General features: G+C 71.2%; 46 protein-coding genes, 5 tRNA genes and 1 riboswitch (1 of these 52 only partly in view). Of the genes, 26 read left to right on the top strand and 25 right to left on the bottom strand.

The genetic code is table 11. From position 1 onward, the window contains the following. Window positions 1–393 precede the first annotated feature (393 nt). Window positions 394–936 (bottom strand): MarR family winged helix-turn-helix transcriptional regulator, encoded by a 543-nt coding sequence (locus ACFWV8_RS28150; protein WP_384209584.1) that lies wholly within the window; start codon window positions 934–936, stop codon window positions 394–396. Window positions 937–1,091: 155 nt separating this feature from the next. Between ACFWV8_RS28150 and ACFWV8_RS28155 the strand changes: the two genes are divergently transcribed. Beyond that, on the top strand, window positions 1,092–2,375 hold the full coding sequence (locus ACFWV8_RS28155; RefSeq protein WP_384209740.1) for an MFS transporter: 1,284 nt from the start codon (window positions 1,092–1,094) through the stop codon (window positions 2,373–2,375). 13 nt (window positions 2,376–2,388) lie between these two features. On the opposite strand, the gene ACFWV8_RS28160 is transcribed toward ACFWV8_RS28155, so the two are convergent. Beyond that, a complete protein-coding gene (locus ACFWV8_RS28160; RefSeq protein WP_384209744.1) occupies window positions 2,389–4,041 on the bottom strand; it encodes a SpoIIE family protein phosphatase in 1,653 nt (550 codons plus the stop codon). Window positions 4,042–4,307: 266 nt separating this feature from the next. Then, window positions 4,308–5,816, bottom strand: coding sequence for an NAD(P)/FAD-dependent oxidoreductase (locus tag ACFWV8_RS28165; protein WP_384209587.1), 1,509 nt, complete (start codon window positions 5,814–5,816; stop codon window positions 4,308–4,310). A 336-nt stretch (window positions 5,817–6,152) separates the two neighbouring features. On the opposite strand from ACFWV8_RS28165, the gene ACFWV8_RS28170 reads away from it, so the two are divergent. Continuing rightward, entirely contained in the window at window positions 6,153–6,968 is an 816-nt protein-coding gene (locus ACFWV8_RS28170) for a TetR/AcrR family transcriptional regulator (RefSeq protein ID WP_384209589.1), read from the top strand. A 375-nt stretch (window positions 6,969–7,343) separates the two neighbouring features. After that, complete coding sequence (locus tag ACFWV8_RS28175; RefSeq protein WP_384209592.1) at window positions 7,344–9,305, top strand: sigma-70 family RNA polymerase sigma factor; 1,962 nt, start codon at window positions 7,344–7,346, stop codon at window positions 9,303–9,305. Window positions 9,306–9,391: 86 nt separating this feature from the next. Here the strand turns inward: ACFWV8_RS28175 and ACFWV8_RS28180 are convergent, their stop codons facing one another. Next, window positions 9,392–11,500 carry an asparagine synthase-related protein gene (locus ACFWV8_RS28180; protein WP_384209747.1) on the bottom strand — a complete coding sequence of 703 codons (2,109 nt, stop codon included), beginning with the start codon at window positions 11,498–11,500 and terminating at the stop codon, window positions 9,392–9,394. Window positions 11,501–12,082: 582 nt separating this feature from the next. Between ACFWV8_RS28180 and ACFWV8_RS28185 the strand changes: the two genes are divergently transcribed. The 4 genes from ACFWV8_RS28185 (at window position 12,083) to ACFWV8_RS28200 (ending at window position 17,383) form a co-directional block, all read left to right on the top strand. Next, the gene (locus ACFWV8_RS28185; protein ID WP_384209596.1) at window positions 12,083–13,633 is read left to right on the top strand and encodes a sporulation protein; all 1,551 of its coding nucleotides are present in this window, start codon (window positions 12,083–12,085) and stop codon (window positions 13,631–13,633) included. 189 nt (window positions 13,634–13,822) lie between these two features. Further along, window positions 13,823–15,085: an L-2-hydroxyglutarate oxidase gene (gene lhgO / locus ACFWV8_RS28190; RefSeq protein ID WP_384209599.1), complete on the top strand. Its 1,263-nt coding sequence runs from the start codon at window positions 13,823–13,825 to the stop codon at window positions 15,083–15,085. 115 nt (window positions 15,086–15,200) lie between these two features. After that, on the top strand, window positions 15,201–15,971 hold the full coding sequence (gene trmB, locus ACFWV8_RS28195; protein WP_384209750.1) for a tRNA (guanosine(46)-N7)-methyltransferase TrmB: 771 nt from the start codon (window positions 15,201–15,203) through the stop codon (window positions 15,969–15,971). Between the two features lie 149 nt (window positions 15,972–16,120). Further along, window positions 16,121–17,383: a PrsW family intramembrane metalloprotease gene (locus ACFWV8_RS28200; RefSeq protein ID WP_384209753.1), complete on the top strand. Its 1,263-nt coding sequence runs from the start codon at window positions 16,121–16,123 to the stop codon at window positions 17,381–17,383. A 25-nt stretch (window positions 17,384–17,408) separates the two neighbouring features. Here ACFWV8_RS28200 and ACFWV8_RS28205 read toward each other — a convergent pair whose 3' ends face one another. The 4 genes from ACFWV8_RS28205 to ACFWV8_RS28220 form a co-directional block, all read right to left on the bottom strand. After that, window positions 17,409–18,473: a M23 family metallopeptidase gene (locus tag ACFWV8_RS28205; RefSeq protein WP_384209603.1), complete on the bottom strand. Its 1,065-nt coding sequence runs from the start codon at window positions 18,471–18,473 to the stop codon at window positions 17,409–17,411. A gap of 11 nt (window positions 18,474–18,484) precedes the next feature. Continuing rightward, window positions 18,485–18,639, bottom strand: a riboswitch (cyclic di-AMP (ydaO/yuaA leader). Window positions 18,640–18,891: 252 nt separating this feature from the next. Continuing rightward, the gene (locus tag ACFWV8_RS28210; RefSeq protein WP_384209755.1) at window positions 18,892–19,980 is read right to left on the bottom strand and encodes a PP2C family protein-serine/threonine phosphatase; all 1,089 of its coding nucleotides are present in this window, start codon (window positions 19,978–19,980) and stop codon (window positions 18,892–18,894) included. Between the two features lie 597 nt (window positions 19,981–20,577). Further along, a tRNA-Met gene (locus ACFWV8_RS28215) sits at window positions 20,578–20,651 on the bottom strand. A 71-nt stretch (window positions 20,652–20,722) separates the two neighbouring features. Next, window positions 20,723–20,902 carry a hypothetical protein gene (locus ACFWV8_RS28220; protein ID WP_329385687.1) on the bottom strand — a complete coding sequence of 60 codons (180 nt, stop codon included), beginning with the start codon at window positions 20,900–20,902 and terminating at the stop codon, window positions 20,723–20,725. 96 nt (window positions 20,903–20,998) lie between these two features. On the opposite strand from ACFWV8_RS28220, the gene ACFWV8_RS28225 reads away from it, so the two are divergent. Beyond that, on the top strand, window positions 20,999–21,652 hold the full coding sequence (locus ACFWV8_RS28225) for an HAD family hydrolase (RefSeq protein WP_384209759.1): 654 nt from the start codon (window positions 20,999–21,001) through the stop codon (window positions 21,650–21,652). A gap of 33 nt (window positions 21,653–21,685) precedes the next feature. Here ACFWV8_RS28225 and ACFWV8_RS28230 read toward each other — a convergent pair whose 3' ends face one another. Further along, on the bottom strand, window positions 21,686–21,898 hold the full coding sequence (locus ACFWV8_RS28230; RefSeq protein WP_189111190.1) for a hypothetical protein: 213 nt from the start codon (window positions 21,896–21,898) through the stop codon (window positions 21,686–21,688). A gap of 179 nt (window positions 21,899–22,077) precedes the next feature. Between ACFWV8_RS28230 and ACFWV8_RS28235 the strand changes: the two genes are divergently transcribed. Continuing rightward, window positions 22,078–22,284 carry an antitoxin gene (locus tag ACFWV8_RS28235; RefSeq protein ID WP_384209615.1) on the top strand — a complete coding sequence of 69 codons (207 nt, stop codon included), beginning with the start codon at window positions 22,078–22,080 and terminating at the stop codon, window positions 22,282–22,284. A 149-nt stretch (window positions 22,285–22,433) separates the two neighbouring features. On the opposite strand, the gene ACFWV8_RS28240 is transcribed toward ACFWV8_RS28235, so the two are convergent. Then, window positions 22,434–22,868 carry a VOC family protein gene (locus tag ACFWV8_RS28240; RefSeq protein WP_384209623.1) on the bottom strand — a complete coding sequence of 145 codons (435 nt, stop codon included), beginning with the start codon at window positions 22,866–22,868 and terminating at the stop codon, window positions 22,434–22,436. A 98-nt stretch (window positions 22,869–22,966) separates the two neighbouring features. Between ACFWV8_RS28240 and ACFWV8_RS28245 the strand changes: the two genes are divergently transcribed. After that, window positions 22,967–23,566 carry a TetR/AcrR family transcriptional regulator gene (locus ACFWV8_RS28245; protein ID WP_384209629.1) on the top strand — a complete coding sequence of 200 codons (600 nt, stop codon included), beginning with the start codon at window positions 22,967–22,969 and terminating at the stop codon, window positions 23,564–23,566. A 38-nt stretch (window positions 23,567–23,604) separates the two neighbouring features. Here ACFWV8_RS28245 and ACFWV8_RS28250 read toward each other — a convergent pair whose 3' ends face one another. Beyond that, window positions 23,605–24,483 (bottom strand): alpha/beta fold hydrolase, encoded by an 879-nt coding sequence (locus tag ACFWV8_RS28250; protein ID WP_384209633.1) that lies wholly within the window; start codon window positions 24,481–24,483, stop codon window positions 23,605–23,607. Between the two features lie 168 nt (window positions 24,484–24,651). On the opposite strand from ACFWV8_RS28250, the gene ACFWV8_RS28255 reads away from it, so the two are divergent. Both ACFWV8_RS28255 and ACFWV8_RS28260 read left to right on the top strand, forming a co-directional pair. Continuing rightward, the gene (locus ACFWV8_RS28255) at window positions 24,652–26,766 is read left to right on the top strand and encodes a BTAD domain-containing putative transcriptional regulator (RefSeq protein WP_384209635.1); all 2,115 of its coding nucleotides are present in this window, start codon (window positions 24,652–24,654) and stop codon (window positions 26,764–26,766) included. Window positions 26,767–26,929: 163 nt separating this feature from the next. Next, entirely contained in the window at window positions 26,930–27,877 is a 948-nt protein-coding gene (locus ACFWV8_RS28260; protein ID WP_384209638.1) for an alpha/beta fold hydrolase, read from the top strand. A 27-nt stretch (window positions 27,878–27,904) separates the two neighbouring features. On the opposite strand, the gene ACFWV8_RS28265 is transcribed toward ACFWV8_RS28260, so the two are convergent. From ACFWV8_RS28265 to ACFWV8_RS28285, 5 genes are all read right to left on the bottom strand, one after another. Then, a complete protein-coding gene (locus ACFWV8_RS28265) occupies window positions 27,905–28,564 on the bottom strand; it encodes a response regulator (RefSeq protein ID WP_384209641.1) in 660 nt (219 codons plus the stop codon). Continuing rightward, the gene (locus tag ACFWV8_RS28270) at window positions 28,561–29,715 is read right to left on the bottom strand and encodes a sensor histidine kinase (protein ID WP_384209644.1); all 1,155 of its coding nucleotides are present in this window, start codon (window positions 29,713–29,715) and stop codon (window positions 28,561–28,563) included. Before ACFWV8_RS28270 ends, ACFWV8_RS28265 begins: the two co-directional genes overlap by 4 nt. A 43-nt stretch (window positions 29,716–29,758) precedes the next feature. Then, window positions 29,759–30,478, bottom strand: coding sequence for a DUF4232 domain-containing protein (locus ACFWV8_RS28275; RefSeq protein WP_384209647.1), 720 nt, complete (start codon window positions 30,476–30,478; stop codon window positions 29,759–29,761). Window positions 30,479–30,633: 155 nt separating this feature from the next. Next, window positions 30,634–31,215 (bottom strand): TerD family protein, encoded by a 582-nt coding sequence (locus ACFWV8_RS28280; protein ID WP_384209650.1) that lies wholly within the window; start codon window positions 31,213–31,215, stop codon window positions 30,634–30,636. Between the two features lie 119 nt (window positions 31,216–31,334). Continuing rightward, window positions 31,335–31,910: a TerD family protein gene (locus tag ACFWV8_RS28285; RefSeq protein ID WP_384209653.1), complete on the bottom strand. Its 576-nt coding sequence runs from the start codon at window positions 31,908–31,910 to the stop codon at window positions 31,335–31,337. Window positions 31,911–32,100: 190 nt separating this feature from the next. Here ACFWV8_RS28285 and ACFWV8_RS28290 point away from each other — a divergent pair, with 190 nt between their 5' ends. The 6 genes from ACFWV8_RS28290 to ACFWV8_RS28315 all read left to right on the top strand — a co-directional run bounded on the left by ACFWV8_RS28290 (window position 32,101) and on the right by ACFWV8_RS28315 (window position 38,489). After that, window positions 32,101–32,535 (top strand): BlaI/MecI/CopY family transcriptional regulator, encoded by a 435-nt coding sequence (locus ACFWV8_RS28290; RefSeq protein WP_384209656.1) that lies wholly within the window; start codon window positions 32,101–32,103, stop codon window positions 32,533–32,535. Between the two features lie 3 nt (window positions 32,536–32,538). Beyond that, window positions 32,539–33,483: a M56 family metallopeptidase gene (locus ACFWV8_RS28295; RefSeq protein ID WP_384209659.1), complete on the top strand. Its 945-nt coding sequence runs from the start codon at window positions 32,539–32,541 to the stop codon at window positions 33,481–33,483. Between the two features lie 149 nt (window positions 33,484–33,632). Further along, complete coding sequence (locus ACFWV8_RS28300; RefSeq protein ID WP_384209661.1) at window positions 33,633–35,027, top strand: LCP family protein; 1,395 nt, start codon at window positions 33,633–33,635, stop codon at window positions 35,025–35,027. A gap of 152 nt (window positions 35,028–35,179) precedes the next feature. Further along, on the top strand, window positions 35,180–36,520 hold the full coding sequence (locus ACFWV8_RS28305; RefSeq protein WP_384209664.1) for a hemolysin family protein: 1,341 nt from the start codon (window positions 35,180–35,182) through the stop codon (window positions 36,518–36,520). After that, on the top strand, window positions 36,517–37,542 hold the full coding sequence (locus tag ACFWV8_RS28310) for a hemolysin family protein (RefSeq protein WP_384209667.1): 1,026 nt from the start codon (window positions 36,517–36,519) through the stop codon (window positions 37,540–37,542). The genes ACFWV8_RS28305 and ACFWV8_RS28310 overlap by 4 nt, the downstream gene beginning before the upstream one ends. Beyond that, complete coding sequence (locus ACFWV8_RS28315; protein WP_384209670.1) at window positions 37,542–38,489, top strand: ion transporter; 948 nt, start codon at window positions 37,542–37,544, stop codon at window positions 38,487–38,489. The genes ACFWV8_RS28310 and ACFWV8_RS28315 overlap by 1 nt, the downstream gene beginning before the upstream one ends. A gap of 48 nt (window positions 38,490–38,537) precedes the next feature. On the opposite strand, the gene ACFWV8_RS28320 is transcribed toward ACFWV8_RS28315, so the two are convergent. The 3 genes from ACFWV8_RS28320 to ACFWV8_RS28330 all read right to left on the bottom strand — a co-directional run bounded on the left by ACFWV8_RS28320 (window position 38,538) and on the right by ACFWV8_RS28330 (window position 41,584). Continuing rightward, window positions 38,538–39,608, bottom strand: a complete 1,071-nt coding sequence (locus tag ACFWV8_RS28320) for a Glu/Leu/Phe/Val dehydrogenase family protein (protein WP_384209676.1) — start codon at window positions 39,606–39,608, stop codon at window positions 38,538–38,540. Window positions 39,609–39,645: 37 nt separating this feature from the next. Continuing rightward, window positions 39,646–40,893, bottom strand: coding sequence for a serine hydrolase domain-containing protein (locus ACFWV8_RS28325; RefSeq protein WP_384209680.1), 1,248 nt, complete (start codon window positions 40,891–40,893; stop codon window positions 39,646–39,648). Window positions 40,894–40,963: 70 nt separating this feature from the next. Next, window positions 40,964–41,584: a TetR family transcriptional regulator gene (locus ACFWV8_RS28330; RefSeq protein ID WP_384209685.1), complete on the bottom strand. Its 621-nt coding sequence runs from the start codon at window positions 41,582–41,584 to the stop codon at window positions 40,964–40,966. A gap of 147 nt (window positions 41,585–41,731) precedes the next feature. On the opposite strand from ACFWV8_RS28330, the gene ACFWV8_RS28335 reads away from it, so the two are divergent. The 3 genes from ACFWV8_RS28335 (at window position 41,732) to ACFWV8_RS28345 (ending at window position 47,214) form a co-directional block, all read left to right on the top strand. Next, window positions 41,732–45,181: an indolepyruvate ferredoxin oxidoreductase family protein gene (locus tag ACFWV8_RS28335; RefSeq protein WP_384209691.1), complete on the top strand. Its 3,450-nt coding sequence runs from the start codon at window positions 41,732–41,734 to the stop codon at window positions 45,179–45,181. Then, complete coding sequence (locus ACFWV8_RS28340) at window positions 45,178–46,014, top strand: tryptophan 2,3-dioxygenase (protein ID WP_384209694.1); 837 nt, start codon at window positions 45,178–45,180, stop codon at window positions 46,012–46,014. Before ACFWV8_RS28335 ends, ACFWV8_RS28340 begins: the two co-directional genes overlap by 4 nt. Before the next feature lie 1,005 nt (window positions 46,015–47,019). Continuing rightward, window positions 47,020–47,214 carry a hypothetical protein gene (locus ACFWV8_RS28345; RefSeq protein WP_384209697.1) on the top strand — a complete coding sequence of 65 codons (195 nt, stop codon included), beginning with the start codon at window positions 47,020–47,022 and terminating at the stop codon, window positions 47,212–47,214. A gap of 103 nt (window positions 47,215–47,317) precedes the next feature. On the opposite strand, the gene ACFWV8_RS28350 is transcribed toward ACFWV8_RS28345, so the two are convergent. The 6 genes from ACFWV8_RS28350 to ACFWV8_RS28375 all read right to left on the bottom strand — a co-directional run bounded on the left by ACFWV8_RS28350 (window position 47,318) and on the right by ACFWV8_RS28375 (window position 51,898). After that, window positions 47,318–47,393 (bottom strand) — tRNA-Lys (locus tag ACFWV8_RS28350). A 137-nt stretch (window positions 47,394–47,530) separates the two neighbouring features. Next, window positions 47,531–49,657, bottom strand: coding sequence for a DEAD/DEAH box helicase (locus tag ACFWV8_RS28355; RefSeq protein ID WP_384209701.1), 2,127 nt, complete (start codon window positions 49,655–49,657; stop codon window positions 47,531–47,533). 265 nt (window positions 49,658–49,922) lie between these two features. After that, window positions 49,923–50,504, bottom strand: coding sequence for a hypothetical protein (locus tag ACFWV8_RS28360; protein ID WP_384209706.1), 582 nt, complete (start codon window positions 50,502–50,504; stop codon window positions 49,923–49,925). A 157-nt stretch (window positions 50,505–50,661) separates the two neighbouring features. After that, entirely contained in the window at window positions 50,662–51,015 is a 354-nt protein-coding gene (crcB, locus tag ACFWV8_RS28365) for a fluoride efflux transporter CrcB (RefSeq protein WP_384209711.1), read from the bottom strand. Further along, a complete protein-coding gene (locus ACFWV8_RS28370; RefSeq protein ID WP_384209717.1) occupies window positions 51,012–51,524 on the bottom strand; it encodes a fluoride efflux transporter FluC in 513 nt (170 codons plus the stop codon). The genes crcB and ACFWV8_RS28370 overlap by 4 nt, the downstream gene beginning before the upstream one ends. After that, window positions 51,521–51,898, bottom strand: a complete 378-nt coding sequence (locus ACFWV8_RS28375; RefSeq protein ID WP_384209721.1) for a metallopeptidase family protein — start codon at window positions 51,896–51,898, stop codon at window positions 51,521–51,523. The genes ACFWV8_RS28370 and ACFWV8_RS28375 overlap by 4 nt, the downstream gene beginning before the upstream one ends. 84 nt (window positions 51,899–51,982) lie before the next feature. Between ACFWV8_RS28375 and ACFWV8_RS28380 the strand changes: the two genes are divergently transcribed. From ACFWV8_RS28380 to hrpA, 5 genes are all read left to right on the top strand, one after another. Further along, on the top strand, window positions 51,983–53,545 hold the full coding sequence (locus ACFWV8_RS28380) for a metallophosphoesterase (protein WP_384209728.1): 1,563 nt from the start codon (window positions 51,983–51,985) through the stop codon (window positions 53,543–53,545). A gap of 80 nt (window positions 53,546–53,625) precedes the next feature. Then, window positions 53,626–53,698 (top strand) — tRNA-Glu (locus tag ACFWV8_RS28385). A gap of 38 nt (window positions 53,699–53,736) precedes the next feature. Continuing rightward, window positions 53,737–53,811, top strand: a tRNA-Asp gene (locus ACFWV8_RS28390). A 22-nt stretch (window positions 53,812–53,833) separates the two neighbouring features. Next, window positions 53,834–53,907 (top strand) — tRNA-Phe (locus tag ACFWV8_RS28395). Window positions 53,908–54,028: 121 nt separating this feature from the next. Further along, on the top strand, window positions 54,029–57,198 hold the 5' portion of the coding sequence (gene hrpA / locus ACFWV8_RS28400; RefSeq protein WP_384209733.1) for an ATP-dependent RNA helicase HrpA. It continues 811 nt past the right edge of the window; 3,170 of the gene's 3,981 nt are visible here — the first part of the coding sequence; it begins with the start codon at window positions 54,029–54,031; the stop codon falls past the right edge of the window.

The following is a 57,198-nucleotide window of genomic DNA, read 5'->3' on the forward strand; positions in this document are numbered from 1 at the left end:
CTTTTGGCACGCTGTTGAGTTCTCAAGGAACGGACGCTTCCTTCGGTCCCGTCTCCGGGCCCCTCCGGGCTTTCCCTTCGGTCCTGCTGTCTTGCTTTCCCGACTCTATCAGAACCTTTCGGCGCCTGATTCCCAGTCAGCGGGTTTGTCTTTCCGGCCCTGCGGCCGTTCCGACGTTTCAAACTCTAGCCCGTTTCCCCGTCGTCTCACAAATCGAGTCCCGGTCAATGAATTTCGGCATGCCGAAATTGTTCCCGGTCGAGGGGGTCTCGCAGAGTTTGGGTGCCGCATTCAAGCGGCGGGAGTGTGTCGTAGAACCGTTACGGCTCCATGACAACTCGAAGAACCTTACGGACCGGCCCCAGCGGTGTCAACTTGGGCTGTTCGCCTGCGTCAATCCAGGTCGGTCAGGCGCCCGCCGGCGTCCGGCTGCTCGTGTTCCACGCGGCGGAGCAGGCGGATCAGCAGCTCTCCCAGCACTCCGCGTTCCGCCCCCGAGAGGTCCTGGAGCAGGTCTTCCTCGAAGGACGAGGCCATGCGCATGGCCTCCAGCCACTTCGTGCGGCCTTCGTCCGTCAGCTCGACGATCACCCGGACCCGGTTGTTCTCGTCCCGGTCGCGGGTGACCAGGCCCTCGCCCGCCATGCGGTCGATGCGGTGGGTCATCGCCGCCGGGGTGAGGCCGAGGCGCTTGGCCAGTTCGCCCGGACCGAGGCGGTACGGGGCTCCCGACAGGACCAGCGTCTTGAGGACCTCCCACTCGGTGTTGCTGATGCCGAGGTCGGCGACCTGTCGCCCGTACGCCACATTCATCCGGCGGTTGAGCCGGCCGAGCGCCGAGACGACCTTCTCCACCTGGGGGTCGAGGTCGTCGAACTCTCGCTGATAGGCGGCGATCTGTTCGTCGAGGCTCGGTTCCTCGGGGCTGTCTGACATGCGGCGCAGTATCGCACGCAGGTCGTTCGCGTTGAAGTTCTTCGATGTGTATTGTTAAGGCTCTAACTTTAGCCTTGAAGTCTTCAGACCTCAGTAGTCCGTACTTCTCCTTCTTCTCCGTCTTCGATCAAGGCAGGTGAGTGTTGACCAGGGTGATGGGCGCCGCGATGCGTCGGATCCAGGCGGGGAACGCGCTGAGCGCGTTCGGGCTCGGGTTCACCGTCCCGTATCTCTATGTGTATGTGGCCCAGGTGCGGGACCTGGGCGCGAGTACGGCGGGGGCCGTGCTGGCCGTCTTCGCCATGGCCGCGCTCGTCGTCCTGCCCTTCACCGGTCGTGTGATCGACCGGCGCGGTCCGCTGCCCGTCGTCGTCGGTGGTGCGGCTCTGGCCGCCATGGGTGCCGTGGGCATGGGGGTGGCGGCCAGTGTGCCGGCCGCCGTGCTCTCGGCGGTGCTGCTCGGTGCCGGTACCGCCGTCATGCAGCCCGCGCTCGCCACGATGATCGTGTGGTGCTCGGAGCCGCCGGCCCGTACGCGGGCCTTCGCCACGCAGTTCTTTCTGCAGAACCTCGGGCTCGGCGTCGGTGGGCTGATCGGCGGGCAGATCGTGGACGTCAACAGGCCGGGGAGCTTCACCCTGCTGTTCGGTGTCGAGGCCGCGATGTTCCTCGTGCTGGCCGCCCTTGCCGGGACGGTACGGCTGCCCCCTACGTCCTCCTCGTTGTCCGCGCTTTCTAAAGAGGCGGGGCGAAGCGGGGGTGGTGGGCTGCGGGCGCTGCTCGGGCACCGGGCGATGGTGCAGCTGTGCGTGCTGGGCTTCGTGCTGTTCTTCGCCTGCTACGGGCAGTTCGAGTCCGGGCTGGCCGCGTACGGGACCGAGGCCGCCGGGATCGATCCGTCGACCCTCGGTATCGCCCTTGCCGCCAACACCGCCGTGATCGTCGTCGCGCAGTTCGTCGTGCTCAGGCTGGTCGAGCGGCGCAGGCGGAGCCGGGTCATCGCCTCGGTCGGGCTGATCTGGGCGGTCGCCTGGATCGTCGCGGGGTACGCGGGCCTGGGGCACGGGAGCCAGACCATGGCGACCGCCGCCTTCATCTCCACGTACGCGCTGTTCGGGCTCGGTGAGTCGATGCTGTCGCCGACCGTGGCACCGCTGGTGGCCGATCTGGCGCCGGACGAGATGGTCGGGCAGTACAACGCCGCTTTCGCTCTGGTGAAGCAGCTCGCGCTGGCCGTCGGGCCCGCTGTGGGCGGGCCGATGGGGGCCGCGCTGCACGGCCCGTACATCGTGACGTTCGTGCTGTTCTCGCTCGGCGTCAGCGTGCTGGCGCTCCGGCTGGGGCGGCGGCTCACCCCCGTACAGGACCGGCCTTCACTCGCGCACACGTCGCGCGTGGTGGCCGTGCACAGGCCGGAGACCGTCGCCCTTCCTCAGTAGGAGGCGGGGCCGGTCAGTGCGGCAGGGCGAACTCGCACCAGACCGCCTTGCCGCCGCCCGGTGTGCGGCGGGAGCCCCAGGAGGAGGCGATCGTCGCGACGATCGAGATGCCGCGGCCCGCCTCGTCCGCCGGTTCGGCGTGGCGGCGCAGTGGCAGATGGTCGTCCCCGTCGGTGACCTCGATGATCAGCCGGCGGTCCGTACGGCGGAGTCTGAGCCGCATGGGCGGGGTGCCGTGCTGGAGTGAGTTGGCGACGAGTTCGCTGGTGGCGAGCACGCCGAGGTCTCTGAGCTCGACGGGGAAGCGCCACGAGGAGAGGACTCCCGAGGCGAACGCACGGGCGCGCGGGGCGGCCTCGATGCCGCCGAGCAGGTCGAGCGCGGCGTTGTGGAAGAGCTCGGCGGCCTGGCCGGTGCGGGCGGGGTGCTGGAGGACCAGTACAGCCACGTCGTCGTCGTGCTCGGCCGTGACGCCCATCGCACGGATCAGCCGGTCGCAGACGACCTGGGGTGCTCCCTTGGCCCCGGCGAGCGCGCGTTCCAGGGAGGCCACGCCCTCGTCGATGTCCTCGCTGCGGCGTTCGACGAGGCCATCCGTATAGAGGACGGCGGTGGAGCCGGGCGCGAGCTCGATGCTGCCGGAGGTGTGGATCCAGCCACCGGTGCCGAGCGGGGGGCCTGTCGGGTCGGCGGCGCGCGCGACCGTGCCGTCCTCGGCGCGTACGAGGATGGGCAGATGGCCCGCGGACGCGTAGACGAGGCGGCCTTCGTTGGGGTCGTGGACGGCGTAGACGCAGGTCGCGATCTGGCTGGGGTCGATCTCGGCGGCCAGTCCGTCGAGCAGTTGCAGTACTTCGTGCGGCGGCAGGTCCAGGCGGGCGTAGGCGCGGACGGCGGTGCGCAGCTGGCCCATGACGGCCGCCGCGCGGACGCCGCGGCCCATGACGTCGCCGATGACCAGGGCCGTACGGCCGGCGCCGAGGGTGATCACGTCGTACCAGTCGCCGCCGACCGCCGCGTCCGTACCGCCCGGCTGGTATGTGGCGGCGACGCGTAGGTCGTCGGGCTGTTCCAACTCCTGTGGGAGGAGCGAGCGCTGGAGGGCGACGGCGGTCTCGCGGAGTCTGCGTTCGCTGGCGCGCAGGCGCTCGGCGGCCTCGGCGTGGTCGGTGACGTCGGCGGCGAAGATGAGGACGCCGCCGGATCCACCGGTGTCGACGGGGGTGCAGGTGACCGTGTACGAGCCGTCGCGTGCCACCGTGGGGCCGCCGTTGGCCGAGGCGTGGAGCGCGCCGGACGTGGCCGTCTGGACCTTGCGGGATTTGACCGTACGGGGCTTTCCGCTGCGCAGCACCTGGTCCATGAGGGGCATCAGGCCCAGTTCGATCAGCTCGGGGCAGCTGTCGGCCGCGGTCGTGCCCGGCTCGCGGAGCCCGAAGGCGTCCTCGTAGGCGTCGTTGACGTACGCGACGCGGTGGTCGGGGCCGTACACCAGCGCGACGAGGGCGGGGAGACCGCCGAGGACATCACGGACGGTCAGCTCTTCGAGCTCGGGGATTCCGGCCTGTCCGCGGTCGCCGCCGTCTTTTCCGTCTCTGCCGGCTGTGCCGCCCTGGCGTTCACGGCGCTCGCCGTGTTCTTCGAATTCACCACGGGCGGCGGGCACGGAACCGGCGGAACCCGACGAGTGCGCGGAATTCCCCCGTGGTTTCGCCTGGGAGTCTCCAGGGTCCGTCCGCGCGGCGATGCGGCGCTGTGTACCGGGGAGCCGGGCGCTCCAACGCGTGAAATTCACGGATTTTCAGGCCTCATGGTGTCGTTGCTGTTCGCCTTGGCGGGCTACCGGGTCGCTCTCTGCGGAGTCACGCTGTGCAGATGTGAACCCACCTATGGTCACACGTTCAGTGTTGCCGAGCGCACTGACATCGGACGTCAGACGTCTCTGGGTCGTTCCCGTCCGGCGGCGAGTTCGAATTCGGCACGTGGGTGCTCCAGAGAGCCGAGGGAGACGATCTCTCGTTTGAAGAGACCGGCGAGGGTCCATTCCGCCAGTACTCGCGCCTTGCGGTTGAAGGTCGGTACGCGGCTGAGGTGGTACACGCGGTGCATCAGCCAGGCCGGATATCCCTTGAGTTTACGGCCATACACGTGTGCGACGCCCTTGTGGAGACCGAGTGACGCCACGGAACCCGCGTACCGGTGACGGTAGTCGTGCTGCTGCTCGCCTCTCAGTGAGGCGACGATGTTCTCGGCGAGGACCCGGGCCTGGCGGACGGCGTGTTGCGCGTTGGGGGCGCATTCGGCGCCGGGCTCGTCCGCAGCCAGGTCGGGGACCGCGGCGGCGTCACCTGCGGACCAGGCGTGTTCGGCGCCGTCGACGGCGAGCTTGGCCGTACAGATGAGCCGCCCGCGTTTGTCGAGGGGCAGATCGCTGGCGGCGAGGATCGGATGCGGTTTGACGCCGGCGGTCCAGACGAGGGTGCGGGTGGGGAAGCGGGCGCCGTCGGACAGGACAGCGACCCTGTTCTCGCAGGAGTCGAGGCGGGTTTCGAGGCGTACGTCGATGTTGCGGGCGCGCAGTTCGCGGACCGCGTACTTGCCCATGTCGTGGCCGACCTCGGGAAGGATGCGGTCCGATGCCTCGACGAGGATCCACTTCAGGTCGTCGGCCTTGACGTTGTGGTAGTAGCGGGTGGCGTAGCGCGCCATGTCGGCCAGTTCGGCGAGCGCTTCGACTCCCGCGTAGCCTCCGCCGACGAAGACGAAGGTGAGGGCCGCGTCGCGCAGTTCCGGGTCGCGGGTGGAGGAGGCGATGTCCATCTGCTCCAGGACGTGGTTGCGCAGGGCGATGGCCTCCTCGACGGTCTTGAAGCCGATGCCGTGTTCGGCGAGGCCGGGGACCGGGAGGGTGCGGGAGATCGAGCCGGGGGCGAGGACGAGTTCGTCGTACGTCATCTCGAAGGCGCCGGGGGGCTGGTCGGCGGAGCCGCCGTCGGCCGGACGGTCGGCGTTCGCGCCGTTGGTGTGACCGCTGTTGAGGTCCCGGCCGTTGGCGTGACTGCCTTGGGTGTCCCGGCCGTTGGCGGACGCGCCCCTCGCGGCCTCTTCCTCCGACGCGGCGGTGACGAGCGTCGCGACGCGCTTGGTGTGGTCGATGGATCTCGCTTCACCGACGATGATCGTGCAGTCCGGCAGGACCCGGCGCAGCGGCACCACGACATGGCGCGGTGAGATCGAGCCGGCGGCGGCCTCGGGCAGGAACGGCTGGTAGGTCATGTACGCGTTGGGCGACACGACCACGACCTCCGCCTCGCCGCGCCTGAGCTTCCGCTGGAGCCGGAGCGCGGTGTACATCCCGACGTAGCCGCCACCGACGACCAGAACGCGTGCGCGGGGCGGTTGTGCGGGGGTCGTCCCCCGGGAGATCTCTGCCTTCACCACCCCATGAGGCAACGGGCTCCTTGGTTTGTCCACAGCCCCGGCAAATTGTGTGACCGGAGCCCTCCGACGGCCCCATGTGCGCAAATCGCCCCGTGGCGGGGAAGGTTCGCAGGTCAGACGGTACGGACCCGGTGGTGGGAGAGGGCCGAATCAGGCATCTTCCGGTCCTTGCTCCGATCGGGGGGCGCTCCGTGCGGAACCACCCCCTTCTGAATTCCCCGGGGCTCAACTATGTTCGTATCTCGTCGGGGGAGTCGACCGTGACTTGGTCGGACGGTCCCGACTGTCAAGGCGGGGAGGTCTCCGGGGGGAGACGTCATTACCGGGGGAACGCTTATGCACATTCAGGATTCTCATTGGCAGGCCGTCGTGTCCGTGGACGGCAATGGACGCGCGAGCGCGGGGGCGAGCGGGATCAGCCGCGCCGCACCGCTGCGTGTCGACGCACAGCGCAACCTTGAGCATGTCCTGCGGGCGGCTCGTGAGGTGTTCGGCGAACTCGGTTACGGGGCGCCGATGGAGGACGTGGCACGCCGGGCCCGGGTCGGGGTCGGCACGGTCTACCGGCGGTTTCCCAGCAAGGACGTGCTAGTCCGGCGGATAGCCGAGGAGGAGACCTCCCGGCTGACGGAGCAGGCGCGTGCGGCTCTGGGGCAGGAGGACGAGCCGTGGTCCGCGCTCGCCCGCTTCCTGCGGACGTCGGTGGCATCCGGCGCGGGCAGGCTGCTGCCGCCACAGGTGCTGAGGGTCGGGGTGGACGTCGACGAGTCGACGGTCGTCCCGGAGTCGGGCGACGAAAGTCGGGTGCCGCACCAGCGGCAGTCCGGACACCCGGATCTGCGGGTGGTCGGTCCCGGCGAGCATGCCGGGCAGCACCCTTCGGTGCCGGCGGAGACGGCCGATCCGGCGGGATCCCTGGGCGACGACCTGGTGGATCCGGCTTCGGGCACGGTCGAACTGCTCGATGTCGTGGGGCAGTTGGTCGAGCGCGCGCGGGCGGCCGGCGAGCTCCGGCCCGGCGTGACGGTGGCCGATGTCCTGCTGGTGATAGCCACGGCGGCGCCCGCGCTGCCGGACGCGGCGCAGCAGGCGGCGGCTTCGGCACGGCTGCTGGACATCCTGCTGGAAGGCCTTCGGTCCCGGGCGGCCTGAGCCGAGGGGCAGTCTGAGCCGAGGGGCAGCCCGGCGGATGCCGGCCCGGGTGGCCGGTACGTCAACTTGAGGCTGCGAGGCGGTCGTCGGACAGCAGTTCGTCCGGCGACCGTGCCACCCCTCCTGTGAACTGGGCGCTCTGAGCCTCGCGCCCAGGGCGTGTCCTCCGCGTCCGGTGCGGAACATCCTGGTGAACGGCGTGTTCGCCGCACCCGATCGGCTCCTTCGCGTACGGTCGCGGGCCGATGCCCTGTTCCGGTGCCGAATCACGTAAGCGTGGTCACTGTCAACAGGGGTTTGGCGCTGCCGGGCGCTGTGGCACGCTGGCCGGGTGTTTGGGGTCTTGGTCTGCAGGATGCTACGGGGGCTTCCGCGATGAGCGGTGACGGACAGGACGGCTTGCCGCTGGGTGGCGGCGCCGGCGGTGCGGGGGCGGGCGGGCTGCCGTCCGAGCAGGTGCCGTACCAGGGTGGGCCGGGAGGTTCCTCGGGGGCCGCCGGTCCTGTTCCTCCCGGGCCGCCCCCGGGTGAGGCGGAGCCGAGTGTGCCGCCGCAGCGCGAGGGCTCCGCCAGGACGGCCGAGGCCGACCCGCTCACCGAGGGACCGGCCACCGATCTGCCGCCCTCGGACGCCGAGTTGATCATGCGCATGCGGGCCGGTGACGACGGTGCGTACGAGGAGCTGTACCGGCGGCACTCGGCGGCCGTACTGCGCTACGCGCGGACCTGCTGCCGGGACGGCCACACCGCCGACGACCTGACGGCCGAGGTGTTCGCGCGCACCCTCCAGGCGGTGCGCGGGGGCGCCGGGCCCGAGCAGGCGGTGCGCGCGTATCTGCTCACGACCGTGCGGCGCGTCGCCGCCGCGTGGACGAAAACCGCGAAGCGCGAGCAACTGGTCGAGGACTTCGCGGTGTTCGCGGTGGAGTCCGCCCGCTCGGCCGACGTGTCGGACGACGAGACGCTCGACCTGGGCGCCGACGTACGGGCGATGCACGAGGCCGAGCGGTCGCTCGCCATGCAGGCGTTCCGGAGCCTGCCCGAGCGGTGGCAGGCGGTGCTCTGGCACACCACCGTCGAGGAGGAGTCGCCGAGCGCGATCGCGCCGCTGTTCGGTCTGACGGCCAACGCCACCGCCGTGCTGGCCAGTCGGGCGCGTGAGGGCCTCAAGCAGGCGTATCTCCAGGCGCATGTGAACACGTCGGTCGCCTCGGCCGGCGACTGCGCGCGGTACGCGGACCGGCTGGGCGCGTACGCGCGGGGCGGTCTGCGGATCCGGGCCGAGCGCGGGCTGCGCAAGCACCTGGAGGAGTGCGCGAAGTGCCGCCTCGTGGCGGGCGAGTTGGCCCATGTCAACGCCGGGATTCCGGCGGTGCTTCCGATCGCGGTCATCGGGTGGTTCGCGGCCGGGTATTCGCTCAAGGCCGCCGGGGTCGTGGCCGGCGGGGCGGTGGGTGCCGCGGGAGCGGGCGCGGCAGCGGCGGCCGGTGGTGCGTCGGGCTCCGCGGGGGGCTCGGCCGCGGCGGGGGGTGCGGCGGCCGAAGGGCTGGGCGCGCCGTTGAAGGCCGGGATCGCCGCCGTGGTCGCCCTCGCGGCGGCGGCCGGGCTGGTGTGGGCCCTGTCCGGGGACGAGGTCCCGGACAAGCCGGAGGCCAAGCCGCCCGTCGTACAGCCTGTCGTACCGGACGAGCCCACGCCGCCACCGGAGTTGAAGCCGCCGGCCGCGCCCGCGCCGCCGCCCGCTCCCCCGGCCGAGAAGCCGGCACCGACACCGACGCCCGAACCGAAGCCGAGTCCCACGCCGACGAAAGCGAAGCCGACACCGCCGAAGCCCCCGCCGCCGGCGCCGACACCCGCCCGTCCAAAGCCGCCCGCTCCGTCGCCGCCACCGCCGCCGCCAGCGCCGGAGGTCTACCAGGTGAATCAGCTCAAGTTCGACGTCCTGGGTGACGGGTCAGGGCCCGAGGTGCGGATCGGGCAGAGCAGTTGGCTCTGGCAGCGCCCCGGGATGTCGATCGGCGGCACGCGGTACGGGCACGGGGCCTCCATGCACGCCGCCGGTTCGGTGACGATCGACCTCAACCGCCGGTGCGCCACCTACCAGGCGCTGGTCGGTGTCGACGACATGACGCTGGGGCTGGGCGCGGTGCGCTTCTCCGTGTACGGCGACGGCGGCCGGCTCTGGCGCTCCCCGGTGGTGCGCGGCGGCGAGGCGGCGGTCCCGGTGAGTGTGGGGATCGGCGGCCAGAAGACGATCCGTCTGGTGGTCGAGCCGCACACGCCGTTGGAGGCGGTGGCGGTCGCGGACTGGGCGCAGTCCAGGATCAGCTGCGGCTGAGAGGGAGACCCCGGCCGGAGCCCCCGGACCGAAGTTCTCGGCCCGAATCCCTCGGACCCGGGCCGGCCGGACCCGGCGGCCTCCTCCTACGGATGCAGCGTCGGACGGCGGGGCATCACGCCGCCCGCCACGGCGCGTTGGCGCGGCGCCGCCTCGCCCGTCCAGCAGGTGCCGCGGCGCGAGAGCAGCCGCCTGAGCCACAGTTCCGTGGAGACCAGGTCCGCGATGCCGTCCAGCGGAATCGGCTCGCCCTCGGCCGCCTTCCGCAGCGCCTTGCGCACCACGCGCGCCTCGATCAGGCCCGCGTCGGCCAGCAGCGGTGCGTCGAACAGCGCCATCAGGTCGTTGACGGCCGCCCGCAGCCCGGTGCGGGTCGCGGCCACCGACGTCGCGTGCGTCGTGGCGCCCCACCCCGGCGGCAGATCGTGGATGCCCGCCCCCGCGAGGACCGCGCGCAGCACGTCGGAGCGGGCGCCGGGCTGGACCCGCAGCGATTCGGGGAGCTCCCGGCAGGCCCGTACGACCTGGTTGTCGAAGAACGGCGCGTGCAGCCGCTGGCTGCGGATCTCGGCGGCCTGCTCGAAGATCCGGTGATCGGCGGCCTGCCGGGCCAGCGCGGCCCGTGCGCGGGCCTCCCCGGGCCGCTGGACGGAGGTCGGGCGGATCGCCGCCCCCGTAAGACGAACCGATACTTCAGCCAGAGCCTCGCCCGTCAGCCAGCGCGCCGCAGGGCCGGGCCGCGACCAGGTGAGCGCGGCGAGGGAGGCGCCCAACGGCCCTGGCGCCGCAGGGGCGTTGCGGTCGCGGTGCACGCCGGGGAGCTGGGCGGCGGCCTCTTCGAGGCCGGTGCGGTATGGCGTACGGGCGAGGCGGCGGGCCGCGCGGTAGACGGTCAGCGGCACGAACAGCGAGCCCGCCGCGGACCCTTGGGCCTTGGCGAGCGCGGTGGTCGGCCGCAGCAGATCGCGGCGGCGCCGGTCGATCAGCAGGTCGGCCAGGCGCGCTGGGTGGGCGTCCAGCACCTCGCGGGCCCCGGCGCCGGTGAAGTGGTCGGCGCTGCCCGCGGCGAGGCGGCGGCGGTGGCGTTCGGCGGTGACGAGGGACGGGCCGGGCTCGTCGGTCAGCGGGCCTTCCAAGTCCGCGTACGGCAGGGCCTCTTCGCCCGCCGCGACGACCACGTGGTGCAGCCGGGGGTTGGAGGCCATGGCGCGGGCCCGTTCCAGCTCGGCCTCGCGTCCGCCGGTGACCAGGTCGTTGAAGGTGACGGCGAGGAGCCGTTCGCCGGCGCCGGTGCCATGGCCGAGGACGGTGCCGGGCGCGCCCGGCAGCCCGGCGGCGAGCAGGGCGAGCGTGCCGGACGCGCTGCCGCCCGACAGGTCGGCGCCGATGCCGGGGACGGGCCCGCCACGGGCGGCACGCCGGTCGGCGGGGCCCATGCCCGGCACCGGCCCGGGGTCGGGCGGCACCGTCTCGGGGGCGTGGCGCGGCGCCAGGAGTCTGGCGCGTACGGCTTCGACGAGGGCGTCCCTGACTCCCTCGACAGCCCGTTCGGGGTCGGTCTGGGGCGCGGCGACGGCGAGGGAGGCGACCTGTTCGTACCCGGTGATCTCGCGGGATCCCTCGCGCAGGACGAGGGCGTGGCCGGGCGGGACGCGTTTGACGCCCGCGTACGGCGTAGAGTCGCGCAGCGCCTCGGGGGTCTCGGGGCAGGCGAGCAGCGCGGCCAGATGCCCGATGTCCAGCTGCGCCTCGATGAGGTCGGCGAGCGGCAGGGCTGCGGTGGCGTACGCGGTGCCGCTCGCCCACGGCGTGTGGAAGACGGGTCTCGCGCCCGCCAGGTCGCCCGCGACGGTGATCCGGCGGCCGATCTGGGCGACGGCGGTGTAACTCCCGGGCCAGGCGGTGAGATGGCGCAGGGCGCCGCCGCGGGCCGCGAACAGACCGATCTTCAGCTGTTCGTCGGTGGCTCCGCAGCAGCCGAAGACGGCGAGCCGGGTGAAGGGGTCGACGCTGACGACGCGGACCTCGTCGTCGCGCCAGTCGCCGATGGCCCACAGCGGATCCGGGTCGCCCCACAGGAGTTGGGAGCCGACGGGATGAACCGTACGGCCGTCGGACCGATCACCGACGGAGCCCGCGGTGCCGGCCGTGCCGAAGCTCGCGGCGATACTGCTCCACCCCACCAACCAGCGCATCGCCGCCTCCACAGCCTGTGGATCAAGGGTCGTACTCGTTGTCATCGGTCGTTCGTGAACATGCTGCCACGACAACGGCACACAGGAGGGGCCCCGGGGCGGGAGCGCGAAACACGAATGCGCCCCTGGCAAAGGACAAATGGCGCGTCGAGGGGGTCAGGTCGGACAGACAGCATTCAGCCATTCTCCGAGCCCGATCGGCCGACGAGACGTCGGCAAACGTACAGTCCGGGAGGCGCCTTCGCCTCCCGGACCGATCCGCCACCCGCGGGGAAATGAGGCGGCGGTGTCCCCCAGCCCACTGGTTCCAGTACGCAGTGGGCCGACCCACGCAGCACTCATGGAAGCGCTCCCGGTCTCTTTTGGCCAAGAGCGCACGGCCGGGCGCACGGCCACACACCCGGAGCACGTGTCCCCCGGAGCGGGTTTCGCGCGTACTCGCGTACGGACAACAATCCCGCCATCCGGACCTCCGCCCCTTAACGGTAGGGATGCGGCGAACTACGCTGGGTTTACGAATGCCACGGGGTCCCTCACAAGAGGGGCCGGCGGGGCGGCCGTCTGTGTGTCGAGGGGTGGCGCATGTCCAGGGAGCTACGCGGGCCGAACGAGAAGCTCGGCACGGTTCTCGCCCTCGCGGGAATCAGCAACGCCGGTCTCGCCCGGCGGGTGAACGACCTCGGGTCGCAGCGCGGTCTGACACTTCGATACGACAAAACCTCAGTGGCGCGATGGGTGTCGAAGGGGATGGTTCCGCAGGGTGCGGCGCCCCATCTGATCGCCGCGGCCATCGGCGCCAAGCTGGGCCGTCCCGTGCCGCTGCACGAAATCGGCCTGGCCGACGCCGATCCGGCGCCGGAGGTGGGTCTCGCCTTCCCGCGCGACGTGGGTGAGGCGGTGCGGTCGGCGACGGACCTGTACCGGCTGGACCTGGCGGGCCGGCGGGCCGGCAGCGGGGGCATCTGGCAGTCGCTGGCCGGTTCCTTCGCGGTCAGCGCGTACGCCACGCCCGCTTCACGGTGGCTGATATCACCCGCCGACTCCTCGGTCGCGCGGGACGCGGCGGTGGCCGAGGCGGCACGGAGAGCGCACGCGGCGCACGCCGGCCCGGGGTTGACCGGGCCGGCGCCCGCTTCCACCGGCCCTGCGGGGGCGTTGGGCCCGCCGGGCGCCCCCGGGACCTCAGGAGCCGACGCGGGTGGCGAGGTCTCGCCACTGCGGGTGGGGCACAGCGATGTCGCCAAACTCCGTGAGGCGGCGGCCGACGCGCGGCGCTGGGACTCCAAGTACGGCGGCGGGGACTGGCGTTCGTCGATGGTGCCCGAGTGCCTGCGGGTCGACGCGGCGCCGCTGCTGCTCGCCGCGTACAGCGACGAGGTCGGCCGCGGCCTCTTCGGCGCGACCGCCGAACTGACCCGCCTGGCCGGGTGGATGGCCTTCGACACCGGACAGCAGGAGGCCGCGCAGCGCTACTACATCCAGGCGCTGCGGCTCGCTCGCGCGGCGGCCGACGTGCCGCTCGGGGGCTACGTCCTGGCCTCCATGTCCCTCCAGGCGACCTACCGCGGCTTCGCCGACGAGGGAGTCGACCTCGCCCAGGCGGCGCTGGAGCGCAACAGGGGCCTCGCGACGGCCCGCACGATGAGTTTCTTCCGGCTGGTGGAGGCACGCGCGCACGCGAAGGCGAGCGACGCCGCGGCGGCCGGGGCCGCGCTGAAGGCCGCGGAGGGCTGGCTGGAGCGCTCGCGGCCGGGCGACGCGGATCCCAGCTGGCTGGGCTTCTACTCGTACGACCGCTTCGCCGCCGACGCCGCCGAGTGCTATCGCGATCTGAAGGCGCCGCGCCAGATGCGGCGCTTCACGGAGCAGGCGCTGTCCCGGCCGACGGAGGAGTTCGCGCGGTCGCACGGGCTGCGTCTGGTGGTGAGCGCGGTCGCGGAGCTGGAGTCGGGCAATCTGGACGCGGCGTGCGCGGCGGGGACCCGGGCCGTGGAGGTGGCGGGGCGGATCTCCTCGGCGCGCACCACGGAGTACGTACGGGACCTGCTGCACCGCCTTGAGCCGTACGGCGACGAGCCGAGGGTCGCGGAGCTGCGGGAGCGGGCGCGCCCGCTGCTGGTGGCGCCGGCGTAGCGGAGGGCGGGGGCTCCGGGGGGGGCGGTTCCGGAAGGGGCGGTTCCCTCACGGAGGCCGGAAGTTTCGCGATCTTGTGCCGGACCACTGCCCAAATGCTTGGTGAACGATGTAAGACACGCGTGGTACCCCGATGGTTTAAGGGCATTGTCAGTGGGCCAGTGCACTATCGGGTGGGAGGTTGCGCGGGTGAAGAACGACGGCTCGGGCCGCGTCGGCGGCCACGGTTACGGGCACAGCCACGGTTACGACTGCGACGTGCTGGTGATCGGTGGCGGCATCGTCGGTCTGTCGACGGCCTACGCCCTCACCCGGGCGGCGCCCGGCACCCGAGTGACGGTCCTGGAGAAGGAGCCCGGTCCCGCGCGGCACCAGACGGGGCACAACAGCGGGGTCATCCACAGCGGTGTGTACTACCGCCCCGGCTCCCTCAAGGCGCGGTACGCGATCAGGGGCGCCGCCGAGATGGTCAAGTTCTGCGCGGAGTACGGCATCGCGCACGAGGTGACCGGCAAGCTCATCGTCGCCACCGGCCGCGACGAGCTGCCCCGGCTGCACGCCCTGGTCCAGCGCGGCCGGGAGAACGGGATTCCGGTGCGGGAGCTGGGCCCGGTGCAGATCATGGAGTACGAGCCTGGGGTGCGCGGGCTGGCCGCGATCCACGTCGGTACGACGGGGGTGTGCGACTTCGTCGCCGTCGCGGCGCGGCTCGCCGACTCGGCGGAGGCGTCCGGCGCGTCCGTGCGGTACGGCATGGAGGTCACCGTCGTCGACCGGCGGGCGTGGGGTGTCGCCGTCCGTACGTCCTCCGGAGAGGTGGTCAGGGCCCGCGCCCTCGTCAACTGCGCGGGGCTCCAGTGCGACCGGGTGGCGCGGCTGACCGGTGACGACCCGGGCATGCGGATCGTCCCGTTCCGCGGCGAGTACTACGAACTGGCCCGGCCCGGTCTTGTCCGGGGCCTGGTCTATCCGGTGCCGGATCCGGCCTTTCCGTTCCTGGGGGTGCATCTGACGCGCGGTATCGACGGCGGTGTCCATGTGGGCCCGAACGCGGTGCCGGCGCTGGCCAGGGAGGGCTACTCCTGGTCGGCCGTGCGCCCCCGTGAGCTGGCGGGCACGCTCGGCTGGCCCGGCTCCTGGCGGATAGCGCGCAGACACTGGCGTTACGGCGCGGGCGAGCTGCGCCGTTCGCTGTCCAAGCGCGCCTTCGCCACCGCCGTACGGAGGCTGCTGCCCGAGGTGACGGACGCGGATCTGCGCCCGGCGGCGGCCGGGGTGCGCGCCCAGGCGGTGCTGCGGGACGGCACGCTGGCCGACGACTTCCTGATCCAGGAGGCACCGCGCGCGGTGCACGTGCTCAACGCCCCGTCGCCGGCGGCGACGGCCGCGCTGCCGATCGGCCGTGAGGTGGCGAGGCGGACGCTGACGATGCTGAAGGACACGGGTCCGTAGAATTGGGGGTCCTGCCCCATTCCGACGTGGCTGAGAAAACGTGTCCGAGACCCAGATGAACGTGAACAGCGACCGCGACGGCGCACGCGCCGACGACACCCACCCCTGGTCCCGGATGTTCCCCGGGGGCTCGGGACCGGCCGCCGACCCCGCCGGATCGCACTTCGAGCGCCGGATCCGCAGTTTCCAGCCGCGCCGCAGCCGGGTCACGACCGGCCAGGCGGAGGTCCTGCGGCGGCTGTGGCCGTCCTGGGGCCTGGACATCGACGGACAGCGGGTCCTCGACCTCGGCGCCCTGTTCGGCGGACTCCCGGTCGTCCTGGAGATCGGCTTCGGCATGGGCGAGGCGACCGCGCGGATGGCGGCCGACGATCCCGGCACCGGAATCCTCGCCGCCGACGTGCACACCCCCGGGCAGGGCAATCTGCTGCGGCTGGCCGAGCGCGGCGGGCTGTCCAACATCCGGGTGGCCAACGGCGACGCGATCATCCTGCTGCGGGAGATGCTGGCGCCCGAGTCGCTGGACGGGATACGTGTCTACTTCCCCGACCCGTGGCCCAAGACGCGCCACCACAAACGGCGGCTGATCCAGCCCGAGTTCCTCTCGCTGGCGGCGCCTGTGCTGAAGCCCGGTGCCGTACTGCACTGCGCGACGGACTGGGAGCCGTACGCCGAGCAGATGCTCGACGTGCTGAGCGCGCACCCGGCGTTCGAGAACACCGCCCCGGACGGCGGATACGCGCCACGGCCCGACTCCCGGCCGCTCACGCGGTTCGAGGGCCAGGGCATCGAAAAGGGCCATGCCGTACGGGACCTGGTCTTCCGCCGCGTCGCGGGCGACGGGGCGGCGGACGAAGAGAAGGCGGGCGGCGCGCTCGCCGGCTGACGGCAGGAACCGGCCGGACGGCGTCGCGCGCTGTCAGTGGCTCTCGTTAGGGTCAGTAGGTGTCCGAACCGCCCCGACCGCCCCCGTACGACCCACCGGTCCCCGAGCCGGCGATCCCCGCCGCCGAGCGGCAGCGGCAGCTCGGCGACATGTGGGCCGCCGTTCCTGAGCGCTCCCGCTGGCGCTACCGGCCGTACCGCGCGTTCTGGCGGCACCCGGCCGTGCGCGCGGGCGCCGTGATCATCCTGCTCGCGCTCTGCGGCCTGCTGCTCATGTCGCTCGTCCGGGAACAGACCGGCACCCAGGGCTTCCTGGTCGGCCTCGGGCTGGCGGTCCTGCCCGTGCCGCTGCTGATGGCGGCCTTCCGCTGGCTGGACCGGGTGGAGCCGGGCCCATGGCGGAATCTGCTGTTCTCCTTCGCCTGGGGCGCCTGCGCCGCCGCCCTCGTGGCGATCACGGCCAACTCCTTCGCGACCCAGTGGATAGCCACCGCCACCGCCGACCCCGCCGGCGCGGAGTCCCTGGGGGCCACGGTGATCGCGCCGATCGTCGAGGAGAGCGCGAAAGCCGCCGCGATCCTGCTGATCTTCCTCTTCCAGCGGCAGTCCTTCACCGGACTGGTCGACGGAGTCGTCGTCGCGGGCTTCACCGCGACCGGCTTCGCCTTCACCGAGAACATCCTGTATCTCGGCAGCGCGTACGGCGAGGACCAGCAGATCGGCAACTCGGGGCTGCCCGCCATGACCGCGGCGACCTTCTTCGTACGCGTGGTGATGTCGCCGTTCGCGCACCCGCTCTTCACGGTCCTGACGGGCATCGGCTTCGGCATCGCCGCCCTCGCCACCAGCCGCCGGCGCGTCCGCCGGTGGCTGATGCCGATCGTCGGCCTCGTGCTCGCCATGGGCACGCACGCGCTGTGGAACGGCTCGTCGTCGCTGTTCGGCCCGTACGGCTTCTACGCGGTGTACGCGGCCTTCATGGTCCCCGCCTTCGCCCTGCTCACCTGGCTGGCGATCTGGACGCGGCAGCGCGAACTGCGCATGGTTTCGACCGAGTTGCCCGCCTACGCGGCGGCGGGCTGGCTCGCCAAGACCGAGCCGCTCGCCCTGTCCTCGATGCGGGCGCGCTCGATGGCGCGCGATGTGGCGGGGCGCGCGTACGGGCCGAAGGCGGCCCGTACGGTCGGCGAGTACCAGGCGTTCGCGACCGCTCTGGCGTTCCTGCGCCACCGGGCCGGGCGCGGCACGGCGGGGCCCGACTTCGTCGAGCGCGAGCAGGAGTTGCTGCACCACATGTGGCAGCGCCGGGAAACGGCGTCGCCCGCGCTGACGTACGCGGCGCGGGCGACGGGGCGGGTGTGGTCTCCGCCGCCGTACATCGACTACGGCGGCTACAACCCGTACAGGAACTAGGGGGTGTCTTGCCGATCAGGCCGGATCAGGGCGTGAGTCCCTTGCCGCGCAGCCAGCTCATCGGGTCGATGCCGCTGCCGCCCGGGGTGTGCACCTCCAGGTGCAGGTGCGGGCCGGTGACGTTGCCGGTGGCTCCCACGCGTCCGATGGTCTCGCCGGTGGTGACCTTCTGGCCCGCCCCGACGGTCATCGAGGACAGGTGGGCGTACCAGATCTCCGTACCGTCTTCGAGCTCCAGCACCACGCGGTAGCCGTACGAGCCGGACCAGCCGGCCGACTTGACGGTCCCGCCGTGGACTGCCTTGGTGGGCGTGCCCGTGGGAGCGGCGAAGTCCAGGCCCGTGTGCTGGCCGGAGGACCACATGGAGCCGGCCTGGCCGAAGGTGGAGGTGAGCGTGTAGGAGGAGGTGGGGAGCGAGAAGCTGGCGGCCAGCTTCTCCAGGCGCTCCTGCTCGGCCTTGCGTTCGGCCTCTTCCTTCGCCTTGCGCTTCGCCTCGGCGGCCTTCTTCTCCGCGTCGGTCTGCTGCTTCTCGGCCTCCGCCGCCGCCTTCTCCGCGGCGGCCTTCTCGGCGCTCGCCTTCTGGGCGGCGTCGGCCTCGGCCTGCTGCTGCTCCGCCTGCTGGAGGATGCGGGCGCGCAGTGCCTCGCCGGAGTCGGTGGTGCCCTGCTGGGCGTCCGCGACGGTGAGGCCCGCCGTGGTCAGCGGGGAGGGCGTCTCGTCGGTCTTCTTGTCGCCGTCGGACATGAAAGACCCGACACCGGGAAGGGACTTGGCGTCGGGGAGATTGTCCGAGAGCGCGTCGGGAAGTGATATCGAGACCGGCGGCTTGTCCTGCGCGGAGGCGATGCCTCCGGCGCCGACAGCGGCGATGACACCCACTCCGAGGACCGTGGAGCTGCGGGCCAGCGCGTTGCGCTGCTTGGCGACACGGTGCTTGCCGCGTACGGGACGGATGGAGTCCGCGGTGGGATTCCACTCCTCCCAGTCCCTGGTGGCCTCGCCGTCGGCGAGATCGGTGCCGGCGAGCCGGCTCCCGGGGCCGAAATGGGCCGGGACGGAGGCTTCGGGAGCAGGCCTGTTGGACGCCACTGGGGCGCTCTCCTTTCCTTCCTTCTCGCCTACCGGGTTAGCTGACGGGTTCGGAGCAGGAAGGTCTCCTACGAGCGTTTCTCGCCGCACGAGGCAGCAAGAGGCGCCCGATTCACCCCAATTGGTGGTTCCCCGGTTTCCTTGCGGAATTCGGCGCGTGCGCACGGTGCCGTCTCTTTCGACGGCTGGGACAACCGCGCTGCGTTATCGAACGTTAATAGACGACGGGGGCTTATTCCAAGCTGTTCCCGGTGATCGTTAGCGAGCACGGCGGGGATCAACCGGGACACAAGCAGGCGCAATCGGGCGAGTTGATCGGCATTCGGACCGTGTGCGATCACACACTCGAACTGACGGTGCGTCAAATGTTATGCGGAGTGGTGCGCCTCAACTACGCAGCGTGGCGGGGGAGATGACATCACGGCACGACCGGCATCGTCCGGCGCCGCTCCGGCTGCCGCGGGGTGGGCCGGCTGATGGCCAGCAGCGCCATGTCGTCCGTCCTGCCGCCGCCGGTGTGCAGCCGTACGTCCCCGACGATCGCCTGCAGCAGATCGTCGGGACCGGGAAAGATCCGCCCCGCGAGCCGTCCGCCCGGGTCGTAGAAGACGCCCTCCGCGTTGCGCGCCTCGGAGAGCCCGTCCGTGTAGAGGAGCAGCGTCGCCCCTGGCCGGTACGGGACCTCCTCCGCGTGGTCCGGCCACGTCCCCAGCTCACCCATCCCGAGCGGCAGCGCCGGATCGGTGGGGGCCAGCACGGTCAGCGCGCCGTCGGGGCCGAGCAGCAGCGGCTCAGGGTGCCCGCGGTTCAGTACGCGCACTATGCCCTCGGTGTGGGGGACCTCGGCCAGTACGGCGGTGGTGAAGCCCTCGAACAGGTCGATCCCGCTGCGCCGCGTGCCTTCGCGCGCCAGCGCACGCTCCAGCCGCCGCGCGACCCCTTCGAGCGTCGTCTCCTGCTCGGCGGCCTCCCGGAAGGCGCCGATGATGACGGCCACGGTCTCGACCGCGCCCATGCCCTTGCCGCGTACGTCGCCGACCACCACCCGTACCCCGTACTCCGTGTCCTGGACGGCGAACAGGTCGCCGCCGATGTACGCGCCCTCCTCGGCGGCCTCGTAACGCGCGGCGACGTGCAGCCCGCCGATCCGGGCCTCGGGTGTCGGCAGGACAGCGCGCTGGGCGGCCTCGGCGATCACCCGTGCGGAAGCCAGGCGTTCACCGCTGCGGCGTACGACACCGTTGATGGCCAGCGCGAGGACGGAGACGGTGAAGACGGTCAGCGAGTCGGTGATCGTGTCGACCCCGCTCGATGAGCTGCCGAAGTAACGCAGTCCGATGACGGCGCCGACGGAAAGGAGGCCGACCAAGAGGGTGCGCAGGAACGAGAAGAAGGGGGCGGCGACCAACGGCGCCGCCGAGAAGAACGGGGAGGCGGTGAAGGCGGTCGGGGTCGCCTGGTCCAGGATGATCCCCGCCACGATGATCAGACCGGGCAGCAACTCCACGACCGGATGCGTCGGCCGGGAGGCGAGCCGGCCGCGTCGGCGCTTGGGCGGCCGGGGGTCTTCGGGGCCGAAACCGGGCGGGAGCTTCTCGACGGGGCGCGAGCGGCGCCAGGTGGGGTCGTCCGGGTCGGCGTCCGCCAGCCGGAAGCCTTCGTCGGCGCGGCGGAAACCACGTTGGACCAGGCGCCGGACGCCGCCGTTGAACCGGCGGAGCCTGGAGGAGACGGCGGGACGGTGGGACGTGCGGCGGGGCGAGGAGGTACGGGCGGGCCGCTCGGCGGAGGGGTCGGGGACGGCCCCCTTGGCGGGAGGGTGCTCGCCGCCGCCAGGGGGGCCGTCCCCGGTCCCGTCGTCCCCGCTGTCTCTCAGGTGCCCCACCAGTGGCCTCCTGCCCGGTCCGTCGAATGCCGCGGACGGTACCGCGTCCCCCCAGGCTGGCCTCTTACGCGCCGGGCGGCTACCCGCTGTCGACCGACTGGGCTATCCGGCGGGCCGGTGCGATGACGGTGGCTCGGCCGCGGCCGTGGGAATCGGGAACAGGACGCGCGCACGACGAAGGCCCGGATCCAGTGGATCCGGGCCTTCGTCCTCTGCGAGTAGCGGGGACAGGATTTGAACCTGCGACCTCTGGGTTATGAGCCCAGCGAGCTACCGAGCTGCTCCACCCCGCGCCGTTGACTGCAACATTACGCCATCCGGACCAAGATCATTTCCATTTACCCCGCCGAGGGCCCCGATCGGCCTAGGCGGCCTCCACCACATCGGCGCGGATCGCCGCGGCCCACTCGACCAGCAGCCTTTGGTACTCCTCCTGCTCGGCGGGGGACAGCGCCCGGCCCGCGCGCGCCCACAGGGCACGGATCTCCGCGTTGACGACGGCGGCGGGACGGACGGAAGCACTGGCATCAGAGGAAGCTGACATGCGGTAAGGCTACGGCCAGCCACTGACAATGGGCAGAGCGTGTACCCCACGACCTCACACAGTCACCTTCCGGAGCCCTCTACGCTTACCCCGGTGATCGAAACCATCGTGTTCGACGTCGGCGAGACTCTCGTCCGCGACGACCGCCACTGGGCTTCCTGGGCCGACTGGCTCGGCGTCCCCCGCCACACCATCTCCGCGCTGGTCGGTGCCGTCACCACGCAGGGCAGGGACAGCGCCGACGCCCTCCACCTCATCAAGCCGGGCATAGATGTCGGCGAGGCGTACCGGGCGAGAGAAGCCGCCGGCCGGGGCGAGCACCTGGACGAGTCCGACCTCTATCCCGACGTACGGCCCGCCCTGGCCGCCCTGCACCAGTTCGGCGTACGCGTCATCATCGCCGGCGACGAGACCGTCAAGGCCGGGGAACTGCTGCGAGGCCTCGATCTGCCCGCCGATCTGGTCGCCACGTCCGGCGAGTGGGGCGTCGCCAAGCCGTCGGCGGAGTTCTTCGCGCGAGTCGTGGAGGCGGCGGACACCGCGCCGGAACGGATTCTGTACGTCGGCGACCACCCCATGCACGATCTGTTCCCCGCCCAGCGGGCCGGTCTGCGGGCGGCGCATCTGCGGCGCGGGCACTGGGGTTATCTGACGGCGGACGATCCGGACGTCGTCGCGGCGGCGGACTGGCGGATCGACGCGCTCACGCAGCTCACGCCGATCGTGGCGGAGCAGCGGCAGTTGGCCTGAGGCGGGCACGGCAGCCTTAAGGAGGGCGATTCGTCACTCGGGGCCGTACTCGTGCGGCTGCCCGCCCTGCCACTCGACCCAGGAAGGATCGTCGAGCAGTTCCCACGCGTCGGGCAGGCCGGCTAGCCGCAGGAATTCGATCAGGTGGTCGTCGTTGTGGGCGAGTCCCATGATCCGGCCGCGGACGGTGACTCTCCGGCCGCCCGTCCCGGACGGCCGGTGTACGACGATCGGTGTGTCACTCATACGGTCAAGAGTGCGACTCCCGGGGCTGGAGCGCAGCCTCGGGGGCCGGTCTTTGTCCGGAGATCCCGGCGAAATCGGCAGCTTGCGCCTCTTCTGTACGCTTTTCCGTCGCCCGGATGCGGGATGCGGCGGGCGCCCCGATGCTGGGTGAGGAGCAACCCCACAAGGGAGGACGAGCCATGTCGATGCTCGACAGACTCAAGGGCCTGGTGAAGGGCCACGAGGACACCGCCCGAAAAGGCGTCGACAAGGCCGGTGACGCCGTCGACAAGAAGACCGGTGACAAGCACAAGGGCCAGGTCGACACCGCCCAGCAGAAACTCAACGAACAGCTGGGCTCGCAGGACCGGCCCACGCCGGGCGACGACCGCCCGCCGCAGAGCTGATCCGGGGCGGATCGCGTACGGCTCCGAGCCCGCGGTTTCCAGCGCGCCGCTCCAAGCCCGCGCGTACGTCCGGTGCCCGGTGCCTGGCGCCTGGCGCCGACGAAGGCTCCGACCGGTCCGCGTTCCGGTCGGAGCCTTCGTCGCGCCCGCTACGGACCCGAGGACGCGCCCGCCCCGGCGTACTGGTGCGCGAACTCCCCCGTCGGCTCGACCGGCGTGATGACGTCGATCAGCACCCCACTGGGGTCCGCGACGATGAAGTGCCGCTGCCCGAAGTCCTCGCTGCGCAGTCCGAGTACGGGCGTCAGCCCCTCGCCTTCGACGAGCCGCGCCCACTCCGCGTCCACGTCCGCCACCTCGAAGTTGAGGAGCAGCCCCTGGACGGGTCTGCGGTAACCCTCGGGCAGCGTGGGGTGGGTGGGGTCGAGGAGCGCGAGCTCGTACGGGACGGCCCCCGGGCGCCGCAGGCTCACGTACCAGTCGACCTCGAACGTCGTCTCGAACCCCAGCAGCCGGGTGTAGAAGTCGCGGGACTCCTGGAGCCGCGCGGTGGCGATCACGGGATAGAAGCTGGTCAGCTCCATGACGGCCTCCTTTCGCATACCATCGGTACGTGAACGACGTTATTCGCATGCCATCGGTATGTCAATCGAGGGCGACGGAGGGTACGGAGGGGAACGCCATGCCGCGGGAGCAGCGCGGAGCCAGGGCCCGGCAGCGGGAGCGGACCAGGCAGACCCTGTTGCGCGAGGGCCGGAGGCTCTTCGCGGAGGTCGGCTACGGCGCGGTGAGCCTGACGGAGATCGTTGCCGCCGCCGGCGTGACCAAGGGCGCGCTCTACCACCATTTCGACAGCAAGACCGCGCTCTTCCGTGCCGTACTGCGCGACCTCCAGAAGGAGGTGGGCGACCGCGTCGCGGAGGCGGCCGGCGCGCGGGACGATTCCTGGGACCAACTGGTCGCGGGCTGCCAGGAGTTCATCACGGCGACGACCGCGCCGGACATTCAGCGGATCATGCTGGTCGACGGGCCCGCCGTACTGGGCTGGACCGAGTGGCGGGAGATGGACGAGGCGTCGTCGGCGCGTCATCTTCAAGAGGCGCTCACCGCGCTCGTGGCGGAGGGCGCCATCGCCGCGCAGCCGGTGGCGCCCCTCGCGCACCTGCTGTCGGGCGCGATGAACGAGGCGGCGCTGTGGCTGGCGACGTCGGAGGACCCGGCGGACCTCGCCGACACGAGGGCGGCGCTGGGGCGGCTGCTCGGCGCGCTGCGGGTGGAGTGACGGTCCGGAGGCTCGTCGCCGGGTGATGGGCGGGCGGTTCAGCGGGTGACGAGCTCCCGTACGGCCCTGACGACGTCCTCCGGTGCCTCCTCGGCCATGAAGTGGCCGCAGCTGACGGTCGCGTGCTTCAGATCGGGCGCCCAGGCGCGCCACCGCGCGGCGGCGTCGAAGCCCAGCGCTGTACCCCAGTCCTGCTGGAGGACGGAGACCGGCATCCGCAACTGGTTGCCGGCGTCGCGGTCGGCCTGGTCGTGGGCGACGTCGACCCCGGCGGAGGCACGGTAGTCGGCGACGATGGAGGGGACAGCCGCGCGGGAGGCCGCCAGGTACTCGGCCCGGATGCCGGCCGGAATCGCCCCCGGGTCGCGCGTCCAGATGTCGAGGAAGTGGCCGAAGTAGGCGTCCGCGCTCGCGGCGATCATCTGCTCGGGCAGACCGGGCGGCTGCGCCATCAGAAAGAGGTGGAAGCCGACGGCGGCGCCGGTGCCGTGCATGACGTCCCAGGTGTCCAGCGTGGGCAGGACGTCGAGCGAGGCGAGATGGGTGATCACGTCCGGGTGGTCCAGGGCCGCGCGGATCGCGACAAGAGCGCCCCGGTCATGGCCGGCCAGCGCGAACCGGTCGTGTCCCAGGGCGCGGGCGAGCGCGACGGTGTCGGCGGCCATGGTGCGCTTGGCGTACGTGACGCCTTCGACCTCGGCGGGCTTGTCGCTGGCGCCGTAACCGCGCAGGTCGGGGCAGATGACCGTGTGGTGGGAGGCGAGTGCGGTGGCGACGTGCCGCCACATGAGGTGGGTCTGCGGGAAGCCGTGCAGGAGCATGACCGGGGTGCCGGAGCCGCCGACGGCGACGTTGAGGGTGACGTCGTCGGCGACGGGGACGCGCCGGTAGGTGAAGCCGGGGATGGTGGGGTGCATGGTTCGCTCTTTCGTAGGCTGACGTGCGTTGGTCGCGCGGCTTGCGTCGCTTGCGTGGCTCGCGTGGGTTCAAGCCTGTGGGGCGCGAATCAGCGGTCGGTCAGCGTGGATCGGTCAGCGCGGGTCGTCGCGCGTCGTGGGGCGGGCGGAAGCTCGGAAGAGGGTCGGATGGAACGCGAACCGGAGCGGGAGCGGGAGCCCGCGCGGGAACAGGTCCTGTTCGGTGTGCTCGGCCCCGTGACCGCCGAGGACCTGCACGGCCCGATCGCTCTCAAGGGGCCGCGCCACCGTGCCGTACTGGCCCGCCTGATCGTCGCCCGCCGCCGTGTCGTCCCCGTCGCCCGGCTGGTCTCCGACCTGTGGCCGGACTCACCGCCGTCCGGCGCGGTCGGCTCCGTACAGACCTTCGTCGCCGCGCTCCGCCGCGCCCTAGAACCGGACCGTCCGCCCCGTACCCCCGCCCGGCTGCTCGTCACCGACGGCCCCGGCTACGCGCTGCGCGCCGGGCCTGACGCCGTCGACGCCTGGCGGTTCGAGACGGCGGTCGGCGAGGCGGCGAAGCTGCCGCCCGCGCGGGCGCTGCGGCGGCTGGACGAGGCGCTGGGGCTGTGGCGGGGGCCCGCGTACGCCGACTTCGCGCGGGAGGAGTGGGTACGGGGCGAACGCGCCCGCCTGGCCGAGCTGCGGCTCCGGTCGGTCGAGCGCGGGGCCGAGGCGCGGCTGGCCCTCGGCCTCGCCGCCGAGGCAGTCCCCGATCTGGACGCGCATCTGGCCGACCACCCCTGGCGCGAGGACGCGTGGCGGCTGCTGGCGCTGGCGCTGTACCGGGCGGGCAGGCAGGGGGACGCGCTCGCCGTCCTACGGAGGGCGCGTTCGACGCTGGTGGAACAGCTCGGGCTGGACCCGGGGCCTGGGCTGCGCAGACTGGAGGCGGACATCCTCGCGCAGGACGCGGCGCTCAACGCCGTTCCGGATCAGGCGAGTTGGGGACCCCTGGCTGGTCCCGGCAGTCCCACCAGCCCTGCAAGCCCCGCCGACCCCGCAGGCCCCAGCGAAACGGCGGCGCGCCTGTGGACGCGGGCCGCCGCCGCGTACGACCGCACGGTCGCGGCCGGCGCCCGCGCCCGCCTGGAGACGACGGTGGGCCTGCTCCGCGACCTCGCGGTGACCGGCGGTGGCGGTCTGACGGCCGCCCGCGAACACCGGCTGGCGGCCGTCACCGCCGCCGAGGAGTTCGGCGACCCGGAACTGACCGGCAGGGTGATCGGTGCGTTCGACGTCCCCGCGATCTGGACGCGCGGGGACGACCCGGAACTCGCCCGGCGGATCGTCGCCGCCGCCGAACGCACCCTGGCCGCGCTGCCGCCGCCCGACGAACACGGCACCTACGACGCCGTGCGCTGCCGACTGCTCGCCACCGTCGCCGTGGAGATGCGCGGTTCGCACTCCTCGCGCGGCCCCCAGGCAGCGGCCCAGGCCGAGGCGATCGCCCGCCGGCTCGACGATCCGGCGCTGCTGGCCTTCGCGTTGAACGGCACGTTCATGCAGTCCTTCACCCGCGCCGGCCTCGCACCGCGCCGTGCGGAGACCGGCACGGAACTGGTCGCGCTGGGCGCCCGGCACGGCCTGGTGACCTTTGAGGTGCTCGGCCATCTGATCCTCCTCCAAGCACGCTGCGCGCTGGGCGACTTCGCGGCGGCCGACACCCATGCCATCGCCGCGGACCGTCTGGCGGCGCTCCACGAACTCCCGCTGGTGGGCGTCTTCACCCGGTGGTACGGCGCGCTGCGTCTGTCCGCGTCCGGCGACATCGCCGAGGCGAGGTCGGCGTACGAGAGTGCCGCCACCGATCTGCTGCCGGACTCCGGCATGCCGGGCCTGACCCACGGCCTTCTCCCGCTCGCGCTGCTGTCCTTGTCTTTCTCCGCCGACGGCCCTCGTCTTCCCCGGCCCGAGGCGCTCGACCCGCGGGCGGACTGGGGCCCGTACCGTCCCTGGATCACCCCGCTCGCGGCCCTGGCCACGGGCGACCACGCCACCGCCCGCACCGCCCTGCGCGAACTGCGCGAACTGCCGGAACCGCCCCGCGACTTGCTGTACGAGGCGTGCTGCTGCCTGGAGGCGACGGCGGCGCTGGCGCTCGGCGACCGGGCGGTACTCACCCGCGTACGCGACCGCCTGGCCCCGGCATCCGCGGAACTCGCGGGCGCGGGAAGCGGCTTGCTCACGCTCGGGCCGGTGAGCGACTACCTCGCGGCGATCGACGCGGCGCTACGGCGCTGAACGGGCGCCCGGCCCCCGCGCACGGGTGACATGGCAGGGGTCTGTCCCCCGTGCGAGCTACGTGCAAGTGCCCTCGGAGTGGTGACGAATCCGGACCGCAAGATCCGTAGCGTTCTTGGCATGCCGCAGGCGCTACGACCGCGGCCCTTATCGAGGAGTCGTCATGAATCTGGTCCGTCATCGCAGGACATCCACCGTGCTCGCGCTGTGCTGCGCCGTGGCCGGTGTGGGGCTTGTCGGCTGTGAGGAGTCCTCGGACGCGGATTCGAAGCCGTCCGCGAGCACCACGACCGCCACCGCCACCGCCACCGAACAGGCGGACAACGCGGGCGCGTTCATGGGGACCAAGAAGATCAAGTTCAACGGCCTGTCGGTGAACGTGTCCTGTTCGGGCAAGGCAGCCGAGGGCAGGCCGGTCGTCGTCCTTCTCCACGGGGGAGGCGATTCGGTGGAGAAGCTGGCCGGCTTCCAGAAGAGTCTGAGCGAGCGGGACCGGGTCTGTTCCTACGACCGGCTCGGTGCGGGTGCGAGCGACAAGCCCGGCGGGCCGCAGACCATCGAAAGCACGGGGAAGGTCCTCACCGCGGTGATCGACGAGGTCACCGGTGACGCCCCGGTCGTCCTGGCCGGGCACTCGCTGGGCGGGCTGATCGCCGCCAGGTACGCCCCGGACCACCAGGACAGGGTCAAGGGGCTGGTCATGATGGACGCCACCTCACCGACCCAGACCGCCGACCTCACCGACGGGATCCCCGAGTCCGCCACGGGCATGGCGGCCGACCTGCGTGAGCAGACCCTGGCCGTCCTTGAGGGGAAGAGCCCGGAGATGCTCGCGACCCCCGACGGGGAGGTCCGTTCCGCCGGGGACATCCCGGTCGAGGTGATCCAGCACGGGAAGAAGTATCTTGCGGCCGTTCCCGAGTACGGGCCGGCCCTGGAAGCTTCCTGGGCCAAGGGCCAGGAGAAGTGGCTCGCGGTCTCCACCAAGAGCAAGCTGAGCACCGCCGAGAACAGCGAGCACTACATATACGTCGACGAGCCCGAGGTCGCCGCCAAGGCGATACGGAGCGTCGTCTCCCGCGCCGGGGCCGGCTCGCAGGCCGCGAACTGATGCCGCCCGCCGCCCACATGGCGCCCGTCAGGTCACCAGGCCGTGGCGGTAGGCGTAGACGACGGCCTGGACACGGTCGCGGAGCTGGAGTTTGGTGAGGATGCGCGACACGAAGGTCTTGACGGTCTCGGGGCTGATCAGCAGGGTCGCGGCGATCTCGCTGTTGGAGAGACCGTCCGCGATGAGACGAAGGACCTCCAGCTCGCGCGGAGTCACCGGGATGTCCCGCGGGGTGTCGTCGGCGGGCCGGATCCTGGCGGCGTACCGGCCCACGACCTGTCGCGTCACCTCGGGGTCGAGCAGCGCCGCGCCCGTGGCCACGGTCCGGATGCCGTGCAGCAGTTGGGCCGGGGGCGCGTCCTTGAGAAGGAAGCCGCTCGCCCCCGCGCGCAGCGCCTTGTACACGTACTCGTCGAGGTTGAAGGTGGTCACCACGAGCACCTTCACGGGCTTCGCCACCCCGGCACCGGCGAGCATGCCGGTGGCTGCGATGCCGTCGAGCACCGGCATCCGTACGTCCATCACGACGACGTCCGGGTGCAGCCGGCGCGCGAGGTCGACCGCGGCCTGCCCGTCGCCGCACTCGCCGACCACTTCCAGGTCGGGCTGCGCGTCGATGATCGTCACCAGACCGGTGCGGATCAGCATCTGGTCGTCGCAGACCAGGACCCGGATCGGCTCGGTCACGACGGGCTCCCCGCGGGTATCCGTGCCCGCACGACGAAACGGCCGCCGGTGTGCCGTCCGGCGCTGAAGTCGCCGCCCAGGACGTCGACCCGTTGCCGCAGACCGGCCAGGCCCTTCCCGCTCCCGCCGGGGGACGCCGACCGCGAGCCGGAACCGTCCGTGCTGACCTCCACGGTGATCTCCTTCTCACGGTGCCGTACCTGAACGGAAGTGCGGCTGCCGTGGGCGTACTTGAGGGCGTTCGTCAGGGCTTCCTGCACCACGCGGTAGGCCACGAGTCCGGCGCTGCTGGCAACCTCCGCGGGCGTGCCCTCCTCGGTGAACTCCACCGGCTGCCCGGCCCGGCGCGTGTGCTCCACGAGTGTGAGAAGCCTCCCGACGTGCGGCGTCGCGGGCTCGACGCCATGGTCGGGGTTGAGCAGGTCGAGCAACTGCCGCAGATCGGTGATGGCCCTTCGGCCGGTGTCGGTGACGGCGGTCAGGGTCTGGTCGAGACGCTCGGGCGCCGCGGTCAGATACCGCGCGGCCTCGGCCTGCACCACCATCGCCGTCACATGGTGGGTCACCACGTCGTGCAACTCGCGGGCGATACGGGTGCGTTCGGCGGCGAGGGTCTCCTCGGCGACACGACGGCGGCGCTCGGCCTCCGCGGCCCGGCCGGAACGCAGCCACACCCCGATGCCCCAGGCGAAAGCCAGCGCCAGATAGAAAGTCAGGTACTCGCCGGGCGACTCCCCCGTACCGAGCCGGGACAGCGCGACCGCCAGCGGCACGTACGCCGCGGAGAAGACGAGCGCGGTGGCACGCCGGTGCCGGTCGAGACGGGACCCCACGGTCAGCAGCGCGATGGGCAGCGCGGTGCCCGCGAGCGAGTGGTAGCCCCGGAGTTGGTCGAGAGCGAAGCCAACCGCCACCAGCGCGAGACAGGCGACCGGCCACCGCCACCGCACCGCGAGCGGTAGACACTGGAGTCCGACGGCCACGACGGCCAGCACATCGTAGGGCCGGTCCGGCACACCGCCGAGCAACGTCCCATGACTCTGGAACGCCGGTACGAACGAAGCGACGAGCAGCACCAGCGCCAGCGGGACGTACCAGACGCCGGGGCGAATCCGCCGCCACAGCTCCGGCGCTCGTCGAAGACCGATCACCGGGGCAGTCTAACGACGGGCTTCCTCTCGGCGCCGCGTCGGCTCAGAGGAACGGGGTGACGACATCGGCCGAGTTGGCGTGCCAGTTGGTGACCTGGGGCCGGTCGACATCGGCGGACTCCACCGTGAGCTGACCGGCGTTGTCGCCGTCGTCCGAGACGGAGACGATCAGGGTCTCGAACATCTTGCCCTCGTCGTTGTTGGTGCCCTTGGGGTTCACGCCGACGTAGGCGACGGTGGAGCCCTTCAGCTTGATGCTGTCGCCGGAGCCCTCCTCGGCGTTGGACGCCACGGTGTCAGGGTCGGACCCGAACATGACCTGCTCGGGCGCGCCTTGGAGGAGGCAGACGACGCCGGGCTTGGCCTTGGCGGTGACGAGGTAGTAGCCGCCGGCCTGGGACTCCAGCTTGAGCGAGAAGTCCAGGTCCCCGTTGTCGCAGGGCTTCGCGTAGTGGTCCTGCTTGGCACCGTCGACGTCGTTGTCCTTGCCGCCGTCTTCGTCGTAGTAGTCGTCCTTGGCCCCGTCGACGTCGTTGTCCTTGCCGGCGGAGCCGCTGTCCTCGTCGTAGTAGTCGTCCTTGGCACCGTCAACATCGTTGTCCTCAACGGTGGAGCCGGCGTTCGCCGCCCTGCCCGCCTTGCCGGTGGAGGACTCGCCACCGGAGTCACAGGCGGTGAGGGTCGCGGTGAGGGCCACCATGGCCGCGGCGGCCAGTGCGAAGCGAGCGGACCGGGTGGACCGGACGGCGAGGCGCGAACTCATGGGGATCTCCGGCGACTTGATGATTCCTGGGCTGTCCTGCTGACATCGCAAACACTAGGCCGGAGATCATCCACAAACGATCGCGCGAATGTCCGGGTTCCGTCTCACCGCTCGATCCCCGCGCGGTGGGCCGGGGGAAGGCGGGAGTGGTCCCGTCAGAGGTGCGAGGCGACGGCGGGCATCAGGTCCTGGAAGGTACGGCCGTCGGCGGGGGCGCCGATGGCTGTCATCTGCCAACCGGTGCCGGAGCGCCGCACCTTGGCCATGATCTGCGCGGTGTGGCGTCCGCCTCCGGTCAGGGTGTAGCGCGCCAGTTCCTGTCCGGTGGTCTCGTCGACCAGACGGCAGAAGGCGTTGTCGACCTCTTCGAAAGTCTGGCCCGTGAACGAGTTGACGGTGAAGACGATCTGGTCGACGTGTACGGGAACGCGTTGCAGGTCCACGACGATCGACTCGTCGTCCCCGCCCTGTCCCGCGCCGCCCACCCGGTTGTCGCCGGTGTGCCGCACCGATCCGTCGTCGCTGTTCAGGTGCTGGAAGAAGACCACGTCCTGCGCGTCCTTCCCGGCGAAGAGGACCGCCGAGGCGTCCAGGTCGATCTCGCGGGCGGTCATGCGGGCGAAGAAGCCCTTGCGGGGCGCGGACTTCCAGCCGAGTCCCATCCGTACGACGGTGAGTTCACCGCCGCCGGACTTGGTGAGGCTGATCTGCTGGCCCTTGGAAAGATTGACGGTCATGGTTCGTTCCGTTCTCGGCGGGGGACGGAGGCCGGTCGATGACGTGCGGGTACGGAAGGCGTGCGGGTACGGAAAACCTACGCGTGCGGAGGCCGACAGCGCTCGGAGGCCGACAACCCTCAGAGGTTGACGCCGAAGTCCTTGACGATTCCGCTCAAGCCGGAGGCGTAGCCCTGCCCGACCGCGCGGAACTTCCACTCGGCGCCGTGCCGGTACAACTCGCCGAAGACCATCGCGGTCTCGGTGGACGCGTCTTCGGTGAGGTCGTAGCGCGCTATCTCGACGCCGCCCGCCTGGTTGACGACGCGGATGTACGCGTTGCGTACCTGCCCGAAGTTCTGGCCGCGGGTGTCGGCGTCGTGGATCGAGACGGGAAAGACGATCTTCGCGACGCCCGCCGGTACGGCGGCGAGGTCGACCTTCACGGTCTCGTCGTCGCCATCGCCCTCGCCGGTGAGGTTGTCGCCGGTGTGCTCGACGGAGCCGTCCGGGCTCCTGAGGTTGTTGTAGAAGACGAAGTGCTCGTCCGAGAGCACCTTGCCCGCCTGGTCGCAGAGCAGCGCGCTCGCGTCCAGGTCGTGGTCGGCCCCGGTGGTGGTCCGGACGTCCCACCCGAGGCCGACAAGGACCGCGGTCAGGCCGGGGGCCTCCTTGCTCAGCGAGACATTTCCGCCCTTGCCGAGGCTCACACCCATCGCGTTTCCCGCTCCCCACTCGTCGTGTCCCGGACGGCGACCGTCCGGCGGCTCTGTGCCCGTCCCTGAAATCTACAACACTGTAGAGATGGGATGGTGCGGGATCCGCCTCGATCGGCGAGAGTGGACGGCCGGGCTCGGGTCTGTCGTTTGGATTCCAACGACAGACCCCAGGGAAGGGGATCACGTCGTGGCCGGAGAGCGGGACGATCAGGGGCAGGCGCCGCGCGCCCGGAGGCGGGGGCAGGGGGAGCTCGAAGCGCTGGTGCTGTCGGCGCTGGGGGATGCCACGGCGCCGGTGCCCGTCGGCTGGGTTCAGCGGCGGCTCGGGGAGGACCTCTCGTACAGCACGGTCATCACGATCCTGACCCGGCTGCACGAGAAGCAGGCGGTGACCCGCACCGGCCCCGGGCGGCCCGTCCTGTGGCAGTCGGTCGCGGTCGACGAGGCCGATCTCACCGCACTGAGCATGCGCCGGCTGCTCGACCGGCAGGACAACCGCGACGCGGTCCTGTCCAGCTTCGTCTCGGCGCTGTCCTCCGACGACGAGGCCCTGCTGAGGTCCCTGCTGAACGACGCCGGATCCGGGTCAGCCGCCGGGCCGACGGCCGAACCGGACGAATGATCCATGGGCGTCTTCGTCTTTCTTCCTCTGGTGCTTCCGCTGACCGCGCTGCCCATCGCGCGCCTGGCCGAGCGGCATCTGCACCCGCGCCGCGCGGCCCGGCTGCTGACGACCGTCGCGGTGATCCTCGCGTCATGCAGCACGCTGTGCCTGGGACTGCTGGTGGTCGTTGGCACCGCTCAGCTGCCCGGTAATCCGCTGCCCGACGGCTGGTCGGACCCGGAAGTACGGGAGGCCGTGCCGCACGACCAGTTCTTCGGCAAGGCCGCCATCGTCGCACTGCTGGTGGTGGCGACAGCGTGCGCGTGCGCCGTGGTGCGGCATCACCGTTTCCGCGTCCTCGCGCATCGCGCGCTCGACTCCTCGCCGACCCGGTCCGAGTCCGAGGTCGCGGTCCTGCGTGACGCGGCCCCGTACGCCTACGCGCTGCCCGGCACTCCGGGCCGGATCGTCGTGTCCACCGGCATGCTGGCGTGCCTCGACCCTGCGGAGCGCGAGGCCCTGTTCGCGCACGAGCGCGCGCATCTCGCCGCCCGCCATCACCGCCTGCTGCTCGCGGTACGGCTGGCGGGCCGCGCGAATCCCCTGCTGCGCCCGCTGATGTCCGCCCTCACCTACAGCACCGAACGCTGGGCGGACGAGGAAGCCGCCCGTGTCACGGGCGACCGGCGCACGACCGCACGCGCCGTGGGCAAGGCGGCGCTCGTCTCCCGCCGCTCCTCCGCGGCACCCGCGCCGCCGCTGCCGGCGTTCGCCGCCGGACCCGTCCCGCGCAGGGTGGCGGCGTTGCTGGTCCCGGTGCCCCCGGACCGGCGCTGGCCGCCCGCGCTCACCCCGGCCGGCCTCGCGGCGTACGTCGCCGCGGCGGGCACGGCCCTGTCGGCGCTGTCGGCCCTCAACGCCGCGATCGCGCTCTTCCTCGTACTGAAAGCGGCGACTCCGCTCTAGGCCCTGTCCGGCGGGCAGGACCTGGGGCGAGTCGGACTCCCGTGGACAAGGCCGACGGCGGGCCGACCTCTACAGCTATGTAGAGTTCCGTCGAGGTGCGGTTCGGTCCGGCGGTCGGGCGGGCCGGGGCCGGACGCGGAAGGATCGGCATGGGCGGGGAACGCAGGAAGCCGCGGGCACGCGGGGCGCGGGAAGCCGGCGGAGAGCAGGACGCGCGGCTCACCCGGCGCGGCAGGCTCCTCGTACGTGGCGGCGCGGTGCTGGCCGTCCTGCTGGTGGCCGCCGGCGGTGCGGGCCTCTGGGCCTATCGGAGCCTGGACGGGAACATCCACTCCGCCGACATCGACGGCAAGCTCGGCGGCGACCGGCCGGCCAACACCAGCCCGGGTTCGAAGAACATCCTCGTGGTCGGCTCGGACTCACGCGACGGCGACAACGGGAAGTACGGCAAGGGCCTGACCACCATGCAGTCGGACACCCTGATGGTCATGCACGTGTCGGCCGACCGGGAGTGGGCCACCGTGGTGTCCTTGCCCCGCGATTCCTGGGTCCGGATACCCGCCTGCGACCGTGGCGACGGCACCATGTCCGAGGCACACCGATTCAAGATCAACGAGGCGTTCGCGGTCGGCGGCACCGGCGGCGAGGTGGCCGGCGCCGCGGCCTGCACCATCAAGACCGTCGAGGAGAACACCGGCCTGCGCATCGACCACTTCATGTCGGTCGACTTCCAGGGGTTCAAGGGCATGGTGAACGCCCTGGGCGGCATAGAGGTCTGTCCCGAGACGGCGATCCACGACACGAAGGCGCATCTCGACCTGGCCGCGGGGTGCCAGACGGTCAAGGGCGAGAAGGCGCTCGGCTATGTCAGAACCCGCTACAGCGTGGGAGACGGATCCGACATCGGCCGCATAGGCCGTCAGCAGGAGTTCATGGAGGCCCTGGCGGCCAAGGCGCAGACGAAGCTGACCAGTCCGACGGCCCTGTACGGCTTCCTCGACTCGGCGACCGAGTCGCTCACCACGGACAAGGCACTGGCCGGCATCAAGCCACTCACGGCGCTCGCCTCCGAACTCAGAGGGATCCCGGGCGACCGGCTGACCTTCCTGACCGTACCCAACTACCCGCGCGAGGCCGACGTGCCCACCGACAAGGCGAACGTCGTCTGGCAGTACCCGCAGGCCGCCGACCTGTTCGCCGCCCTGGCCGAGGACCGGGAAGTGGACAAGAAGTCGGTCGAGGCGGCGAGCGAGAACCCGCTCTACGCGGCGGCGGTCCGGGTCCGCGTACTCAACGGAACGGGCAGGGCGGGCGAGGCGGCGAAGACCGCGGAGCTCCTGGGCGCGGCCGGCTTCACCGTCGTGGGGACCGGCAACGCGCCCGAGGACACCGACGACACGTCCGTCAGGTTTCCCGGCGGGCTGGAGCGGCAGGCGCGGGCGCTCGCCTCCCGGCTGCCCGGTACGACGGCCGCCGGGGACACGGACGCCACCCCCGGTGAAGTGACCCTGACCGTCGGCAGCGACTTCGACGGTGTCCGCTGAACACGACCGCGCCCGTTTCGACTCCATCCGATTACGTCCGACTCCAGGTCGGCCGACCGACCCGACAGAGAGCTGTGGTCCGCCATGGATGAACCTCCCGGCGCAGGCGCCCCCGCCCCGGCCCCGCCGAGCCGCGGGACGGAGGTGCCGCGATGAGTGCCGTACTCCTGCTGCTGCTCGCCCTGGCACTGACCCTCGCGTGCGCCGTCTTCGTGGCCGCCGAATTCGCCCTGACGACCGTCGAACGCGACGAGTTGGAGCGTGCCGCCGAGGCCGGGGAGCGCGGTGCCGGCAGCGCCCTGAAGGCCGCGAAGCGGCTGACCTTCCAGCTCTCCGGCGCCCAACTGGGCATCACCGTCACCTCGTTGGTCATCGGCATGCTGGCGGAGCCGTCCCTGTCCGTGCTGCTGCGCGGCCCGCTGGAGGCCACCGGCCTGCCGTCGGGCGGGGTTTCGACCACCGCCACCCTGCTCGGCGTCGCGGTGTCCACCGTGGTGCTCATGGTGATCGGCGAGCTCGTGCCGAAGAACTGGGCGATCTCCAGTCCGCTCGCCGTCGCGAAGGTGGTGGCGGCCCCTCAGCGGGGTTTCACCGCCTGCTTCGCCCCGCTGATCCGGCACCTGAACAACACCGCGAACCGTCTCGTACGCCGGATCGGCCTGGAGCCCGCCGAGGAGCTGGCGTCGGCCCGTACGCCGGAGGAACTCGTCGCCCTCGTACGGCACTCCGCCCGTGAAGGCGCCATCGAGAAGGACTCCGCCGAGCTCTTCGTCCGCACGCTCCACCTGGGCGAGCTGACCGCCGAGAACGTCATGACCCCGCGCGTCGGCGTACGGGCCCTGGACGCCCACGCCACCGCCGCCGACGCCGCGAACCTGGCCCTGGCGACAGGACTGTCCCGGTTCCCCGTGCACCGCGGCAGCCTGGACGAGATCACCGGCACCGTACACATCCGTGACGTGCTGGCACTGGACGAGGAGGTACGGGGCGACACCCCGGTCACCGCGCTGGCGACCGAACCGCTGCGCGTCCCCGACACGCTGCCCGTGGACCGGCTGCTGCGCCGGCTGAGGCAGAGCCGCACCATGGCCGTCGTCGTCGACGAGTACGGCGGTACCGCGGGCATCGTCACGGTGGAGGACATCGTGGAGGAGGTCATCGGCGACGTACGCGACGAGCACGACCCGCGGGAGAGCCCCGGTCTGGTGGAGCGCGAGCCCGCCGCGGACGGCCGCGCCGTCTGGGAGGCGGACGGCGGTATCCGTCTGGACGAGCTCGAACGCATCGGGTTCGAGGCACCCGAGGGCTCCTACGAGACCCTCGCCGGGCTGATCGCCGACCGCCTGGCCCGTATCCCCACGCCCCAGGACCGGTTCGAGGTCCAGGGCTGGCAACTGGCCGTGCTCCACGTCGAACACCACCGTGCGGACCGCGTCCGCGTCACCGCCCCCGAGCCGACCCCGGCCGCACCAAACGACACGGAACCGTCATGACAGCCATTCAGCTGGCCATCGGAGCATTCACCCTTCTCACCAACGCCTTCTTCGTCGGGGCCGAGTTCGCCCTGATCTCCGTGCGGCGCAGCCAGATCGAGCCGGCCGCCCTCAAGGGCAACTCCCGTGCCAGGAGCACCCTGTGGGGGCTGGAGCATCTGTCGGCGGCCATGGCGACCGCCCAACTCGGCATCACCATCTCCTCCCTCGTGCTCGGCGCGGTCGCCGAGCCGGCCATCGCCCATCTCCTTGAGCCGCCGTTCGAGTCCATCGGTGTGCCCGCCGGACTGGTCCACCCGATCGCCTTCGTGATCGCGCTGACCCTGGCCACCTATCTGCACATGCTGATCGGCGAGATGATCCCCAAGAACATCGCGCTCGCCGCCCCGGCACGCACCGCGCTGATCCTGGCTCCGTCACTGGTCGCCCTGACCCGCGCCCTGCGGCCGGTCATCTTCGGTATCAACGCCTTCGCCAACGTGCTGCTGCGGCTGATGAAGGTCGAGCCGAAGGACGAGGTCGCCTCGGTCTTCACCGACGACGAGCTCGTACGGATGGTGGAGGGCTCCAGTGACGCCGGCCTCATCGATCCGGCCGACGGGGAGCGGCTGCGCGACGCCCTGGAGCTGGGCACCCGGCCCGTCGGCGAGGTGATGGTGCCACTCGCCGGAACGGTCACGGTCGACCACGACGTCACACCGCGCCAACTGGAACGCGCCGCGGCCACCTCGGGATTCTCCCGCCTCCCGGTCACCGGGCCGAAGGGCGAGGTGCGGGGATATCTGCACATCAAGGACACCCTCGGAGTGGCGGAACGCGACCGGCCCCTGTCCAGGACCGCCCTGCGCCCGGTGGTCCGCGTCGAGATCGGCACACCGCTCGACGATGCCATGACCGCGATGCGATCCGCCGGGACCCATCTGGCGGCCGTGAGCGGGGACAAGGGCACCGTCCTCGGCTTCGTCACCATGGAAGACCTGCTGGAAGAACTCGTCGGCCCCGCGACGGGCACCACCGAGTGATGTCCGAACGGTCCCCCGCCTTACGCCGGGCCGTGGCGGTCCGTACGCGCCGTATCACCGAATCGGCGCCGTTCACCGCCGCGGTCTTCGGCCTCATCCTCGGCAACGCCGTACTGCTGGGAGCCGAGACCTACACCGGCGCCGTCGACCAGTGGCACGACCTGCTGAAGACGGCCGAACACGTCTTCCTCGCCGCTTTCACGACCGAGATCCTGCTGCGCGCCGCGGCCTGTGCCGACCGCCCCAAGGAGTTCTTCCGCGATCCGTGGAACGTCTTCGATCTCGCGGTGGTCGGACTGGCGTTCATGCCCTTCGCGCGCGAGAACGCGACCGTGCTGAGGCTCCTGCGGCTGGCCCGCGTCGTACGGGCGGCCCGGTTCCTGCCACAGCTGCGCATCGTCATCGTGGCCGTCGGCAAGAGCCTGCCGGGAACGGTGAGTTTCGTACTCGTCGGCGCGCTGCTCCTGTATGTCTACGCGATGACCGGCTGGGTCTTCTTCGCGGCCGAAGACCCGGAGCACTACGGCTCCCTGGGCCGCGCGGCCCTCACCCTGTTCCTCCTCATCACCCTCGACGGCCTCGGCGACGCGGTACGGGCGGGCCTGGCGATCTCCCGCTGGACGATCGTCTACTTCGCTTCCTTCGTCCTCCTCGGCTCGTTCCTCCTCGTGAACCTGCTCATCGGAGTCGTCATCAACTCCCTCCAGGAAGCACGGGAGATGGAGATGGAGGCGGAGACCGCCGCGGAACCACGCCGGCGACACGAGCTCCGGGCCCAACTCGCCGCCGCGAGACAGGCCCTGGACACGATCGAGGCGGAACTCGCCCACACCGAAGCCGGCGAGGACCGCCGGAACCCGCCGCCCCGCCCGCCCACACCCGACCCCACAGATACCGAGGCGCCCCGCCCGGAGGAACCCGGGCGGGGCGCTTGGTTGTCGGGGTAGGCCGGGTGGGACGAGCGCGGTCGGCGCTGCCCTCCTCCGGAGGAGCAATCAGTTCCCCTCGTCGCGGGCCCCGCCGGCGAGGCGTGTGTTCGCGTCCGCCAGTGCTATCGCCAGCGGTGTCTTCCCTTCTCGCCCGGCCCGGTCGAGGACAGCCGCGAGCCGGTCACCGATGCGCTGTACATCGGCCAGAGCTGTCTTGGGGGAGATGCCGTCCAGAGACACTTCGACGCCGTAGACGACACCGCCCGCGTTGACGATGAAGTCGGGTGCCCACAGGATGTTCCGGTCGGCGAGGGTCTGGGCGACCGTGTCGTCTGCGAGCTGGTTGTTGGCGGGCCCGACGATCGCCGCGCATCGCAGCTGAGGCACGGTGTCCTGGGTGAAGATTCCGCCGAGGGCCGCAGGTACGAGGAGATCGGTCTCGGTGAACAGGGCTTCCTCCGGCTCGGCCCAGTCGGCGTCGAGCCCGGCGGCGATCTGCCGCTTCGCCGGGTTGATGTCGGACAGGGTGAGCACGGCTCCGGCGTCGGCGAGGCGGCGTGCCAGGCGCTGCCCCACCTGTCCGAGCCCGACCACGCAGACGCGGCGGCCGGTGAGGTCGGTGGTCCCGAAGACGTGGTGCGCGACGGCTTCGATCGCGGAGTACACACCGACAGCGGTCGGCTCCGCCGGTTCTCCGATCCCGCCTGCGCTGGTGGGCAGGCAGTCCGCCCAGCGGGTCCGTTCGCGGACGATGAGCATGTCCTCGGCGCGCATTCCCACGTCCTCGCCGACGATGAAGGTTCCCTCGAAGCTGTCGACGAGATCACCGAGGTCCCTGAGTACCGCTTCGCGGCGGTCGGCCGACAGTTCGGTCCCCGGGGGGGGTGCGATGACCGCCTTCGCGCCGCCGTACGCCAGACCGGCGGCCGCGTTCTTGAGGGACATGGCCGCCGACAGCCGCAGAGCGTCGGTGAAGGCGTCACGCCAGTCGGGGTAGGTCCACAGGCGCGCGCCGCCGACTGCTGTTCCCAGGGTCGTCGAGTGCACCGCCGCGATGAGGGGAAGGCTGGAGCGTCTGCCGTGGTGGAGCACGACCCGCTCGTGGTCGAACGCTAGGTCTGTTGCGGAGGATTGCATGATGTCCCTTCGAGAACGGGTACGTACCGCGGCCTGTTCATTCCGCCGGTGCTTCCCTGTGCAGCACTCGCGTGGCGGTGTGTATCCGGCGAGGGGTGCGGCCGACCATGTCGAAGAAGCAGAGCTCGGTGCGCACATGGCCGAACTCGAACCAGAACGCGTCGCCCTCCTGGTGGTGCAGCGCGGCGGCGGGGCCGCCCAGCGGATTCGAGACGGTCAGCGTTTCCCCGTCGGTCCGGATGTCGAACGCGAGGTTCGGCGACACGTACCGCCCGGCGTATCGCTGGGGATCGCTGGGTCCTGGCCCGGCGATCGGCGCCGGTTCGGGCGTGCCGAGCATGGCGTGCACCACTGCGCGGCCGGCTGACTCACCTTGCGGATAGTTGGTCAGCACAGCGGCGGCGCGCTCGTTGCCGGGCTCGGCGAACACCAGCACCGAGGTACCCCCCATGTGTTCCACGGCCCGCTGTCCCGCCCGGGACAGGGCCCAGCCCAGCCCCCAGCCGGAGAACCGCAGAGCCCGTCCGGGCAGGGTGATCTGGCAACTGCGCATCTCGGCGGCGAGTGCGACGGGAAGCAGTTCCTTCCCCTCGGCGGTGCGGCCGGTGGCGCACGCGAGGGCAAGGCGGGCGGCGTCGCGGGCGGTGCCGTGCAGAGTTGACCCCGCGGCCTCGTACAGTGCCCCGACCCGGGGCCACATCTCCCCGGGCTGGAGACCGCCCCGGCCGTCCGGCACCAGATCGGTGACGGATGCCGGGCCCGGTCCTGCGGTCACTCCGGTGGCGCCCGTGGGGGTGAGGATCCGGTCCCGCAGGCACTGTCGCCACGACGCTCCGGTCACCTGCTCGATGAGCCGCCCCAGCACCACGTAACCGGAATTGCTGTACGAGTGCGTCTCGCCGGGCAAGCCGGTTGCCCCAAAGCCGCGCACCGTCGTCAGCAGTTCGTCGAAGCCGCCGGACGGCTGCCACACATCGGCGAGCCCGCCGGAGTGACACAGCAGGCTGCGCACGGTGATCCCATCCGCATGCGGGCCCAGGGCGGCGGCCTCCGGCAGATACCTGACCACGGGATCGTCGAACGACAGGGAACCGGCCGCCACGAGTTGACCGACCATCGTCGCGGTGAACACCTTGGTCACGGAGGCGAGGGCGAAAGTCGGGGCGGTGCCGACAGGGCCGGCGGTCGCCTCACTCGTGTGACCATCCTCGATCACGCACGCCGCGGCCGCCGCCTGCGGGGGACAGATGTCCCGGAGTACCTCGGTAAGTGCCGTGGAAGGCACAGTCATTCTCCTCATCGGGGGGAAGCCGATTCGATGCCGGGCGCGGTCGATATCCCTGACGAAGCACGGTTCACCGCGCGTCCTGTTCGGCCATCGTCGCGAGTGCCTCGCACGCGCGACGGAGGAACGTCCGCTCGGGACGCTGGTCGGTCATCGCGTACTGGAACGCGATCCCGGAGAGCAGGGCGCGGAGCGCGTCCGCCACCGCGCGGGCTTCGACTTCGCTGGTGAGCGGGCCCGGCGCGGCCTGGTGGACGAGCCGCCCCGTCAGCAGAGCCGAGAGGCCGTCGAGTTCGTCACGTTTGAGCTCTCCCAGCCGCGCCTTGAGCTTCGGGTCGTGGACCGCGGCCAGCGCGATGTTGAGCTCGAACGACCAGCGTGCGGCGCTCTCACCGGCGTAGGCGGCGAGCCAGGCGTCGGCGATTCCCCTGAGTACGGCCCGCAGGCTCAACGTGGGGTCGGCGACCGCGGCCAGTGCGCCCTGGTACCGGTGAAAGTCCTCGGCGAGGAGTTCGACCAGCAGTTTCTGCTTGCTCCCGAAAATGGAGTACACGGCGCCCGTGGTCAGTCCGGCCGCCTCCGCGATCGAACCCAGGGATACCTGTGTGCCGTCGGACGCGACGAGATCCCGGGCCGACGCGAGGAGGGCTCGCTTGTTCCGGTCACGCGTCTCGGTACGGGTGGTGGGCATGCGTACGAACTCCTTCAGCCGTCCGCGGAGCGGCCGTATCGCGGGTTGAGATTCGATAATAACGTTATTATCGTTCACTCGGTAGAGCGGGAAGCCACTCAGCGGCGCCGGTTCGGTACCCCGCCCCTGGACTCCATGGAGGAAAACGTGAGCACGCAGAGCCGGGTCCCGTCCCTGGATGCCAAGTACACCGCCGGGGACGGACGCGCCCTGATGTCCGGAGTCCAGGCGCTGGTGCGCCTGACCTTGGAGCAACGCAGGATCGACCGCGAACAGGACCTGGACACCCGGGTGTTCGTGTCCGGCTATCAGGGCTCCCCGCTGGGCGGGGTGGACCTGGAGATGGGGCGCGCGGGCCGAATCCTCGACGAGGCCGGTGTCGTCTTCCGACCGGGACTGAACGAAGAACTCGCTGCCACCGCGGTCGGTGGCACCCAGCGCCTCGGGCGGCTTCCGGGCGCACGCCACGAAGGTGTCACCGGGTTCTGGTACGGCAAGAATCCGGGACTGGACCGGGCCGCCGACGCGATCCGGCACGCGACCACGGCGGGCACCGCCGCGCTGGGCGGGGCGGTCGCCTGGATCGGGGACGACCCGGAATGCAAGTCCTCCACCCTCCCCAGCAGTTGCGAGGTGATGTGCCAGAGTCTCGGGCTGCCGCTGTTCGCGCCGGGCTCGGTGCGCGAGATCATCGATTACGGACTGCACGCCGTCGCCCTGTCCCGGGCGGCGGGACTGTGGACGGCGTTGAAGATCGTTACCGATGTCGCGAACTCCTCGGCCACGGTCGACCTCACCGGCCTCGGCCGCGGCATACCGGTGCCCGAACGCCGGGCCGTGAACGCCGCCCTGGCGCCGGTCATCCCGGTCGCGCTGGACGCCGAGGAGGATCTCCTGACCCGGCGCCTGGCCATCGCCCGCGCTTACGCGCGCGAACACGGCATCAACCGCGTCGTCGGCTCCGCCCGGCGGGCCCGGTTGGGAATCCTCGCCTCGGGAGCGTCCTTCGCGGTCGTACGCCGGGCCCTGAGCGACCTCGGCCTCGACGAGGCTCAGACCGAGCGTCTCGGCATCCGGCTCATTCAGCTCGGCATGCCCTTCCCCCTGGACGCCGACCACATGGCCGAACTCACCGACGGACTCGACGGGTTGCTGGTCGTGGAGGACAAGACCGACTTCCTCGAAGGCCATCTCAAGCAGACCCTCTACGGTCGGCAGGGCGCACCGTCGGTCGTCGGGCGCCATGACGCCGATGGAGAGACGCTGCTGCCGGTCCGCGGCACGCTGAAAGCCGACGACGTCACCCGGGCACTCGTCGGACTGATCGGCGCCGAACGGCTGCCACACGCGCCGGCTGCGCTCGCACCGAAGCCACGACCGGCCGGACCGCGGATGCTGCCGCTCATCGCCGAGCGCACACCGTTCTTCTGCTCCGGCTGCCCCCACAACCGCTCCACCAAGAGCGGTCCGGACACACTGGTCGGGGTCGGCATCGGCTGCCATGCCATGGTCGCGCTCGACGACAGCGGCTCCCGCGGCCAGCAGATCGGCCTCACCCAGATGGGAGGCGAAGGAGCACAGTGGCTCGGCCTCGCCCCCTTCACCGACGACCGGCACTTCGTGCAGAACCTAGGCGACGGCACCTTCCACCACTCCGGGTCACTCGCCGTCCGCGCCACCGTCGCGGCCGGGGCCACCATGACGTACAAGCTCCTCTACAACCAGGCCGTCGCGATGACCGGCGGGCAGAACGTCGAAGGCTGCCTCGACGTCCCCGACCTCACCCGGCTCCTGGCACTTGAGGGAGTCCGGCGCATCGTGATCACCACGGCCGAACCGCACACCTACCGCGGGGTCCGTCTCGACCCGCGCGCCAGTGTCCGCCACCGCGATGAACTCGCCCAGGTGGAAGCCGAGTTGGCCGAGGTGGAAGGCGTGACGGTACTGATCCACGACGACCGCTGCGCGGCCGAGGAACGCCGCATGCGCAAACGCGGCCTGCTCCCCACGCTGACCGCCAAGGTCGTTGTCAACGAACGGGTCTGCGAAGGCTGCGGTGACTGCGGTGAACAGTCGACGTGCCTGTCGGTACTGCCCGTGGAGACAGAGTTCGGCAGCAAGACCCGGATCCACCAGCCGTCCTGCAACTCCGACCTGAGCTGCCTCAAAGGCGACTGCCCCTCCTTCCTCCTGGTGGAACCGGGCCGGCCGGCCGTCAAGCCCGCTCCCGTGAGATTGCCGGAGCCCCCCGGCCCGCTGCCCGAACCACAGGACCGCGTCACCAGCGACGAGGTCGTGCTGCGCATGCCCGGCATCGGCGGCACCGGTGTCGTCACCGTCTCGCAGATCCTGCAGATGGCCGCCCTCCTCGACGGGCTGCACGCGGCGGGTCTCGACCAGACGGGCCTGGCCCAGAAGGGAGGTCCCGTCGTCAGCGACGTACGGATCGGGAAGAGTCCCGTCACCGGAAGCGTCCGTGCCCCGCACGGCGGAGTCGACGTACTCATCGGCTTCGACCTGCTCGGTGCGGCGGCCGACGCGAACCTGGCGACCTGCTCCCCCGAGCGCACCGTCGCCGTCGTCAACACCGCCGTCGTCCCCACCGCCGCCATGATCACCCGACAGGTCGCCGTACCTGGCGGCCCGGAGCACGCCCTGGCCAAGATCGCTTCCGCGACCCGCGGCACACTCCCGCTGGCGCTGGACGCCCAGCGACTCGCCGAGCGGCTCTTCGGCGACCATATGCCCGCCAACATGCTGCTGCTCGGCGCGGCCTACCAGCACGGCTGCCTGCCGGTCGGCGCACAGGCACTGGAGCAGGCCATCGAACTCAACGGCGCCGCCGTGGCGAAGAACCTGGCCGCGTTCCGCTGGGGGCGCGCCGTCGTGGCCGACCCCGGGACCGTACGGCGGGCAACCGCCCCACCCCAGTCTGAGGCGACACCCCTCAGCGCCACCCTGGAAGATGTGGTCGCCCGCCGCCTCGACGACCTGGCCGGGTATCAGAACAGGGCCTACGCCGAGCGTTACCGCCAGGCGGTGGAGACCGTCACCACTCTCGCCACCGAACGCGCGGGGCAGCCGCAAGGCCGTCGTATCGCCCAGGCGTTCGCCGCGTCGCTGCACCAACTGATGGCGTACAAAGACGAGTACGAGGTGGCACGTCTGCATCTGGACCCCGCCGAACAGACCCGTATCCGCGCCGAGTTCGGATCCCTGGCCCGGGTCTCGGTCCTGCTCCACCCGCCCGTCCTGCGCGCGCTGGGCATGAACCGCAAACTGCGGCTGCGCCGGACCGCCGGGCCGACGTTCCGAGTTCTGCGGGCCGCGCGCCGCCTGCGTGGCACCCCGATCGATCCCTTCGCCCGCACCGAGATGCGCCGCGCGGAGAGGGCCCTGATCACGCAGTACCAACAACATGTGCGCCAGGCCTTGGAACAGCTCACTCCGGACAACGCCGACGCGGTCGCTCAACTGGCGGAACTTCCCCGGGCAATCCGCGGATACGAGGGCATCAAAGCGGCCCGGATCGAGGAATACCTCGCACAGGCACCACGCGCCCTTGAGGCTCTGCACAGTGGGACGCCGGCGAGGTGACGCCCGAGAACGCGGCGCCCGACGGAGTGCGGCGGATCGAGGAGGGGGTGCGGACCGACCTTTCCGACGCACTCACCTACGGCCGCTACCTGGATCTGGACCGGCTGCTGTCGGCACAGCATCCGCAGTCCTCTCCGGAGCACCACGACGAGCTGCTGTTCATCGTGCAGCACCAGACGACCGAGCTGTGGTTCAAGCTCGTTCTCCACGAGCTGCGCGCTGCCCGCGAGCACCTGGACAACGACCACGTCGAGCCGGCCCTGAAGTGCCTGGCCCGCGTCAAGAGCATTCAACGCACGCTGACCGAGCGGTGGTCGGTCCTCGCGACGCTCACCCCCCGTGAGTACGCGCAGTTCCGCGACTCCCTGGCCAGCTCTTCAGGCTTCCAGTCCTACCAGTACCGAGCCGTGGAGTTCATCCTCGGCAACAAGAACCGGTCCATGCTCGCGGTCTTCGAAAGCGAGCCGGCCGCTCACACCCTCCTGACCGACGTGCTGGAGCAACCGACGCTCTACGACGCCTTCCTGCGCATGCTGGCCCGCCAGGGATATCCGATCCCCGCGGAGGTCGTCGGGCGTGACGTCACCGTGCCGTGGACACCACAGCCCGCACTGGTCCCCGTCTTCCGCGACATCTACGAGTCCGACTCCACGCCCTGGCACGTCTACGAGGCATGCGAAGACCTCGTCGACCTTGAGGACAACTTCCAGGCCTGGCGATTCCGGCACCTTCGTGTCGTGCAGCGCACGATCGGCATGAAGACCGGGACCGGAGGACCGAGCGGGGGCGACGCTTGTCAAGCTCGGCCGTCGCCGAAGCCTCCCCCGTCGTGACCGCGTCGGCCACAGTGGCCACCGCGGCCACTGCGGCCACACAGAGCGTCGCCGCGGTGAGGTTGAGCTGCTGAGCCGCCTTCCGCGCACTCGCTCCCCCCTCAAGCAGGCTTGAGAGCAGAGCCACCCGCAACCGGTCGGCGGCGTCGGCGCCGACCCGCGCGCGGAGCATCGTCAGGGCCACCACCTGCGCGGCCTCAGCCATCGCCTGCTCCTGACGCCGCGTGAGCGGGCCTTCCACAATGGCCCAGACCACCCCGAGGATCTGCTCACGCGCCCTGACACGCATCGCCACGCGAGGCATGGCCCCCGGCACGATCTCATCGACGAAGACCGGGGCCGGGGACTCGTAGACCTTACGGAAGAGACCGCGACGTCGTTGAACCTCAAGCTCCACGCCGGGAGTTCGCATACTGAGGATCGTGCTGCGCCGGCCCTCGTCGGTGCGCGACTGGTCGGCCGAGAACGCCAGCACCCGCGACGACGCGTCCTCGATCGTGATGGGGGCCTTGAGCAGTACCGCCAGCGAGTTGGCGAGTTCGAACAGATCGTTGCCGGGGGCAGGACTCCCCAGCAGCAGCTCATCGGCCGACGCCGTGCTCAACGCCGCGTCGATCAAGGTCGCCACCCGCATCCAGGAAGCGCCGGGCACCAGACCGTACAAGGTGAGAGAGGTGCGCCCAACGACGTCGGCGATGAGATCGCCGCCCGTGTGCGGCTCCCTGATGACCAAAGCGGCGGCACCGGCATCATCCAGCACCTGGATGGCATCGGCGATGTCCTCGGGGTCGAGCAGCCCGACGCCGAGCACGATGGCCCCCGGGCTGATCCGCAGCGCCTCCCCCCGCTCGTGGAGCACGACCGACGTCACCACCCGCTCGGGGTGGTCCCGGCCCGCCTCCGTCGAGAGCAGCGTCGAGCCCAGACGGTCGAAGACGGTACCGAGGCTCACCCCCTGCCCTGGCTGGTCACTGCCCACTGTGCGAGCCCTTCCTGTCAGGCGGTGTGCGCGGACCTGAGAGGCGAAAGATCATCCGCTGGAAAGGGACGATTCGCGATGCCCGAGCGGCGATCGCCGCGATCTGGAACAAGCCGGGCACTGTTGAACTGCCCGTGATTGGCCAGTACACCCAGGTCATCAATCACTTCAAGCAACTGGTCGAGAGGGCAAGGTATTACCAGCGTAAGCACCACTGCTGAGCCTTAGCCGCCGGCGCGAGTGCCTCCGGTGCGTTCCCGGCCCAGCCGGACATCACGATCGTTCAACAGGCCCCGGTCAGAACCTTCCTGACCTGGGCCTGAGTGGTAGGCCGTGTGGGACTCGAACCCACAACCAACGGATTAAAAGTCCGCTGCTCTGCCAATTGAGCTAACGGCCCCTGACGAGTCATCCACGAGCATAGCCCGCCCCGGGCGGGCAGCCGATCGGGTATCCCCCGGTGGTGGGGGGAGACCACGGGACGGGGCCCGTAGCGCAGCCGGGATTCGGTGCGGTACGGGCCCCGTCGATCAGTGGTCAGCCGTTGCGCTTCCAGCGCGGCTTGTCGTCACGGCGGCCGAACGAGCCCGTGCTCGTGCCCGTGCCGGTCGTGCCTCCGCGGTGGTCGTCGCGACGGCCCGACGGGCGGTCGTGGCCGCCCGAGCGGAAGCTGCCCGAGGGGCGGTCGTCACGGCGGTCGCGGTTGAACGGGCGGTCACCGGTGGGACGGTGCTCGCGGCGCTCGAAGGAGCGGGCGCCGTCGCGGCGGTCGCCGCCACCCGAGGCGCGGTCGTCACGACGGCCGTAGTTGCCACGGTCGTCACGGCCTTGGTAGCCGCCACCCGCCGGACGGTCGTCACGGCGCTGGTAACCGCCACCGGCCGGACGGTCGTCACGGCGCTGGTAACCACCGCCCGCCGGGCGGTCGTCACGACGCTGGAAACCGCCCCGCTCGCCACCGCGGTCGTCACGACGGCCGTAGTTGCCGCGCTCCTCGCGGCGCTGGAAACCGCCGCGGTCGCCGCTGCCGCCGTCGCGCGGCGTGTAGCCCTTCGCGCCGCCACGGCCGCTGCGCTCGCCGCGGTCGTCCCGGCGCGCGTAGTTGCCGCGGTCGTCGCGCGGTGTCTGGGCCGGTACGGACGCGGCTGCCGACGCCGCCTCGATGGCCGCCACGGCCTCGGCCGTGACCTCCGCCACCGCCGCCTCCGGGTCGTCCCCACGCTCGCGCGCGGCGCGGGCGACGAGGCGGTCGGCCTCCTCGCGCAGCTCTCCGGCCCGGCGCTGGAGGCGCTCCAGCTCCTTGGTCAGGTCGGCGACCTCGCGCTCCGCCTGCTTGGCGGAGTTGTTCGCGGAGTCGGCCTGGACCTCGGTCAGCGAACGGGCGCCGGTGATCTCGGCGACCTCCGGCTCGAACGCGCCGGCCCCGGCGACCATGTGACGCGCGGCGTCGACGCCCGCGTCCTCCATCAGCCGGAAGATCTGGCGGCGCTGGTGCGGCAGGGCCAGCGAGACGACGACGCCGGACTTGCCGGCGCGCGCCGTACGGCCCGAGCGGTGCAGGTAGTCCTTGTGGTCACCGGCCGGGTCCACGTTCAGGACCAGGTCGATGCCGTCGACGTGGATACCGCGGGCGGCCACGTCGGTCGCGACGAGCGCGTTGACGTGACCCTCCTTGAAGTCCGCCAGCGTCCGGGTGCGCGCGCCCTGCGTCATACCACCGTGCAGCGCGTCGGCCTTCACGCCCGAGTCGCGGAGCTGCTCGGCGATCCGGTCGGCGCCCAGCTGCGTACGGACGAAGATGATCGTGCGGCCCTTGCGCGCCGCGATCGCCGCCGTGACCGGCGCCTTGTCCTTGGGCTTCACGACGAGCACGTGGTGGCTCATGGTCGTGACGTTGCCCTGCGCGCTGTCGACCTCGTGGTTCACGGGGTTCTTCAGGTAGCGCTTGACCAGGGTGCTGATCTCGTTCTCCATCGTGGCGGAGAAGAGCATGCGCTGGCCGCCGGTCGGCACCAGGTCGAGCAGCTCGGTGACCTCGGGCAGGAAGCCCAGGTCGGACATCTGGTCGGCCTCGTCGAGAATCGCGATCCGCACGTTCTCCAGCGAGCACGCGCCGCGGTTGATGATGTCGCGCAGCCGGCCCGGGGTGGCGACGAGGACGTCGACACCGCGCTCCAGCGCGTAGATCTGGTTGCCCATCGACGTACCGCCGCAGACGACCTTCATCTTCAGGCCGAGCACGTCGCCGTACGGCTGGAGGGCGTCGGCGACCTGCATCGCCAGCTCACGGGTCGGGGTCAGGATGACGCCGCGGGGCTTCTTCTTCTCGGTGTGGCCCTCGGCGAGGGTCGCCAGCAGCGGGAGACCGAACGCGAGGGTCTTGCCGGAGCCGGTACGGCCGCGGCCCAGGATGTCCTTGCCGGCCAGGGCGTCCGGGATGGTCGCGGCCTGGATCGGGAAGGGGGCGATGACACCGTTCTGGGTGAGCTTGCGGACGACGCCCTCGGGCAACCCCAGGTCGCCGAAGGTGACTTCGGGGGTCTTGGGGGCCGCGGGGGCCTCGGTCGCCTCGACGGTGTCCGTCGTGACGCCGTCGATCGAGCCCGCCGAATCGTTGGACTCGTTCTCGGGCATGACGGTGTGGTCAGTACTGGAAATGGACATGCGAAATGCGAAACCTTCCGGAGTCTCGGCACGCGCCCAAACTCCGTGATTCGCAATTCGACCGCCTCGATGCGGTCAGCCACGGCAAGGGAGAGTACGCGCCACGCGGCGCTCTTCTGTGTCGGCGCCAGGCAATGATCAAACGATCTACTACCATACGCACCGCTCCCCCTCCCTGGCAAACCGCTTCCCCGCGATCCGCCTCACACCGGCCGGGCCCGCCGGCCCCCGGCCCTCACACGGCCCCTCACACCAGCCCCCGCCGTCACACCGGCCCCAACTGCGGCGACGCCACGGGCTCCTTCCGCATCCCGACCCCGTCCCCCGGCCCCTGCGCGTTCGTCCGTACGTCCGCCGCCGGCGACGCCGACGGCAGATCCGGCGGACCGCTCGGCTCCGGCTGGGCCGGAGGCTCCGCGGGCGGGTCAGGCGGTGGCGGCTCGGAAGGCGGCGGCGGGGTCCCGGTCGGCTGTTCCTCGGGCGGTACGTCGCCGCCCGGCGGCCTCGGCGCGGGAGGCAGCGGCTTGCCGTCCGGGCCCTTGGACGGCTTCGCCGACGGGTCTCCCGAGGCCTCCGGATCGCCCGGCTTCCCCTTCTCGCCGTGCTTGCCGGTCTTCTCGGCGCCCCTCGGCCCCTCGCCGCTCGGGCCGCCGGCCGGCAGGCCCGCGCCGGCGTCCGCCGCCGTACCACCGTCCTCCTCGGCCGCGGACCCGGACCGCTCGGCCGATCGCGAGGGAGCCGGCTTCCCTTCGTTGTCCCCGACGCTCATACAGCCGGTGGAGGTGGCGACCGCCAGCGAGGTGACGATCCAGACGGCGAAACGGCCGGGGGCGGACAACTGGCGCACGCGGGGCACCTCCGGGGGCGTGAAACGGCTCGCCCGCCGAAGGGAGCCCGCCGGCAGGGAGAGGATTGCCCTGCCCAACTTCCTTTCCCCCGCGAGGGACACGCCCGCCACGCACCCAAGCAGGACCGGCCTTTCGGGGCCGGCCGCCGGCGGGCTCTCAGAGCGCCCCCAGCTCCCATCCCGCCCACACCGCGCCGAGCCCAGCCAGCACCGACGCCGTCACATACGCGCCGGCCACCAGCCCCGCCCCGCGCTCGGCCAGCCGCAAGGTCTCGTACGAGAACGTCGAGTACGTCGTCAGCGCCCCGCACAGACCCGTGCCGATGAGCGCGTACGTCGCCGACGACACGGTCGCCCCGGCCAGCACACCCAGCACCAGGCTCCCCGCCACGTTGACGGTGAACGTCCCCCAGGGGAACAGGGTTTGGTGCCGCGCCTGCACCGCACGGTCCGTCAGATAACGCAGCGGCGCCCCGACCGCGCCGCCCAGGACCACCAGCAGCCAGTTCACGGCGCCGTCACCGGCCCCACGGCGCGGCGCGTGAGCTTCGCCGCCAGCCACACCGCCGCCATCGCGCCCGCGAACGTCAGGGCCGCGTACCCCAGCGCGGCCGGCGCATCGCCGTGCCGCACCAGCCGCAGGAAGTCCAGCGTGTACGTCGAGAACGTCGTGAAACCGCCCAGCACCCCCACCCCCAGGAACGGCCGCACCAGCGGATGGACCGACCAGCCGCCCTCGGCGACCAGCACCATCAGCACACCGATCAGCCCGCACCCCAGCACGTTCACCACGAAGGTCGTCCAGGGGAACGCGCCGTCGGCCGTGGGCCACAGCCGCTCCGCGCCGTACCGCGCCGTCGCGCCCGCCGCACCGCCCGCCGAGATCACGGCCAGCACCTGCCACAGCCGGTGCCCGGCCGTCTCGGCGCGCTGGCCCGGTACCCGCAGATCGACATCGGGGTCTACCGGCTCCTCGGCGGACCCGATCTGCCCGCCCTCAAAGCCCCCGCCCCCGCTCACCCGTACCCCAGCTCATGCAGCCGCTCGTCGTCGATCCCGAAGTGGTGCGCGATCTCGTGCACCACCGTGATCTCCGTCTCGGCCACCACGTGCTCGCGCGTCTCGCACATCCGCAGCGTCGGCCCCCGGTAGATCGTGATCCGGTCCGGCAGCACCCCCGCGTACCACTCGCCGCGGTCGGTCAGCGGCGTCCCCTCGTAGAGCCCGAGCAGATCGGCGTCGAACTCCTCCCCCGACTCCTTCGCCGCCGCCGGATCGGGCTCGTCCTCCACGAACACCGCGACGTTGTCCATCAGCCGCATCAGCTCGGGCGGGATCCGGTCGAGCGCCTCGGCCACCAGTTCCTCGAACTCCTCGCGCGTCATCTCCAGCACCCCGCCATTGTCACGCAGGTCACCAAGATCGGGGCACGGCGTAGCCCACGCATGATCGCGCGCCCCCCTGGGCATACGCGCCCAATGGCCCGCGACGTACGACGTGTCCCGTTCCGTACCGCGCTCACGGCGATCGGCCGGATCCGGCGGCACTACCGGTCCCGCGGCGACGGACCGACCAGCGCCCTCGTCAGCTCCCCGCACCCCTACACCCGCGCGCTCGGCCTCATCGCTGTCGTGGTGCTCGGCGCCTGGCTCGGGCTGCTGATCGTCGGCAGTGTGCGGACGCCGGTGGGCCCGATGGACACCAAGATGACCCTGCGTCCCTCCTTCACCGGCGGCACGAAGATCAACGTCTCGCCGCTCGGCGCGCTGGAACTCGACTCCCACACGGCCCCGATCCGCCTCGACGTCGACGTCGATCAGCTCGACCCGGTCCGCTCCCAGGCCCTGGTCGAGCACCCCGAACGCCTCTCTGGTCTCCAGGAGGAGGTGGCGAGCGATGTCATGGTCGGGACGACGGAGCTGGCGGTACGGTCCTGTGTCGCCGTCGTCTCGGGCGCCACCGCCCTCGGTCTGGCCGTCTACCGCCGCCCCCGCCGCGCGCTGGCCGCCGGCGGGCTCGCGCTCGTGCTGCTGACCGCGTCCGGCGCCACCGCGTTCGCGACCTTCAACCCGAAGTCCGTGCTGGAGCCCCGCTTCTCCGGGCTGCTCTCCTCGGCCCCGCAGGTCGTCGGCAGCGCGCGCTCGATCGTCACCGAATTCGACGTCTACCAGAAGGAGTTGGCGCGGCTGGTCACCAACGTGACCAAGCTGTACGACGCGACGTCGACCCTGCCCTCGTACCAGCCGGACCCGGGCACCCTGCGCGTCCTCCAGGTGTCCGACATCCATCTCAACCCGGCGTCCTGGCACATCATCGGCTCACTCGTGGAGCAGTACAAGATCGACCTGATCATCGACTCCGGCGACACCATGGACCACGGCTCGGCCGCCGAGAACAGCTTCCTCGACCCGATCCCCGACCTCGGCGCGCCGTACGTGTGGGTGCGCGGCAACCATGACTCGGCCGCCACCCAGAAGTATCTGGAGGGCCTGAAGAACGTCCATGTGCTCGACAAGGGCCGCGCCGTCACCGTCGCCGGGATCCGGGTGGCGGGCACGGGCGACCCGCAGTTCACCCCCGACCGCTCGCTGGTCAACGCCGGTGACCCGGCCGAGGAGATGGCGGGCATCCGGCTGGCGTCGGCCATCCGCGACCAGGAGCGGGCGGGCACCCCGGTGGACATCGCCGTCGCCCACAACCCGATCGCGGCCAGGGAGACGGACGGCACGGTGCCGCTCGTGCTCGCCGGCCATGTGCACCGCCGGGACACCGAGATCATGCCGCTCGGTACGCGGCTGAAGATCGAGGGCTCGGCGGGCGGCGGCGGACTGCGCGCGGTCCAGAACGACCAGCCGGAGAAGGTCCGGGCCTCGCTGCTCTATCTGGACAGCACGACGAAGCGGCTCCAGGCGTGGGACGAGATCACCCTGGGCGGACTGGGGCTGACGACGGCGGAGGTCAGCCGCCATCTGCCGGAGGAGGCGGGCGTACCGGGGACGGACCCGTCACCGTCGCCGGCGGGCGGGTCCCCTGCCCCGTAAACCGTTTTGGCGATAGCTCCCCGCATCCCATATGCTTCTCACGTCCCCGACGCGCTACCAAGCGCCCAGGCGGGCCCTTAGCCCTCATCGTCTAGTGGCCCAGGACGCCGCCCTTTCAAGGCGGTAGCACGGGTTCGAATCCCGTTGGGGGCACGCAACACCGTGTGCGAGACTCGTCTCGCACATTGCTTGGTCCTGTGGAGCAGTTTGGAGTGCTCGCCACCCTGTCAAGGTGGAGGCCGCGGGTTCAAATCCCGTCAGGACCGCTGTGGCTCGCGAGAGCCGCGTGGCTGGGTAGCTCAGTTGGTACGAGCGATCGCCTGAAAAGCGATAGGTCGCCGGTTCGATCCCGGCCCCAGCCACTCCTGAGCTTGAAGTTGATACGAGATGCCCCTGCCGAGAGCCTCGGCAGGGGCTTCCGTGTACCCGCCCCGCGAAATGGGTTCGCCACTCGCCCGGCCCGGGTGAGACCCTTGGCTCGGTATGTCTACTTCCCTCGCCGACCTTCAGTCCCTGCTGGCCGATGTGTCGCTGCGCGACTCGCAGCGCCTCGGCCGCCGTCTCGAAGGCGTCCGGCGCATCCGTAAGCCCGAAGCGCGGCAGGCCGTCCTCGACGAGATCGCGGCCGAGGCCGGCAGGTCCGCCGAGCGCGTACGCGCCCGCGCGGCCCGGATGCCCGCGATCACGTACCCCGAGCAACTGCCCGTCAGCCAGAAGAAGGACGAGATCCTCCGGGCGATACGCGACCACCAGGTCGTGATCGTCGCCGGTGAGACCGGGTCGGGCAAGACCACCCAGATCCCCAAGATGTGCATGGAGCTCGGCAGGGGCGTCCGGGGCATGATCGGCCACACCCAGCCGCGCCGGATCGCCGCCCGCACCGTCGCCGAGCGCGTCGCCGACGAGCTGAGGAGTCCGCTCGGCGAGGCCGTCGGCTGGAAGGTCCGCTTCACCGACCAGGTGAACCAGGACTCGACGTTCGTCAAGATCATGACGGACGGAATCCTGCTCGCCGAGATCCAGTCGGACCGCGACCTGCGCGCGTACGACACGATCATCATCGACGAGGCCCACGAGCGCAGCCTCAACATCGACTTCCTGCTCGGCTATCTCGCCCAGCTCCTCCCCAGGCGCCCGGATCTCAAGCTCGTCATCACCTCGGCGACGATCGACCCCGAGCGCTTCTCCCGGCACTTCGGCGACGCGCCGATCGTGGAGGTCTCGGGCCGTACGTTCCCGGTCGAGGTCCGCTACCGCCCGCTCCTCGAAGACAATGACGACAGCGCCGAGGGCGACCGCGACCAGATCACCGCGATCTGCGACGCCGTGGACGAACTCCAGTCGGAGGGCCCCGGCGACGTCCTGGTCTTCCTCTCCGGCGAGCGGGAGATCCGCGACACCGCCGACGCGCTGGACAAGCGCAAGCTCCGGCACACCGAGGTGCTGCCCCTGTACGCGCGTCTGTCGCACGCCGAGCAGCACCGCGTCTTCCAGAGACCCGGCGGGGGCGCGACCCGCAGGATCGTCCTGGCGACGAACGTGGCGGAGACCTCGCTGACCGTGCCGGGCATCAAGTACGTGATCGACCCCGGCACCGCCCGTATCTCGCGCTACTCGCACCGCACCAAGGTCCAGCGCCTGCCGATCGAGCGGATCTCGCAGGCCAGTGCCAACCAGCGCAAGGGCCGCTGCGGCCGTACGTCGGACGGCGTCTGCATCCGGCTCTTCTCCGAGGACGACTTCGATTCCCGGCCCGAGTTCACGGACGCCGAGATCCTCCGTACGAATCTGGCCTCGGTCATCCTCCAGATGACGGCGGCCGGCCTGGGCGACATCGAGAAGTTCCCCTTCATCGACCCGCCGGACCACCGCAACATCCGCGACGGCGTCCAACTCCTCCAGGAACTGGGCGCGTTCGACGCCACGCAGAAGGATCCGCGCAAGCAGCTCACCCAACTCGGCCGCAAGCTCTCCCAGTTGCCCGTCGACCCGCGCCTGGCGCGCATGGTCATCGAGGCCGAGCGGAACGGCTGCGTACGCGAGGTGATGGTGATCGCCGCCGCGCTGTCCATCCAGGACCCGCGCGAGCGCCCGTCGGAAAAGCAGACCCAGGCCGACCAGCAGCACGCCCGCTTCCGGGACGAGACCTCCGACTTCCTGGCCTTCCTGAACCTGTGGCGCTACATCCGAGAGCAGCAGAAGGCCCGCGGCTCCTCGGCCTTCCGCCGGATGTGCAAGGCGGAGTATCTGAACTTCCTGCGGATCCGCGAGTGGCAGGACATCTACTCCCAACTGCGCACGGTCGCGAAGCAGATGGGCATCAAGATCGACGAGGGCGACGACAGCGCTCCGGCGCCCGACCAGTCCGTGCACATCTCGCTGCTGGCCGGCCTGCTGTCGCACATCGGGCTCAAGGACGTGAAAGACGCCGGGGGGGAGGGCGGGAGAAACACAGGGAAGAACGAGTACGTGGGCGCGCGCAACGCGAAGTTCGCGGTCTTCCCCGGCTCGGCCCTCTTCAAGAAGCCGCCGCGCGTCATCATGTCCGCGGAGCTGGTGGAAACGTCGCGGCTGTGGGCCCGGGTCAACGCGAAGATCGACCCCGACTGGATCGAGCCGCTGGCCCAGCATCTGATCAAGCGCACATACAGCGAACCGCACTGGGAGAAGGACCAGTCGGCCGTGATGGCGTACGAGAAGGTCACGCTGTACGGCGTACCGATCGTCGAGCGGCGCAAGGTGAACTTCGGCCGGATCGACCCGGAGGCCTCACGCGACCTGTTCATCCGCAACGCGCTCGTCGAGGGCGACTGGCGGACGCACCATCAGTTTTTCCATGACAATCGCAAACTTCTGGGCGAGGTCGAGGAGTTGGAGCACCGCGCCCGGCGCCGCGACATCCTCGTGGACGACGAGACGCTGTTCGACTTCTACGACGAGCGGGTGCCCGATCATGTGGTCTCCGGCGCGCACTTCGACTCGTGGTGGAAGCACAAGCGCAAGGAGGAGCCCGAACTCCTCGACTTCGAGCGCTCGATGCTCATCAACGAGGCCGCTGGCGCCGTCACGAAGGACGACTATCCGGACTCCTGGCGGCAGGGCAGGCTCAAGTTCCGTGTGACGTACCAGTTCGAGCCGGGGGCCGACGCGGACGGTGTGACCGTCCACGTACCGCTCCAGGTGCTCAACCAGATCACCTCCGAAGGCTTCGACTGGCAGATCCCGGGGCTGCGCGAGGAGGTGGTGGTGGAGCTGATCCGCTCCCTGCCGAAACCGATCCGCCGGCATTACGTCCCGGCGCCGAACTACGCGAAGAAGTTCCTGGAGCGGGCGGTGCCCCTTCAGGAAGCGCTTCCCGTGACGCTGGCGCGCGAGCTCCAGCGGATGGTCGGTGTGCCTGTCACGGCCGACGACTTCGATCCGGGCCGGGTGCCCGACCATCTCAAGATCACGTTCCGGATCGTCGACGAGCGGCGCCGCAAGCTCGCCGAGGACAAGGACCTGGAGGCACTGCGGATCGCCCTCAAGCCCAAGGCACGCAAGGCGCTCTCCCAGGCCGCGGCGGCGGTGGCGGGGCCCACGGGCGAGTCGGTGGAGCGCTCGGGCCTCACGGACTGGACGATCGGCACGCTCTCGCGCACCTTCGAGACCCG

It is taken from the genome of Streptomyces sp. NPDC058665, assembly GCF_042714995.1.
GTDB lineage: Bacteria > Actinomycetota > Actinomycetes > Streptomycetales > Streptomycetaceae > Streptomyces.

What these genes read in the sequence shown, in the direction of transcription:
- ACFWV8_RS28150 (WP_384209584.1), bottom strand. Translation starts at nt 936, where the DNA reads ATGTCAGACAGCCCCGAGGAACCGAGCCTCGACGAACAGATCGCCGCC.
- ACFWV8_RS28155 (WP_384209740.1), top strand. Translation starts at nt 1,092, where the DNA reads ATGGGCGCCGCGATGCGTCGGATCCAGGCGGGGAACGCGCTGAGCGCG.
- ACFWV8_RS28170 (WP_384209589.1), top strand. Translation starts at nt 6,153, where the DNA reads ATGCACATTCAGGATTCTCATTGGCAGGCCGTCGTGTCCGTGGACGGC.
- ACFWV8_RS28175 (WP_384209592.1), top strand. Translation starts at nt 7,344, where the DNA reads ATGAGCGGTGACGGACAGGACGGCTTGCCGCTGGGTGGCGGCGCCGGC.
- ACFWV8_RS28180 (WP_384209747.1), bottom strand. Translation starts at nt 11,500, where the DNA reads ATGCGCTGGTTGGTGGGGTGGAGCAGTATCGCCGCGAGCTTCGGCACG.
- ACFWV8_RS28185 (WP_384209596.1), top strand. Translation starts at nt 12,083, where the DNA reads ATGTCCAGGGAGCTACGCGGGCCGAACGAGAAGCTCGGCACGGTTCTC.
- trmB (WP_384209750.1), top strand. Translation starts at nt 15,201, where the DNA reads ATGTTCCCCGGGGGCTCGGGACCGGCCGCCGACCCCGCCGGATCGCAC.
- ACFWV8_RS28200 (WP_384209753.1), top strand. Translation starts at nt 16,121, where the DNA reads ATGTGGGCCGCCGTTCCTGAGCGCTCCCGCTGGCGCTACCGGCCGTAC.
- ACFWV8_RS28220 (WP_329385687.1), bottom strand. Translation starts at nt 20,902, where the DNA reads ATGTCAGCTTCCTCTGATGCCAGTGCTTCCGTCCGTCCCGCCGCCGTC.
- ACFWV8_RS28230 (WP_189111190.1), bottom strand. Translation starts at nt 21,898, where the DNA reads ATGAGTGACACACCGATCGTCGTACACCGGCCGTCCGGGACGGGCGGC.
- ACFWV8_RS28235 (WP_384209615.1), top strand. Translation starts at nt 22,078, where the DNA reads ATGTCGATGCTCGACAGACTCAAGGGCCTGGTGAAGGGCCACGAGGAC.
- ACFWV8_RS28240 (WP_384209623.1), bottom strand. Translation starts at nt 22,868, where the DNA reads ATGGAGCTGACCAGCTTCTATCCCGTGATCGCCACCGCGCGGCTCCAG.
- ACFWV8_RS28245 (WP_384209629.1), top strand. Translation starts at nt 22,967, where the DNA reads ATGCCGCGGGAGCAGCGCGGAGCCAGGGCCCGGCAGCGGGAGCGGACC.
- ACFWV8_RS28250 (WP_384209633.1), bottom strand. Translation starts at nt 24,483, where the DNA reads ATGCACCCCACCATCCCCGGCTTCACCTACCGGCGCGTCCCCGTCGCC.
- ACFWV8_RS28255 (WP_384209635.1), top strand. Translation starts at nt 24,652, where the DNA reads ATGGAACGCGAACCGGAGCGGGAGCGGGAGCCCGCGCGGGAACAGGTC.
- ACFWV8_RS28260 (WP_384209638.1), top strand. Translation starts at nt 26,930, where the DNA reads ATGAATCTGGTCCGTCATCGCAGGACATCCACCGTGCTCGCGCTGTGC.
- ACFWV8_RS28275 (WP_384209647.1), bottom strand. Translation starts at nt 30,478, where the DNA reads ATGAGTTCGCGCCTCGCCGTCCGGTCCACCCGGTCCGCTCGCTTCGCA.
- ACFWV8_RS28280 (WP_384209650.1), bottom strand. Translation starts at nt 31,215, where the DNA reads ATGACCGTCAATCTTTCCAAGGGCCAGCAGATCAGCCTCACCAAGTCC.
- ACFWV8_RS28285 (WP_384209653.1), bottom strand. Translation starts at nt 31,910, where the DNA reads ATGGGTGTGAGCCTCGGCAAGGGCGGAAATGTCTCGCTGAGCAAGGAG.
- ACFWV8_RS28295 (WP_384209659.1), top strand. Translation starts at nt 32,539, where the DNA reads ATGGGCGTCTTCGTCTTTCTTCCTCTGGTGCTTCCGCTGACCGCGCTG.
- ACFWV8_RS28300 (WP_384209661.1), top strand. Translation starts at nt 33,633, where the DNA reads ATGGGCGGGGAACGCAGGAAGCCGCGGGCACGCGGGGCGCGGGAAGCC.
- ACFWV8_RS28305 (WP_384209664.1), top strand. Translation starts at nt 35,180, where the DNA reads ATGAGTGCCGTACTCCTGCTGCTGCTCGCCCTGGCACTGACCCTCGCG.
- ACFWV8_RS28310 (WP_384209667.1), top strand. Translation starts at nt 36,517, where the DNA reads ATGACAGCCATTCAGCTGGCCATCGGAGCATTCACCCTTCTCACCAAC.
- ACFWV8_RS28315 (WP_384209670.1), top strand. Translation starts at nt 37,542, where the DNA reads ATGTCCGAACGGTCCCCCGCCTTACGCCGGGCCGTGGCGGTCCGTACG.
- ACFWV8_RS28320 (WP_384209676.1), bottom strand. Translation starts at nt 39,608, where the DNA reads ATGCAATCCTCCGCAACAGACCTAGCGTTCGACCACGAGCGGGTCGTG.
- ACFWV8_RS28330 (WP_384209685.1), bottom strand. Translation starts at nt 41,584, where the DNA reads ATGCCCACCACCCGTACCGAGACGCGTGACCGGAACAAGCGAGCCCTC.
- ACFWV8_RS28355 (WP_384209701.1), bottom strand. Translation starts at nt 49,657, where the DNA reads ATGTCCATTTCCAGTACTGACCACACCGTCATGCCCGAGAACGAGTCC.
- ACFWV8_RS28380 (WP_384209728.1), top strand. Translation starts at nt 51,983, where the DNA reads ATGGCCCGCGACGTACGACGTGTCCCGTTCCGTACCGCGCTCACGGCG.